Raw genomic sequence first — 52421 nt, forward strand, 5'->3', positions numbered from 1 at the left:
CGCCTGCGCCGCGCCCGGCCGCCCAGCGGACGCCCGCCCGTCGTCCCGCGCCGCGCCCGGCTGCCCGTCCGGCGGCCTCGCCCCCCGAACCGACCGGCGAACGCCCCTATCAGCCCGCCGCCGCGGCCCCGAACCAGCCCCGCCAGTCGGTGCAGTAGGCCGACCCGTCGAAGAGACGACAAGAGGGCCGCTCCTTTCGCGGGGAGCGGCCCTTCTGACTCCTATTCGATGTCCTCATTCAGCAGGCCGACCTTGTCGAAGCCGCTGGCCTTCAGCCCGTTCATCACCGCCATGAAGCGGTCGTAGCGGACCTCCGGCTGGGCGCGGATGAAGACGCGTTCCGCATGGCAGGCCTCGCCCTGTCCGGTAGCGGCGCAGACGTCGGCGGACAGCCGGTCCATGCTGGTCTCGCGGTCGGCCAGGAACAGTCGCCCGTCCTCCTGCACACTGACGTAGACGGGCTCCTTCGGCTTCACGCCCACCGGCGGCGCTTCCGCCGGCGGCAGGTCCAGCTTCAGCGACACCGTCGCTACGGGCGCGGCGACCATGAAGATGATCAGCAGCACCAGCATGATGTCGACGAACGGCGTGACGTTGATGTCCGCGTTCTGCTCGACCGCGGCTCCCCCCGGTTCGCCGGGACCTGAAACTCTCGCACCCATGGCCAATCCTCCCTGTCAGCCGGCGCGGCATTGCGCCGGTAAGGCGAAGCTGGCGAGGGTCAGGCGGCGGTTTCAGGGCGGGAAGGGGGCATGAAAAAGGGCCGCCTCCCGAAGGAGACGACCCTGATCCGTCTGAATGTGCGAAAAGCCTATTCGATGTCTTCGTTCAGCAGGCCGACCTTGAAGAAACCGTTGGCCTGCAGGGTGTTCATGACTTCCATGAACTGGTTGTAGGTCACTTCGGCCTGGGCGCGGACGAACACGCGCTCTTCGCGGCAGTTCGGAGCGGCCAGGGCGGCGCAGACGTCGTTGGTCAGGGTCTCGATCGTGGTCGGGCGTTCCGCGATGTACAGGTCGCCGCCTTCCTGGATCGAGATATAGACCGGGTCCTTCGGCGGGGTGCCCGGGGGCGGCGGAACCGCCGGCGGCAGGTCGAGGCGGATCGAAACGGTGGCCATCGGGGCCGCGACCATGAAGATGATCAGCAGCACCAGCATGATGTCGACGAACGGCGTGACGTTGATCTCGGAGTTCTGATCGATCGTGCCGGCCTTGCTGCCCGGACCGGAAAGTTTGGCGCCCATGAGTGGGTGTCTCCATCAGGCCCGGCGCGTCGTGCGGCGAGCGTCACTGAAAGCTTCGGTTCGTCTCTTGGCGTCCCGGAACCGGCTTGTAAAGCGGCTTCGACGTCACGGAGGTTCCGAAGCGTCGCATCACGCCCCGAATACGCCTGTCAGGCGAACCGATTCAGCCCTTTGCGAGCTTGAGGAACCGGTCCTTCAGCGCCGCATCGGTCTTGAAGGCGCCAGTGAAACGCGTCGTGATGGTCGAAACGTGGCGATGGTGGACGCCGCGGGTCGTCATGCACTGATGTTCGGCGTCGATCAGAATCGCCACGCCCTGCGGGGCCAGGCTTGATTCGATGGCGTCGGCGATCTGGTTGGTCAGCACTTCCTGCGTCTGCAGGCGGCGCGAATAGATTTCGACGACACGGGCCAGCTTCGAGATGCCGACCACCTTCTCGTTCGGGATGTAGGCGACATAGGCCTTGCCCAGGAACGGGGCCATGTGGTGCTCACAGTGGCTTTCCACCTCGATGTCGCGCAGCAGGACCATGTCCTCATAGCCCTGCACGTCCTCGAAGACGCGGCCCAGCTCCTTGGCCGGATCGGCGTCATAGCCGTCGAACCACTCGCCATAGGCGTCCACCACGCGCTTGGGCGTATCGATCAGCCCGGGACGATCCGGGTTGTCGCCGGCCCACGCCAGCAGGGTCCGGACGGCCTTCAGGGCCTCTTCGCGCGACGGGCGCTGAACTTCATCGTTGTCGCTGCTCAGGACGGGGGTGACGGTCATTCTTCTCAACTCAGGCGACGAAGTAGCGCCGGAACGAAGGTCCCGGATGGACGCGCGCCGCTCTCCCTTTATAGACCGGACATGCTGTTCGCACGCGCGGCAGCACGGCTATATGGGGCGGACGGTCCGTCCCGCAAGAAAACTCAAGGCCATCGCCTCACTATGCCGCTGACAATCCACGACACCCTGCACCGCGAAAAGCGCGTGTTCACGCCGCGAGACGAGAACCGGGTGACGCTCTACGTCTGTGGCCCGACGGTCTATGACTTCGCCCACATCGGCAATGCGCGCCCGCCCGTGGTGTTCGACGTGCTGGTCCGCCTGCTGCGCCGCACCTATGGCGCGGACAAGGTGATCTACGCCCGCAACGTCACGGATGTGGACGACAAGATCAACGCCAAGGCCTTCGCGGAAGGCGTGCCGATCAGCGGGATCACCGCCCGCTACGAGGCGGCCTATCTGGAGGACATGGGGCGTCTGAACGTCTCGCCGCCGGATATCGCCCCGCACGTCACCGACCACATGGACGCCATCGTCGCCCAGATTCAGGCGATCATCGACCACGGCTGCGCCTACGCCGCCGAAGGTCACGTCCTGTTCGACGTCTCTTCGTATGAGACCTACGGCAAGCTGTCGGGTCGCAATCTGGACGACATGATCGCCGGCGCCCGCGTCGAGGTGGCCCCCTACAAGAAGAACCCGCACGACTTCGTCCTGTGGAAGCCCTCAAAAGAGAACGAGCCGTCCTGGCCGTCCCCGTGGGGCGACGGCCGTCCCGGCTGGCACATCGAGTGCTCTGCCATGATCGAGGCCAACCTGGGCCTGCCTATCGATATCCACGGCGGCGGCATCGATCTGGTCTTCCCGCACCATGAGAACGAGATCGCCCAGGGCGTCTGCGCCCACGGCCACGCCCACGGCGCGGACTCGCACGCCGAATACAGCCGCTACTGGATGCACAACGGCTTCCTGACGCTGGACGGCGAGAAGATGTCCAAGTCGCTGGGCAACATCCTGCTGCCGCACGCCCTGCTGGAGCGCCTGCCGGGCGAGGTCATCCGCTGGGCCCTGCTCTCGGCCCACTACCGCCAGCCGCTGGACTGGAACGAGGGCTTGCTGGAACAGAGCCGCAAGTCGCTGGACCGCCTATACGGCGCCCTGCACCGCGCCGCGGCCGTCGAGGCCGGGCGGGATGACCTGCCCGCGGACTTCCTCAAGGCGATCGAGGACGACCTGAACACGCCGGGCGCCTTCGCCGCCCTGTTCGCCCTGTCCAGCGAGATCGAGCGCGGCATGACCGCCGGGGACCACGCAGCCGTCGCGACCGCCAAGGGCCAGCTTCTGGCCTGCGCCGCCGTTCTGGGCGTCCTTCAGAACGATCCGGCGGGTTGGCTGGAAGGCGACGTCTCCGACGACCTGCGCACCGAGGTCGAGGCCCTGCTGGAACAACGCGCCGCCGCCCGCGCCGCCAAGGACTGGCCCGAGGCCGACCGCATCCGCGACCGCCTCAACGCGCTGAACGTGGTGGTCATGGACGGGCCCACCGGCGCGACCTGGCGGGTGAAGGGCTGAGCACCTTTCACCCTCCCCGTCCCGGGGAGGGTGGCTGAGCCGCAGGCGAAGCCGGGTGGGGCGGGCTAAGGCAATACAGCGCTCGTTTCGCAGAGCCGCCCCCACCCTGTCGTCGCTGTGCGTCGACATCCCTCCCCGGGGCGGGGAGGGGGAAGGACGCTGTTCTACGTAATCCGCTTCACGCTCACCGGGTCGCTGGCGGGGAAGGTCTCCTCGATCCCCTCATCCACCAGCGCCTCCTGCCGGCCCTCGGCGTCGTGCTGCTTGTCCGCCAGTTGATCCGGTTTGCCGTGCAGAGGTTTGGCGCGCTTGGCGTGCGGGGTGTCGGTATCGCAGTCTTCCTGCGTCGGGGTCGGATGTCCGGATTGAGCCGTCATCGTCTCTCTCTCCTCAGTCTTTGGGGTGATCGTCTTCGCCGTCCGGGCCATAGCCCAGCTCGGTGATGTCATCGTCTGACAGGCGCTTGGCCTCCCAGTGGGCGGCGCTGGCCTGCGCGCCTCGCGCGTTCCGCATCAGGCCGGAATAGACCAGCTCCACCTCGTCGGCGCCGCTCTGGCCGCCACTCTCTCCGTCGATCTCGGTCAGCCGCTCGCCGTCCACGCCCAGCAGGGCGTCGGCCTCGGCCTCGATGCCGGAAGCGCCGAGGCTGTCCTCGACCTCATCCAGATCGTCCTCGTCGAACGGCGCGTCGTCGGAGTCGCCGTCCGCCTGCGTGACGTCCAGCACCGGGTCCGCCTCGTCCAGCAGGAAGTCGCCGTCGCCGTCGTCATCCAGATGGGTCTCGTCAAAGACTTCTGACTGTTCCTGGTCGTCCCTGTAGTCGTCGAGTTCGGGCATGTTCGCCTCCCTGTTTCTCAGGGAGACAACGGCCCCGTTCAGGCGGCGTTCCACCCGTCCGCGACGACCCGATCCAGCGCCGCCCGCATCCGGTCGATCACCTCCGGCCAGCCGTTGACGGCCTTGCGCACGAAGATTTTCGTCTCGGGATAGAAGACGTAGTGGTCGGTGGTCATCAGGTGCCAGTCGTCCGGCGCGGCCACCATCCATGTCCGCGCGCCCGTGGCGGCGGCGATATTGGTCCCCGCGATGCCCGGCCCCAGCACCACGTCGCAGGCCAGCGACAGGGCCGCTACATCCTCCAGATCGTCCTTCAGATTGATCGGCGGCGTCCAGATATAGACCCCCGCCGCCTCGGCGGCTTCGAGGTCGGCGGACACGTCGCCGCACTGCAGATTGACCATCACACAGCCCGGCGCCCGCAGGATCGGCTCCCACAGCTGGAAACCGGCGGCGAAGAAGGCGGCCCGCGCCCCGGTCATCACCAGACTCTTCCAGTGCAGCCCGACCTTCAGCCCCTCGGGCAGCTTGGCCAGTTCGCCCTTCCAGTATTCGACCTTCCCGGGGGAGGGGACGATGTAGGGGCGCGGTCCGGGGAAGCTGTCCAGCGTCCGGCGATACACGGCCATCAGGCTGGCGATCGGAACCCAGTAATCCAGCTTGCCCTCGGCCTCGGCGATCTCCTCGGCGAAGGGGACATAGCGGGTCAGGCGGCCTTCCAGCCGCACCGCCTTGTGCCCGCCCACCACCGCTTGCGGGAAGGCGCGCTGGAACAGGCCGACCATCCGCTGCTCGACCGCCAGATAGACCTGACCGTCCGGCCCGACCGCGTCGATCAGGTCCTGCACGCAGTTGGAGAAGACCAGTTCGTCCGCGATGCCCTGCTCGCCGACGATCAGGATGCGCTTGCCCTTCGGGTCCTGCGTCTTCGGCTCCCAGCGCGGGGCGTCCACGGCCACCTGCATCGCATCGGGCAGGTTCGGGTCCAGACGCACCTCATAGGCCTCGAACGCCTCGGGGATGCGGGCCTCGCCCATCATCATCAGGGCGCGGGCCATGTTCATCATGGCGACCTCATAGCCGGCCTCGGCGCCCGGCATGGCGGCTTCCATATCCTCGATGGCGCCCTTCACATCGCCCAGCGGGCGGCGGACGTTGGCCCGGTTGTACCGCGCCTTGGCGAAGGCCGGGTCCAGCCGCAGGGCCTCCTCGAAGAAGGTCAGGGCCTCGTCCAGCCGCCCCTCGTCGTTCAGCACGGTGCCCAGCGTGTTCCACAGCACCGCGTTGTCGCTCTCGATCTGCAGCATGGGCCGCAGCAGTTCGACCGCATCGGAATACCGGTTCTGGTCGCGCAGCACGCAGGCCAGGTTGTTGATCGCCTCGACATGCCCCGGATTGGCCGTCAGGAATTTCACCAGCAGCTTTTCGGAGATGTCCAGATAGCCCAGACGCTGCGCCAGTCGGCCCAGATCGTGGGCGATGTCGATCTCGTCGGGCAGCAGCTTCAGCGCCGCCTCATAGGCGTGGATCGCCGGGCCGAACTGGTTCAGCTTCTCCTGACAGATGGCCAGCACATGCCAGCCGACGCCCAGGGTCTCGTCCTGCTCCAGCGCCGCCAGCGCCTTCTGGGTGGCCTTGTCGAAGTCGCCCATGCGAATCGCCGCCACTGACAGCTTCAGCAATTCGACCGCCTTGCGCTGGGCCTTGATCGACTTGGCTCCGGCCAGCGACCGCGACAGCTTGCGGATCGCGTCGGGGGAGGCGGCGTCCCCGGCCAGTCCCTGCGCGCCCGGAGCCGGGGCGTGGGCGGCGGTGTCGTCGATCATCTGGGCGGCGGACATGGGCGGACTCGGGCGATGGACTGCGATTCAGGGAACGCGGTGCGATTTAGGGGATATGACGCCCTCGCCTCACAAGAGATGGTTAACCACGTCTGTTTAGCCTGCGTTGGTTCCCGGCTTTCTAGAACCGTATGCCGGGCCCGAGGGGAAAGACGCCCAATATGCCGTTGAAGCTGTCGCTCAAACCGGGCGAGAAATTTGTTCTGAACGGGGCTGTCGTCCAGAACGGCGACCGTCGCGGCGTGCTGATCCTTCAGAACAAGGCCAGCGTCCTGCGCGAGAAGGACATCATGCAGCAGGCGGAGGCCGACACCCCCGCCAAGCGCATCTATTTCCCCGTCATGATGATGTACCTGGACGAGGCTTCGGCCCCCAAGGTCTATGACGAATTCGCGCTGCGCCTGACCGAGTTCATGGGCGCCTCGCGCAACCCGGACGTCCTGTCCGAGTGCGTCGCGGCCTCGCGTCACGTGATGGCCCGCGAATACTACAAAGCCCTGATGTCGGCCCGCAAACTGGTGGATTACGAGGAAGGTCTGGCGAATGTCGCTTCAGGCGTACAAAACCGCGGCGACGCGGGCTGAGACCCCGCGCGAGGCGGAGTATCGGCTGTTCGGGCAGGTGACCCGGGCGCTGATGCAGGCCTCGACCGCTGACCCGTCGGATATCAAGACCCGGATCGAGGCGCTCGACTGGAACCGCCGCCTGTGGTCGGCGCTCGCCACCGACTGCTCGGACCCCAACAACGCCATGGCCATGCCGCTGCGGGCGCAGATCATCTCGATCAGCCTGTTCGTCGGCCGTCACTCGTCCGAGATCATGCGCGGGGACAACGATTTCGAGACCCTGATCGAGATCAACAAATCCATCATGCAAGGCCTCGCCGGCCCCGGCCAGCAGGCGGCGTAACCCGCAATTCTCCCTCCCCGTCCCGGGGAGGGTGGCGAAGCCGGGTGGGGAGGGCTAAGGCAAGGCAGCCGCGCTCTCTTCGCCGGGCCGCCCCCACCCTGTCGTCGCTTCGTGCCGACATCCCTTCCCCGGGACGGGGAGGGAGAAGGTCCGCATAAAGTCCTTCTGACGCCCGGCCAATTCTGCCCACCGGCAGCCCCTGCGCCCCCGTCCTTCCATTCAAATCAACGGTTTAGCGCGGCGCGATACTTGCGAGGGCGTGCGCGAACCAGAACCGGTTCTAGGGCCAGAAGGCCCTTCACAACCGACCAGAATGGAAGGAACTACCCGATGGTTATGTCGGTCAACACCAACGTGGGCGCTCAAGTGGCGCTCCAGAACCTGAACGCGACCAACGCCCAGCTGGCGACGACGCAGAGCCGCATCAACACCGGCCTGAAGATTTCGTCGGCGAAGGACAACGGGGCCATCTGGGCTATCGCCCAGGGCCAACGTGCCGATATCGGGGCGCTGAACGCGGTGAAACAGTCACTCGACCGCGGCGTCGCCGCGACCGATGTGGCCATGGCGGCGGGCGAGACGGTCTCCGACCTCTTGCTGCAGATGAAGGAGAAAGCTCTCGCGGCGACTGACAAGTCGCTCAAGACCGCGGCCCGCGCCGCCCTGAACGAGGACTTCAAGGCCCTTCGTGACCAGATCGCCTCTGTGACCAACAACGCCACCTTCAACGGGGTCAACCTGCTGAAGACCGCTGCGGACGGTTTCACGGCTCTGGCCAACGCCGAGGGCACCGCGACCCTGACGGTCCCGGCTGAAGTCATGGCTCTGGGTAGCACCACGGTTACGGTCGCGGCGACGCAATCGATCGAAACGCTGACCAAGTCGCAAGCGGCCCTCACGGCCGTGAACGCCTCCATCGACAACGTCTCGGGCGCCCTGGCGCGTCTGGGCACCAAGTCGAAGGCGCTGACCACCCACCTGACGTTCGTCGGCAAGCTGTCGGACGCGCTGGAATCGGGGGTCGGTAATCTGGTCGACGCCGATCTGGCGAAGGAAAGCGCCAAGCTCCAGGCCCTGCAGACGAAGCAGCAGCTGGGGGTGCAGGCCCTGTCCATCGCCAACCAGACGCCGCAGCTGGTCCTGTCGCTGTTCCAGTAATCACACAGGTTCTCGCAGGCGCCGGAGAGGTTCACCTCTCCGGCGTCTCGCGTTTCAACCCGGGATCCGATGTCAGGAGAACAGGCCGGTGACCGCGTGCCAGAGCTCCGCCGGCCAGCTCAGCAGCCAGTGCCAGACCGGCAGCAGGTAGGGGGCCACCCATTCCCAGGCCAGCCAGACCACCACGCCGCCCATCGCGACCAGCGCCACCGCCGCCCAGCCGACCAGCACCGCCAGCCCGTCGCGCTGCAACAGGCCGAAACCGAACATCGACATGATGAAGGACGGCACGAAATTTCCGCCCGGAATCGGCAGCATCAGCACCGCGGCGATCAGCACGATGGCCACGCCGATCAGGATTTCCGACAGCTCGTTGGTCATCACCTCCAGCCGCGGCCGGGCCAGCCGCTCGACCTTGCGCAGCGGGCTCAGCACCTTGGCGACGGCCTCGCGGTAGGTGGCCCGCTCAATGGACCGGGCCAACAGCCATCTCGGCATCCACAGCTGGTCCCGGCGGGTCACCAGCTGAACGCCGATCAGCAGCATCGGCGCGCCCAGCACCGTCGTCGTCCCCGGCACCGCGCCGAACACCATGTTCAGCAGGCCGAAGAACAGCAGGGTCGCGCCGAATCCGCGCTCCCCGAACGCATTGATCAGTTCGCCGATGTAGAGCTTGGGATCGTTCTTCGCCCCGATGTCCTCGATCACCTGTGAGAACGGGCGTGTGTCGGCCTGATAATCGTAGTCGGGCATCGGCTGACGGGCGTTTCCGGGGGCGAAAGCGGCTGGAAGAACTGATCTAGGCGCGGCTATGCCGTTACGCCACTTAAGAAACGTCCATGCGACACCGCAGGTTCAGGAACGGCCCTGCGGAGCATGCTCCTTCTTCCCCTTGCGCGGGGTGTGAGCCAGGTCCTCCAGCTCCTTTTCGGTCATCGATTCGACCATGGATTTCGACGCGCCTTTCAGCTTCGATTTCGGGATGTCGCCGCGTTTGGCGCTCAGGGCGGCGCCGGCGGCCTTCTGCTGTGCGGAGGACTTGGCGGGCATCGGACACCTCCGTCAAAAAGGCCAAAGCTGTGGGAAGGCGGCTGGTTCCTCGCCTGTTGCGGGAACGCACCGTGACTTTCGTCATTGGACCTGTGCCGGCGACAAGACCGGTGGAGGGAACGACGACATGCGGACCATGATCTCGGGCGCGCTCGCGCTCGGCCTGGCGGCCTGCGGCCAAGGCGGCGAGGCCAAGACGGAAGCGACTGCGGACAGCGCGGCTCCTTCGGCGGCGGAGATGATGAACGGTCCCAGGCCCGGGCTCTGGAGAGTGACCACCGAAATGTCCGGCATGCCGGGCGGCGCCCCGGCCATGGCGCCGGTCGAGACCTGCATCCAGAGCGCCACCTTCGAGGCGCCCGGTGGAAACCAGACCCCCGGCGCAAATTGCACCACCCAGCCCTTCACCCGTGACGGTGACGCCATGGTCTCCAGCTCCACCTGCACCATGCAGGGCATGAAGGCTGACAGCACCATCCGCGTGACCGGCGACTTCAACAGCCGCTACGTCATGACGGTGAACACGAAGATGGACCCGGCCCCGGCCCCCAACATGGCCGAAACCACCGTCACCATGACCGGCGAACGCCTCGGCGACTGTCCGGCCACCTGATCGGCGCCTTATGCAAAAGGAAAGGCCCGCTCCGGCCAGCGCCGGGGCGGGCCTTTCCAGAATCAGGCCAAACGAACCCGCAACCACTCCGTGGCGATGTGCCGACGCTCCACAAACGTCAGTTCACCGGCTTCCCGCAGGGAGGCTGCGGCGAGGTCAGGCAGTTCTGCTTCGAACTGGGTGTGCATGGTCCATATCGTCTGCGCACCGGGGAGTTGGTCGCCCTGACGGGAGTGGTGGGCGAGCCAGCTTCGGGTTTCGCGGCTTGCCCGTTCCGGCTCGCAATTGTGAGCACGGATATCCTGTCCCGCGATGTCCGACAGCGCGCGCTGGTACCGGAAAGGCTCCCGGTCGAAAATCGTGCAGGCCTTCTGACCTATCCATTTCAGCCCGAAGCGATCCGCCCCGAGGAAGATGCCCAGTTCAAACGGCATGTTGAACCTCGGCAAGCCCTCATCCAGCTCCATGAAGGAGATGTCGTGGATGCCCAGATGGCAGTCGCGGATCAGCGCGATGATCTTGTCTAGGCGAGCCTGCCCCGCATTGTCGAACTCGCGCGCACACCGGGGTGTGAAGCCGCAGGCCAGTGTCGCGAAGATGATTGCATCGAAGACGTCGCGACGATCGTCGGAGAACGGCGCGTTCACAAAGACGGATTTTCGGTAGCCGTTAGGCGCCCGGCTCACGACCGCCCTTTGCAAACCGGCCAGAGGCCAAGGCGGCGCTCAGCTTCTCATCGTCAATTCTGCGAGGCGTAGCGAACTTGACGACCTTGAAGCCCCTGCCGGTCGTCGTCTGCCCGATCGGCGCGGTAAAGCGGCCCGTCGCGGCGCTACGCTTCACCCACCCCGAATAATGTCCGGCGGACTTGCTCATGGTCTTAAGGTAGCACTGAACGGCAGTTTTGAAAGGCCTTACCCCAGCAGCTCACGCCCGATCAGGAACCGCCGGATCTCGTTCGTCCCGGCGCCGATGTCGTACAGCTTGGCGTCGCGGACCAGCCTTTCGACCGGCCACTCCTTGGTGTAGCCGGCGCCGCCCAGGGCCTGCACGGCCTCCAGCGACACCTTCACCGCGTTTTCAGACGCCAGCAGGATCGCGCCCGCCGCGTCGTAACGGGTGGTCTTGCCCTGATCGCAGGCGCGGGCGACGGCATAGACGTAGGCGCGGGCGCTGTTCAGGGCCACATACATATCGGCGACCTTGGCCTGCATCAGCTGGAAGCTGCCGATGGCCTTGCCGAACTGCTTGCGGTCGCGGACGTAGGGCAGGACCACGTCCAGCGCGGCCTGCATGATGCCCAGCGGACCGCCCGACAGCACGGCGCGCTCATAGTCCAGGCCGCTCATCAGCACCGCCGCGCCGCGCCCTTCGCCGCCCATGACGTTCTCTTCCGGAACTTCGCAGTCCTCGAACACCAGCTCGGCGGTGTCCGACCCGCGCATGCCCATCTTGTCCAGCTTCTTGGAGACGCTGAAACCCTTCATTCCCTTCTCGATCAGGAAGGCGGTGACGCCGCCGTTCCCCTCGCCCGTGCGGGCATAGACCACCAGGGTGTCGGCGGTGGGCGAGTTGGTGATCCAGAATTTCGTGCCGTTCAGGACGTAGCGGTCGCCCTTCTTTTCGGCGCGGGTGCGCATCGACATCACGTCCGAGCCCGATCCGGCCTCCGACATGGCCAGCGACCCCAGATGCTCGCCCGAGATCAGCTTGGGCAGATACTTCGCCTTCTGCTCGGCGGTGCCCCAGCGACGGATCTGATTGACGCACAGGTTGGAGTGGGCGCCGTAGCTCAGGCCGATCGAGGCCGAGGCGCGCGACACCTCCTCCATCGCCACGACGTGTTCGAGGTAGCCCATGCCCAAGCCGCCGTACTCTTCCTCGACGGTGATCCCGTGCAAGCCCAGCTCGCCCATCTCGGGCCACAGGTCGCGGGCGAATTCGTTCTTCTCGTCGATCTCGGCGGCGCGCGGCGCCAGCCGGTCGGCGGCCCAGCGGGCGGTGGTGTCGCGGATGGCGTCAGCGTTTTCGCCGAGGCCGAATTCCATGGATTGGGGCGCGAAGGGAATGCTCATGCACGGCGAGGTAGCCCATTCCTTTCCGGAGCGAAAGCGACGGGAAGGGGACGCTATGACGATGCAGGCGTAGGCGCCTTGGTTCTAAGGGAGGTCCCAGGCGCCCAACTCTGCGATCTGGTCAGAGATCGCGTTGCACTTATCAGCGATCACTTCTTTGTCGGCATCAGGGGCAGCGGCTGCAATGGCGTCGCCAAGCTCCTTGAAAGCGGCTTTGGCACGGGCGGCGAGTTCGATGATTTGTTCGTCACGGGTCATGACCCTCTAAGGTCTAACGCCGTTCCTTGTTCCAGCGGCAGTCGCCAAAAAATAGCTTGGGGTGAGCTTGCCCCGATAACGATGAACGCCATCGGTCAAGCTCACCTTACGAGGTGAGTTGAACTCCGTCTCAGCCCTCGTCGTCGGCCCGCTTCCCGGCCTTGCGGTACAGGTTCCAGGCCGAGACGCCCACGCAGATCACGCCGATCAGGGCCAGAACCCAGGCGATCACCGAGAAGTCGTCCAGCGGCGAGCGGTCGGACATGGCCTTGCGGAAGGCCGCCGCCGAGGCGGCGCACGAGAACAGACCCAGCCCGCCCATGATCATGTAGGGGCCGGTCTCGATCCAGTCGAAGCGGCGCGGTGCGGCGGGCTCCACCTCGTGACGCAGCACCGCCAGCGGCGGTTCGTCCTCGAACAGCACCGTTTCTTCGGTCCCGGTCGCCGGTTCGCGCTGTTCGGCGCCCCAGACGGGACGGTCGACCTCGACGAAGTCCGCCTCGACCGCCGGGGTCAGCTCCAGCGGGGGAAAGGGCGAGGCCGTCGGGGCCTGTCCGAAGACCGGCAGTTCGACGGGCGCTTCTGCTCGTGCAGCGGCGACGATCAGCGGCTCGACCGGCGCGGCCGCCGGGGCCTCGACGGCTTCGGCCACCGGCTCCGGCGCCGGCTCAGGCTGGGCGGCCTCGCCCGGCGCCTCGGCGATGACGGGCGCTTCCGCTTCGGCGACCGGCTCAGGCTCCGCGACCGGCTCGGGCTCGACCTCCGGTTCGGCGACCGGCCCCAGCGTCGGGAACCCCGGCAGAGGCCCGACCGCCAGGGTCGAATAAGGCGAATACCGCTGGAAGAAGGCGGCGTTCGGCGCCTCGCTCACATCGGCCCGCTTTTGCGGCGCCCAGACGGACGGCAGCGGCAGCGGCCTGGGCGTGGCGACGGCTTCGGGGCCCGGCTCGGGCTCCACAGGCTCGGGCGTAACTTCGACTTCCGGTTCCGGCGCGGGACTTTCGACGGGCGCTTCAGGCTCCGCCTCCGGCGCATGCGGCTCGCCCAGCAGCGAGGCCACGGCGGCGGCGCGGCTCAGCGGCGCGGGGTCGTTCGCCGTTTCGGCGACAGGTCCACCGACCGGCTCCGGTTCGACAGTCTCGACGGCCTCCGGCGTAACCATCACCGGCGGCGGGGGCAGGGGCGCGGCCAGCAGGTCGGACAGCAGCACCGGCGCGGCCGGATCGGCCACGAACAGCGCCCGCTCCGCCGCCCGGCGACGCAGGGCCGCATCCGCCGTCACCGTCTCCGGCCAGCCGATCAGGGCGTCGGCGGCCTCGCCCGTCTGTCCCGCATTGACGCGCTTCAGCACGTCCGAGCCCAGGAAGCGGTCCACGCCCACCGACACGGCGAAACTGGCCAGGGCGTCGAACTGGTGCTGGTTCAGCGGGGCTTGGACCTGTTCGTTCAGGGCCCTGGCCACCGGGATCAGGTCGTATTGCAGCAGCAGTTCCGCATCCGCCTCGCCTACCGTCAGCCCCTCGCGGGCCGAGGCGGTGTGGCCATAACCGATCACCCAGCGTCCGTCCTCGCGCCGCACGGCGCGCGGCCGGAAGCTCTCGAAGCTCTTGATGAGCACGATCCCCGCACGGGAGACCTTCAGACGGGGCCTGTTCGTATCAACCACAGGGATGTGTTCCAGATCGGGACGGACGCTTTCGCTTACGGAGAGACCCCGCAAGACCCACGCCGCTCACGGTTTCGTCAGAGCAGGACGAGGGTCGCGAGGCCGAGGAAGATCAGGAAACCAAAGAAATCCGTCGTGGCCGTGACGAACACCGCCGAGGACACCGCCGGGTCGAACTTGAACTTCGACAGCGTCAGCGGCGTCAGCACCCCGATGGTCGCCGCCACCAGCAGGTTGAGCACCATGGCCGCCGCGATCACCAGACCGATGCGCCAGTCCTCGTCCCGGAACCAGAATCCCGCCGCGACCCCGATCAGCGGGGCCAGCACCAGACCGTTGGCGACGCCGACCGCCAGTTCGCGCAGGAAGGTCCGCATGGCGTTGGCCGAGTTCAGTTCCCGTGTCGCCAGCGCGCGCACGGTCACGGTCAGGGCCTGCGTCCCCGCATTGCCGCCGATGGCCGACACGATGGGCATGAGAACGGCCAGCGCGACGATCTGCTGGATGGTGCCCTCGAACAGACCGATGACGCTGGCCCCCAGGGCCGCCGTCGCCAGATTGATCGCCAGCCAGGGCACGCGACCGCGGACGATCTCCGACACGGACGAGCCCCGGTCCTCGTCGGACACGCCGGCCAGACGCAGGATGTCCTCGCGGTTCTCTTCCTGAATGATGTTGACGATGTCATCGACGGTGATCTGCCCGACCAGACGCCCCGCCGCGTCGATGACCGGAGCCGAGATCAGGTGATATTTCTCGAAGATGTAGGCGACCTCTTCCTGGTCCTGGTCGACGGCGATCTCGTTCACCGGCTCCATGATGTCCAGCAGGGTCGTCGCGCGGGGGCTGCGCAGGAGCTGGCTGACCGCCACCCCGCCGATGGGGCGGTTCACCGGGTCGACCACATAGATGTCGAAGAACAGCTCGGGCAGTTCCTCGCCCTGCTTGCGGATGTGGTCGATGGTGTCGCCGACGTTCCAGAACTGCGGCGCGGCCATCACCTCGCGCTGCATCAGACGTCCGGCGGAGTCCTCCGCATAGCCCAGCGAGCTTTCGATCGCCGCGCGATCGACCTCGGGCATGGCGGCCAGCACCTTCTCGCGCTGATCGTCCTCCAGATCCTCCACGACCGCCGCGGCGTCGTCCGAATCCAGTTCCTGCAGCGCCTCGGCCAGCGTCCCGTGCGGCACGCGCTCCAGCACCTCCTCGCGGATGCTGTCGTCCAGCTCGGGCAGGGTCTCGGCCAGCAGCTCCGGCGGCAGCCACAGCACCACCACGCCGCGATGCTGCTCCGTCAGGAAGCCCATCAGGTCGGCCACGTCGGCGGGGTGCAGGTCTTCCAGCAGCGACCGCAGCTTCAGCCCGTCGCCGTCATCGGCGGCGTCGACCACCTTCTCCACGAAGCCGGGCGTCAGGACGTAGTCCTCGTCCAGCGCGATGTGTTCGATGTCTACGTCTTCGGGCGAATGAGGGGCGGGTGCGGTGGTGCTCACGCTGCGGCCTCCCTCAGTGTTTCAAACCAGCCTTAGCCGATGATTCGCCTTGAATAAGTCAGGCGCGGCCATGCGCGCCCGGGGTGTCTGGTTTCTGTCCACCATGGGCCCGCCACGGTCAAGATGACCAAAGCCGTTTACGCGCGAAAGCGTGCCCCGAGCCCGACTTCAGATACAGTTCGAACGCCTCTGCCTGACGGCGACTCGAGAAGGCAATGTAGGTGACGATCCGCCAAGGAGCGTACTTCGCGGTATGTATGGATTTCCCGCTGTTATGCTCCAGCAGGCGAGCTTTCAGATCGGAAGTCACGCCGACATAGCGTCTGGCCGGATCGGCGTGACTTTCGAGCAGATAGACGTAGTGCACGGCGACCTCGGTAAGGGCAGCCCTGCTACGCCAAGGCTTCGCAGGGCATCCTGCTTCGCCTCACTCCAATGTCCAGTCCTGCGAAGCCCCGCAAGGGGCGAAGCAGGATGGTGCGGTCGAGAAGACTCGAACTTCCACGGGTTGCCCCACAGCGACCTCAACGCTGCGCGTCTACCAATTCCGCCACGACCGCTCGCATCGGAGGGCGGCTGATAGCGGAGGTCGCGGGGAAAGGGAAGGGGGCGCCGGAACTGGTGTTCAAAGAAGACGTTTTTGACACCCGCGGGGCGCTGTTGAGGATCGAACATGTCCAGACTTATTCCGCTGGCGCTCGCGCTGGCCATGACCGCAGCGCCGGCGGCGATGGCGCAGGATCACGGTCGCGGCCACGGCCCTGAAAAGGGCGCTCCGCGTGGCGGCCCCGCACAGGACAGGGGACCGGACCGGGCGCAGCCGCGTGGACCTGAACAGGCCCGGGGCGGCGAGCGTGGTCCCCAGGCCCGGCCCGAACAGCGCGCGGATCGCGGCCCCGACCGTGAGGGTCGCGAGGACCGCCCGAATTCGGGGCGTCCCGACCGGCCTGACCGTGTCGCGCCTGTCCCCGCGCCCATCCCGGTTCTGGAACGCGACCGGGATCGCGACCGCGACCGAATCGTCCGTGACCTCGTTCGCTTCGAGCCCCGGCGCGAGCGGGTCGTCATCAACGGCTGCCCTCCCGGACTGGCGCGCAAGGACAACGGTTGCCTGCCGCCCGGGCAGGCCCGGCGCATCGAAGCCGAGCGCCGCGCCCGCTATGACTATGTCTGGGATCGCTGGGCGCGGAATGGCGAGCGCTACCGCTATGACGACGGCTATCTGTACCGGGTGAACACCTCGGGCGGCCTGCTGGGCTGGCTGCCAGTGCTCGGCGGGGCCCTGTCGACCGGCTCGATCTGGCCGACGCAATACAGCTACCAGCCCGCCCCGACCTATTTCACCGACTATTACCGCCTGCCGGACCGGTACGATTACCGCTACGCCGACGGCGTCATCTACGGCGTGGACCGCCAGAACAACGGCATCAGCCAGATCGCGGCCCTGCTGACCGGCCAGCAATGGACCGTCGGCCAGCCCATGCCCTCGGGCTACGACATCTACAACGTCCCCTACGACTACCGCGCCCGGTACGCCGACACGCCGGACCGCTGGTATCGCTACAACGACGGCTATGTGTACCAGGTCGATCCGACCACCCGGCTGGTCCAGGCCGTGATCCAGTTGCTGGCCTGACGGAGCCCGACCGATGCGCAAGATTCTGATCGGGGCGGCCGCGGTCGCCCTCACGCTCAACCTCGGTCTGGCCGCCTGCGGGCAGACGCCGGAGACGCCCGAGGCCGCCGGCGCGCCGCGGCCCTCGACCAGCACCCTCGCGGCCAGCCTGAAGGACAGCGGTGATCTCGGCATGCTGGACGGCGTGGTGCAGGCTTCTGGCCTGCGAACCGCTCTGGAAGGCGTCGGCCCCTACACCATCTTCGCCCCCACCGACTCGGCCTTCACCGCCGCCGGCGGCGCGCCGGGCGAGGATCAGCCGGCCCAGGGCGCCAAGCTGCTTCAGGCCCACATCGTGCCCGGCGCCGTCACCCGCACCGATATCAACGCCGCCCTTGATCGCGCCACCAACGGCCGGGTCGAGATGCGCACCATGGATGACGGCGTCCTTACCTTCACCCGCGAGGGCCAGACCCTGCGCGTCACCGCCCCCGACGGCGCCGCCGCCACCCTCACCGGCACCGAAAGCGCCGCCTCCAACGGCGTCATCCAGCCGGTGGACGCGGTGCTGGTGAAGGCGGCTGGGTAGAGAAAATTAGCGCGTAGGAATTAGGGCGTAGGGTCAGCGCTGCGTCGACTGTTCAGCGCTTTGATCAGGCCTCGCAGCATTTTACCAAGTTCATCCAGATCACGCAGAATCGGTTCGATCGTCCGGGACTCTGTCACGGTCACGCGAGCAGCAAGCAGCAGATGGGTTTCAAGTTCCTTCAGCGAGCCTTGTGACACACGGAGGAACTGGATGAAGCTCGGGCGGCTGTCACGACCGTAGCCCTCGGCGATATTGGCGGCGATCGATACGGCGGCTCTGGGAGGTCAGGCCGAACAGTTCTTCGCGTGGATAGGCGCGGGTTAGTTCATAGGTGGCCGCTGCGACATCCATCGCTTTTTGCCAAACCAGCAGGTCTTTGTAGCTACGAACTCCGGACACCCGAAACTCCGCCAAAAACTCCCTACGCCCTAATTCCTACGCCCTAATTTCTGAGTGCTGCCCTCAAGCCGCCCCGGCCATGAAGTCATACACGTCCGCCGCGCGCGTCACGGTGATCGCGATCCGGTCGTCGCGGATCTCGATCTCGCCACGCGCCACCGGGTGATTGTTGGCCAGGATCCAGACCTCGTCATGCTCCGACGCATCCAGCGGAATCACCGCGCCCCGGCCCATTTTCAGCAGCTGGCTCATGGGCAGCACGGAGCGCCCCAGGACAACCGAGATCTCGACATCGACGGATTCGATCTGGCTCACGGGGGACTCTGATACTGAAGGTGATACGGCGGAGTGGTCTTGCATGGGGCTCCTGATCCCCACATTGGGGGCATCATGCTTTCCCAGTCCTTAAGCGAAACCGTATCAAAGCTGGCGCGCGCCGACGGTCGCCCCGTCGAATGGGCGGTCTCGACCGGCTATGTCGATTATCCCGCCGCCGTCGAGGCCATGGAGGCCCGCGCCGCCGCCATCGCCGCCGGTGAGGCGCCCGAACTGATCTGGCTGCTGGAGCATCCGCCTCTCTACACGGCCGGCGTCTCGTCAAAGGATGAGGACCTGCTCGACGTCGGGCGCTTCCCGGTCCACCGCAGCGGACGGGGCGGCCAGTTCACCTATCACGGCCCCGGCCAGCGCGTGGCCTATGTGATGCTGGACCTGAACCAGCGCGGCAAGGACATCCGCGCCTTCGTCCGCGGCCTCGAACAGTGGATCATCGGCGCCCTTGATGAATTCAACGTCCCCGCTGACGTGCGCGAGGGCCGCGTCGGCGTGTGGGTCGAGCGCAAGGGCCCCGGCTGGTCCCGCGAGGACAAGATCGCCGCCATCGGCGTCAAGGTCCGTAAATGGGTCAGCTTCCACGGTATCAGCCTGAACGTCGAACCCGACCTGACCCACTTCGGCGGCATCGTCCCCTGCGGCATCCAGGACCACGGCGTCACCAGCCTCGTCGACCTCGGCGTCCCGGCCACCATGGACGAGGCCGACGACGCCCTGAAGACCAGCTTCCGCCGGGTGTTCGGGGATGTGACGGAAGGGACGGCGCCGGGCTGAGGCCTGCGATTTGGCGTGATCGGATTTGTCGACGACCCTTGGCCGCCGGTATTTTCGATCCATGCGGACCCCCGGGACCTTCACCCTGTCGCCACGCGCCCTTGAGGCGTTTGATCTGAACCGCCTGTGCGAGCGCGCGGGCGTACCGGCGTCGAACGCCTGGGACACCAGCGACTTCTTCGCCCTCTGGACCGCCGCCGGGCAGGAGATCGAGGATCGTGCGGCGGGGCTGCGGTTCGGCGCCGGCGGGATCGACGGGGGTTATGGCGTGGCCGCCATCGTCGCGCTGCATGCGCCGGACTTCGGCGCCGCCCTGTCCAGCCTGTCCCGATACAAGAGCCTGACCTGCCCGGAACTGGTCGAGATAGAAAGCTTCGGAACAGAGGTGGTGGTCCGCTACCGCTGGCTTCAGGCGACCGGCGCCCCGCCGCGTCTGCTCGTGGACACCGTCCTCGCTTCGCTGGCGGCGCTCGCCGGGCGTGGAAGCGGCGGGCGTGTCGCGCCGGTCCGGGTGGAGCTGTCACGCCGTCCGGCGGACCGCGCCCTGCTCGAGCGCCACTTCGGCTGCCCTGTCGTGTTCGGCGCGACATGGGATGCGATGGTCTTTGACCGTGACGCCCTCACAGTTCCCTTCGTCACCGCTGACAGCGGCGCCTTCGGCCACGTCCTTGAACAGCTCGAGGCCCGGCTGGGGCGAGGGGAGGGCTTTTCCGCCTTCATCGGTCTGGTGCGCGTGGCGATCGCCCGCCAGCTCAGCGAGGGGCGCCCGGCGACCGTGCAGGCGGTATCCGGTCGTCTCGGGACCAGCATTCGGACGCTTCAGCGTCGGCTGACCCGGGACCGAACCTCTTTCCAGATCCAGCTCGGCGGGGTCCGGCGCACGACGGCCGGCCGTCTGCTGGCGGATACCGATCTCGATACGACCGCCATCTCCATGTTGCTCGGCTTCGAGGAGGCGAACTCCTTCGCTCGCGCCTTTCGCGGCTGGGAACAGACCAGCCCCTCGCGGTGGCGCGAACAACGCACCGCCCCCGCCGTCACCGGAGAGCGTCAGCCATGACCCGCAAACACGTCCTCGTCACTGGCGGCTCCGGCTTCATCGCCGGACACTGCATCCTGCAATTGATCGAACAGGGACATCGGGTCCGGGCGACGCTACGCTCGCTTGATCGCGAAGGCGACGTGCGCGCTGTCCTGCATGACGCCGGACTTCAGGATGACACGGCTCTGGGGTTCGTCGCCGCCGATCTGATGCGGGACGACGGCTGGGCTGGGGCCATGAGCGGCATCGACGTCGTCCTGCACGTCGCCTCGCCGGTTCAGCCGGGCCATTTCGAGGATGAGAACCAGCTGATCGCGCCCGCCGTGGACGGCACGCTCCGGGTCTTGCGGACCGCGCGGGACGCGGGCGTCGGCCGTGTAGTGCTGACATCGGCCTTCCACGCCGTCAGCTGGGGCTACCGGCGCGACGGCCGGGTCTTCAACGACGATGACTGGACCATCCTCGACGGCCCCGGTGTCGACGCCTACGGCAAGAGCAAGACACTGGCCGAACGCGCCGCGTGGGGTTTCATCGCCTCCGAAGGCGGGACGCTGGAACTGACCAGCCTGCTGCCCGTCGCCGTCATGGGACCGGTGATGGGCCGGGACATCTCCGGCTCGAACCACATCATCCAGCGCCTTTTGACGGGCGCCGTGCCGGGCCTGCCGAACCTGTACATCCCCATCGTGGACGTTCGCGACGTTGCGGCGGCACATGTCTCCGCGATGACGGCGCCGCAGGCCGCCGGTCAGCGCTTCCTGATCTCCAACGGGGTTCCGTTGTCGATGAAGCAGATCGCCGACACCCTTCGTGAGGCTCTGGGCGCGTCCGCCGAACGCGTGCCGACCCGCACCATCCCCGATCTGGTCCTGCGTCTGAGCGCGATCTTCAACCGGCAGGTGCGGCCCTATGTGGCCGACCTCGGCTATGTTAAAAAAACCACCAACGACAAGGCCCGGCGTCTCCTCGGCTGGACCCCGCGTCCCCCGCGCGAGGCGATTATCGCCGCCGGGGACAGCATGGTCCGCAAGGGGCTGATCCCCGACGGGTGAGATCGTTCAGCCGGCTGTCTTCGCCCTGAGACTGGCCCGGGTCGCGGTCAGGATTTCGTCCGACAGGGCTTCGTCATCGACCGCACGCGACAGGATCACCGCGCCGACCATCGCGGCCCAGGCGCCGATCGCCGCCTGCCGGTCCGCCTCGTCGGGCGTCGCGGAGATCGCCCGGCTGAAGCGGTCTATCTGGGCCCGCACGCCCTGTGACATCGCCGCCCGTCCGTCCGGCGACTGACGGGGCGCATCGGCGGCGAGGGCGGCCGTCGGACAGCCTCCGGCCCGATCATCCCGATGTCCCGGCGACAGATAGGCGTCGATATACGCCTCCAGACCGTCCCCGCGACGGGTCAGGGTCTCCGTCGTCAGATGCGAGACCGTCTGCGCGATCAGGTCGTCCTTCGAGGCGAAATGGCCGTAGAAGCCGCCGTGGGTCAGCCCGGCGGCCTTCATCACTTCCGCCACGCTGACGGCGTCAAAGCCCTTCTCGCGGAACTTCTCACCGGCGGCGTCCAGAATACGCTTCCGGTTGGCCTGCATCTGCTCCCGGCTGACCTTCATCGCCTCATCTCCATCTTCGGGATTGACGGATACATGATGGTGGTCATATTTGGCAACAATCATGATGATTGTCATGATTGGAAAACAGGAGCTGACCCCATGTCTGACCGTCCCGCCGTCCTGATCACCGGCGCCTCCAGCGGCATCGGCGCGACCTACGCCGACCGGTTCGCCCGCCGGGGCCATGATCTGGTGCTGGTCGCCCGCGACAAGGCGCGGATGGAGGCGCTCGCCGATCGCCTGCGCGCCGAAACCGGAGTGGCCATCGACGTGCTTCAGGCGGATCTGACCCGGCCGGACGATCTTCAGGCCGTCGCGGCCCGCCTGCGGGATGATGAGCGGATCAGCGTGCTGGTGAACAATGCCGGGGCCAGTCTGGGCGGCGGCTTCACCCGTCAGGCTACGGATGACGTCCTCAAACTGGTCAGCCTGAACGCCTCCGCCGTCGCCGGTCTGGCCAGCGCGGTCGCGCCCCGCTTCGCCGAAGCAGGGGCGGGGGCCATCATCAACATCGGCTCGGTCGTCGGTCTGGCGCCGGAGATGGGCCTGTCGGTCTATGGCGCGACCAAGGCCTTCGTCCTGTACCTGTCACAGGGGCTGGCCCAGGAACTGGGGCCCCGGGGCGTCTATGTGCAGGCCGTGCTTCCGGCGGGCACCCGCACCGAGATCTGGGACCGCTCCGGCGCCGATCCGGACAAGCTGCCGCCCCTGATGGAGGTCGGTGATCTGGTGGACGCCGCTCTCGCCGGTTTCGACAGTCGGGAGGCGATCACCATTCCGCCCCTGCACCACGGCGCCCTGTGGGACGCCTTCCAGGGCGCCCGTCAGGCGATGTTGCCCAGCTTCGGCAACACCGTCCCGGCCGACCGCTATCGCAAGAAGAGCTGAGGTCGCCATGAAAGCCTGGAGTCTGGACCGCTACGAAAAGGGCGGCGCCTTCCGTTTCGGCGACTGGCCCGAGCCCGTGCCGGGCGATGCGGATGTCGTGATCGAGATCGGCGCCGCCGGGCTCAATCAGCTCGATTCCAAAATCCGGGACGGCGCCTTCAAGCCGATCCTGCCCTACCGTCCGCCGGTCGTGCTCGGGCACGATGTGGCGGGCAGGGTCTCGGCGGTCGGCCCGGCTGTTCAGCGCTTCAAGGTCGGCGACGTCGTCTACGCCCGCCCGCGCGACGGCCGCATCGGCGGCTTCGCCCAGCGGATCGCGGTGCATCAGGCGGATGTCGCCCGCGCCCCCGCCAACCTGTCCGTCGCCGAGGCCGCCTCGATCCCGCTGGTCGGCCTGACCGTCTGGCAGGCTCTGGTCGAGGTGGGGCAGTTGAAGCCGGGCCAGAAGGTGTTCATCCAGGCCGGGTCCGGCGGTGTCGGGACCTTGGCGATCCAGTTGGCCAAGCATCTCGGCGCAACCGTGGCGACCACCACCAGCGCCGCCAACGCCGATCTGGTGCGCGGCCTCGGCGCCGATGTCGTCATCGACTACCACAGCCAGGATTTCGCGACCGAGCTGTCCGGCTACGATCTGGTCCTGCACAGCCTCGATCCGGCCACCCTCGAACGGTCGCTTCAGGTGCTCAAACCGGGCGGCAAGCTGATCTCCCTGTCCGGCCCGCCCGATCCGGCCTTCGGCAAGGCGGCGGGAATGAACTGGCTCATGCGCGGACTGCTGGGGCTCATGAGCCGCCGGGTCCGCCATGCTGCCGCCGCGCGGGGCGTCGACTACGCCTTCCTCTTCATGCGCGCGAACGGAGCGCAGCTCGAAAAGCTGACCGCCCTGTTCGAGGCGGGAACCCTGCGTCCGGTGATCGATCAGGTCCTGCCGTTCGAGGATCTCAACGCCGCCTTCGCCCGGCTGGATTCCGGTCGCGCCCGGGGAAAGATCGTGGTGGCCGCCCCGGAGGTCTGACGGGCGCCTGCCGCATCAACCGGGGCGGCTCGCATCCGACGGTTGGTGCGAACGGCCCGGCGCCATAACGTCCCTCATCCAAACATCGCCGGGGAGTGAGTCATGGGGTTCTGGGTGTCTGTCAGGGCCGGGTCTTCGTCCTGACCGACGAGACCTGCATGTCAGCCTGCCTCGACGCCGTCGACCTGTGGACCCGCTTCGGCGCGGTTCCCGTCGGACGCGAGACCGGCGCCGACACCATCTAGATGGAGGTTCGTGGCGTCCGCATGCCCAGCGGTCTGGGCTCAATGTCCCTGCCGATGAAGTATTACATCGGCCGCCCGCGCGGCCATAACCAGCCGGTCACCCCGACCCACCGCTTCGACGGCGGCATGTCCGACACCGCCGCCGTCGAGGCCTGGATCAACGCCCTGCCACGTTGATCGGCGACGACTTCCGCTTCCGCCGCCGCAGACTGAAGATGCCGCCCAGGATCGCCCCGCCCAGCGCGCCGCCGGCCAGCACCACGGGCAGGACCGGGATGCGTCTCCACCATTCGGGCTCCTGGCGCCGCAGGTCGTTCCAGATCGGCGCGGGGGCGGGGGCCGCCGCGTGGACCCCGCGCGGCTCCGCGATGGGGTCGGGCCGCTTCGGCGGGGGCGGCGCTTCGGGGTCTCGCCCCATCAGCACCCGGATGAAGGCCATGCCGCGCGCGGAGCCGCTGGGGGCGTACAGATCCCCGCCCCGGCACAGGCTGGAATAGATCACGAGGCGCTCATCGTCCGGCCGCCCCGACGGCCCGCGCTTCAACGCGATCACATAGTGTCCGGGCGCGAAGTCGGTCTCTCCCGGAACGAACTGTCGGGGCCAGTCCAGCCGCAGCTGCTTCGGCGCCTCGCCCATCAGGACCTGATCCACCGCGACGTCGACGGTGACGGTTTCGCGGTCAAACCAGCGCTCCCGTTCCACCCGAACAGAGCCGGTCCCGGAGGAAATCCATTCAATATCAAGGTCGCGAACCTTCACCCGCTCGCGGCTGTGCTCTGTCACCCGACCGGCCACCACGGCGTCGGCGTCCTTCACCCAGTGCGGATCGAACGGACGCGGCACGGCGCACGCCTCCGCCGCCGCCGGAGCGACGACGAGCGCGAGGCCGAGGGCCAGAACCGCCGGGGAGGGGCGCATCAGGTGTCCGTCTGCTGCGAGGGAGACCGCCACCCTGACGGGTAAAGCCTGACAACCGGTTTCCCGCGCCGCCGTATTCACGACCCGACGATGGACCGGCTTCCGGCGACCGTGTTTGATCCCCGCTGTTGCGTTGACCTCCGGAAGGCCTCCAATGTCCAAGGCGAAGAAGAAGACCCTGCCCAAGGCCTTCGGCGATCTGCTGACGGCGGGCGATCTCGAGGCGCTGAAGGCGGTCTTCGACACCTGCGAGCTGGAGGCGCGGGGCGGCTACGGCAAACAGACGGCGCTGGCCTTCAATGACGCGCCGGAACCCCTTATCCGCTGGCTGGTCGAGCAGGGCGCGGACCTGGAGGCGTTGGACAGCTACGGGCGCACGCCCCTGTATCACCACGCTGGCGCCTGGAACGGCAAGGTCGCCCTGCTGCTTGAACTGGGCGCCGACATCCATGCGACGGACCGCTCCGGCGATACCCCCCTGCATCGCGCCACGGCGTCGGGGAAGGCGGAGGCTGTGCGGCTTCTGCTGGCCCGGGGCGCCCGCGCCGACGCCCGCAACGGCGCGGGCCTGACTCCGCTGGAGCTGGGTCTGCGCCAGTGCAGCAATATCCAGATCGTTTCGATGGCCGACATCGCGCCCCTGCTGCTGGCCGCGACGCCCGCCGCCAAACCGGGCCTGCTCGACCGGCTGAAAGGCGCATTCTCAGGCGGCGCGTCCGGCAGCCCGGTCACCCCGGACATGCAGGCCGCCGTCACCCGGATCGGCGAGAATTTCGAGTTCCACCGCGCGGGCTTCAACCCGGACTCGGTTGACGAGTTCAGCGACGCGCTCGACCGGCTCTACGCCACCTTCGACGTCACGCCGGTCGCCCGCCGGAGGATGCACGACGGCAAGGCGCCGATCCTCGTCCCGCCCGGCAAACCGGCCGACCAGCACGACGCCCTGTGGCAGGCGCTGGTCCCCTCCAGCGGCGCGGCGAAGACCGTGCAGGGCGAGGTCATCCGCATCGCCGGCCGGATCACCGACGAGGTCGAGCGCAACGGCGGCGTCAACTGGGACGCCGACTACCGCAAGATGGGTCAGGCCTTCCTCGACCACACCGCCACAGGCGCGCCCTTGCCGGACCCCGACCGCGCCCGCGCCGCCGTCCTGATCCGGGAGGCCCGCACCCGCGACGGGGCGGGCGCTGAACTCTGCGACCTCGCCGTCCGCTGGGTCGCCCTGAACCCGACGCCGATGCCGCTGGCGACGCCGGACTATCGGCGCTGACGCCTTGCGCCGTCAGGTCCGCCCGTCGATGATCCTCTCATGTCGAAGGAACCGCCCGCCTTTCTGATCCCGGCCAGCACGATCTTCGTGATCGTCGCCGTCGCCTCGGCGGCGGCCGGAGGACTGATGCAGGGCGACGGCCTGCGGCTCCTGTTCGGGTGCGGCGTGATCTTCTGCCTGTCGATGCTGGGTGTCTGCCTGATGTTCGTCCAGAACCTGTCGCGCGAGGCGTTCGGCGGACTTCACGCCGCCCTCGGCGGCCTGATGGGCCTCTGCGCGGGATTTTTCTTCGCCAAGGAGCCGGTGCTGCTCAGCCTGATCGGCTATGTCGTCGGCGGGACGATCCTGGGCTTCGTAGGCTATTGGACCCGTGTCTGGCGCAGTTCGTCCTACTGGCGGGAGTAGGCGTCAGGCGAACGTCGACCGCGACAGCCCGGGAAGCTTCAAGGCTTCCCTTTGGCGGTCGATCAGATCGGACACGCCTTGCCTCACGCGGACAGGGTCGGTCACCAGCCCCGCCATGCGCGATGCGGCGGGCTTCACACGGTCATCCGTGATCGCCTCCAGCAGCAGGCGCGCCTCGGCGGCCTGTCCCGACAGTGCTTCCGCCACGGCCAGATGATAGCCGGGCCAACTGGCTTTCAGCGCCGGTCGCGCGACGGCGTCGGAGGCTCTCAGAATCCCGGCCAGCGCCTCAGGCGAGGTGATCGCCGCCGCCAGCGCACGCGCGCCCACAGCCGCCTTGTCGGCCAGAGCGGCGGCGGCCTCGGCGAACTGCGCGTCCCCCTCATAGGCAATGAAGCCGTCGATCCGCCCGCCGTGGTCAAAGCTCAGATAGCCGCTGTCGGACCACAGCCAGTGGGCGGCGACATTCAGATAGCTGCCGCGCTGCCAGCCGCTGGGCTGGAACTCCACGACATTCAGCCACCAGCCGTGATCGGCGATCCAGACCCGCGACCGCCCCTTCCGTCGGAACCCCGACGGCCCCAGCGCGGCCTTGGCGGCGGCGGCGATCAGGGCGTCGTGCGGGCCGGCCATCCAATCCTACTCCGCCGCTTCCGGCGTCGTCACCGTCGGCAGGGCGTCGTCTTCGATACTCATGCCGCTGTTCTAGCGGGAGCCTTGCGCCCCGCACCATCCCTTTCAGCGACCCCGCGTCGCACACGTCAAAGTTGACATTCCGTTCCCAAGGCTGAACCGTGGCCCCGGGAAGGGCTTCGGAGGGAGACGGCGGATGGCGCGGATCGCGGTGGTGGATGACGATCCCGATGTGCTGGACTTCATCTCGGCGGTGCTGGGCGGGGCGGGGCACCGGACCCTGACCGCGCGTGACGGTCTGGCGGCGGCGGCGCTGGTGGAGGAACAGCCGGTCGATCTGATGATCCTCGACATCCTCATGCCCAACCGCGACGGGCTGGAGACCATCCTGAAGCTGCGCGAGCGCGGGCGGGCCTTCCCCATCCTCGCGATCTCGGCGGGCGGGGTGCTGGACGGCAGCTATCTGTTGCAGACCGCCAGCGCCTTCGGGGCCGAGGCCACACTGCTCAAACCCTTCTCGCCCGAAACCCTGACGGCCCATGTCGATCAGCTGCTGAAATCCGGCCCCGGCGCGGGGTCCCCGGATGTTGCACACTGACAAGGCACGGCTTTTCTTTGCGGTCCCGCTGAAACCCGACTCAGGGGCGGGGGCTTCCCCTCGCATGACCCCGCTGAAACCGCCTTCTGAAGTCCGCGCCGAGATGTCCCGGTTGATCGCCGAGGCCGTCAGCGAACCTGACGACAATCGCCGTCATGGACTGCTGGTGCTGGCCGATCACTGGTCTGACATCCTTCGCCGCCGTCGCGCGGCGGGTGACGCCGTCGGATCTCGCGGTCCCACGGCGCACTGAGCCCCGTTCAGTCCGCGGCGCTGCGCTCCAGAATCCGGTCCAGCATCGCCTGGAACGCGATGATCTGTTCGTCCGTGCAGCCGTCGAAAATGTGATCGCGGAGCGACCGCGCCAGGGGGTCCAGGTCCCGCACCGTGTCGCAGCCGAGCGTGGTCAATTTGATCAGCTTGAACCGGCGGTCGCCGATGATCTCGCCCCGTCGGACCCAGCCCCGGGCCTCCAGTCCGTCCAGCAGCCGCGTCAGGGTCGGTCCCCTCACGCCCATCCGTTCCGCCAGTTCGCCCTGCTTCAGGCCCGTGGGCGCGGCCGCCAGATGATACAGGACCGAGAAGTCGCTGTCGGACGCCCCGTCACGTTTCAGGATATCCGTCAGTCGGGCCCGCCACCGGCGGGCGGCGATGACCAATTTGTACGCCGCGTTCAGCTCGTGGGCGGCGCGTTCGGTCTCCGGGCGCAAGGCTTCTCTCAAATCATACGGCATCAGGCGGTCATCTGCTCGGCTCGATAGAGGTCGCCAGAACGGCAAAGGTTCAAAGCCGACCCCTCTTTTTCAGGTGGGGCGTTTTTTACGCGGATGACCACTGTTCGGATGTCGCCCCAGCCTGCGCAATCCCCCTCTCTAACCTCTTGTTCTGAAACCCCTCGGCTCGGGGCCAGCGTCAAACGTCATCACCCCCTTCCGGACCGTGGGATAATCACGGGATGAACGCGACCCCGGACACACCCCCCAGGACCGAACGCCGCCTCCGGCGCGAGGAGCGGCGTGAGGAGATGGTCTTCCATTTCCATCCCGACGATCCCGACGCCACCCTCGACTCGATCGAGGCCACCATGGCCGACGCGGCCGGTGAGGGGCGGGTCGAGGATTTCGGCCGTCTGGGTCGCATCGGCATGATCGCCCTGCGCTTCTGGCAGGCGCGCCGCCGTCATCGCGGCCAGCCCGTCGTCAGCGACGCCGCCGAACCCCCGCCGTCAGAACCTGACCCCGAACCGGTCCCGCCGCCGCTCGATCTGCGTCCGGCCCAGACCCCGCCCGAGGCCCTGCCGAACGGCGAGCCCTGGCGCACCTGGCTGTTTCTGGGCGGACGCGGCGCGGGCAAGACCCAGGCGGGCGCCGAGTGGCTGGCCGATCAGGCCGAGGCCCTCGGCGCCGGCGGCCGTCTGGCCCTGATCGGTCCGACCCTGCACGACGTGCGCGAGGTGATGATCGAGGGCGTCTCGGGTATCCGCAGCCTGCCGCGCTGGACGGCGAAGACCCGTCCGGTCTTCGAAAGCTCGCGCCGCCGCCTGAAATTCGCCAACGGCTGCATCGCCTACGCCTTCTCCGCCGAAGACCCTGACAGCCTGCGCGGTCCCCAGTTCAGCGCCGCCTGGGCCGACGAATTCTGCGCCTGGCGCCCCACCGGCGCCCGCGGCGCCGCCGAAACGCTCGCCCTGCTCCGGATGGGGCTGCGGTTGCCGGGGCCATTGTCCTTGGGCCGCGGACCGTCGGCCCTTTCGGGGACCTCCCGACCCGACGCGGCCGGTATGTCGAAGCCCACACCGTTCGCCGGACGCTACGCCTACGCTCACCTCTCCACCGAAGGTGGGGAGGGGGACCATCCGGAGCCGAAGGCGAAGGGTGGTGGAGGGGTTGGTCCGGGCCTCCGACACCCCCCACGCCTCCTCGTCACCACCACACCCAGACCCATGCGCGCCCTCATCCGTCTCAAGGACGAGGCTTCCTGCGCCCTGACCCATGCGGGCAGCGCCGACAACGCCGCCCACCTCGCGCCCGGCTTCATCGAGGGCCTGCGCGACCTCTACGGCGGCACCCGCCGCGAGGCCCAGGAATTGGACGGCAAAATCGTCGACCTCGACGGCGCCCTGTTCACGGCGACGATGATGGCGCTGGCGAGGTCTCCCGACACACAGCATCCTTCTCCCCTTGGGGCAGAAGGACGACCGCCCTCAAGTAGTCCGAAGGACGGTAGGGCCACTTACGAGCGGATCGTCGTCGCCATCGACCCTCCGGCCACCGCCACGGGGGACGCCTGCGGCATCATCGCGGCCGCGTCACGTCTGCGCCCGGACGGGGTTCGCGAGGCGGTGGTTCTGGCTGACCGGTCTGCCCACGGGCTCTCGCCCGAGGAATGGGCCCGCCGCGCCGTGGCCCTCGCGCATGAGGTCGGGGCGACCTGCATCGTGGCCGAGGTCAATCAGGGCGGGGACATGGTCGCGTCCGTGCTCAAGGCCGTTGATCGCCCCCTGCCGGTCCGCACCGTCCGCGCCACGAAAGGCAAGATGCTGCGCGCCGAACCCGTCGCCGCCCTCTACGAACAGGGCCGGGTGAAGCACGCCGGTCTGTTCGATGCGCTGGAGGAGGAACTGATGCTGCTCGGCGCCGAACTGGGCGAGGGCTCGCTGGACCGCGCCGACGCCCTGGTCTGGGCCGTCACCGACCTGCTGATCGACCGCCCGGGCGAGCGCGGCCCGAGGCTTCGCGTGCTGTGATCCCGCGCTGGCGCCGCGACCCTTCACCTCCTATCTGGACTCCCATGACCGACACCCATCGCTCCCCCTCCGGATATGACCTCACCCCGCCGACCGAGGCCGAGCGCGAGCGGCTCGAGGCGGACCTGACGGCCGAGGAGGCCCGGGTCCTTCTGTCCCACGGCACCGAGGCGCCCTTCTGCGGCGTCCTGCTGGGCGAGAAGCGGGCCGGGGTCTTCTGCTGCCGGGAATGCGGCCTGCCGCTGTTCCGCGCGGGGACCAAGTTCGAAAGCGGCACCGGCTGGCCCAGCTTCACCCAGCCGGTCGATGAGAGCCATGTGAGGGCCATCACCGACACCAGCTACGGCATGGTGCGGACCGAGACCGTCTGCGCCCGTTGCGGCGGCCATCAGGGGCACGTCTTCCCCGACGGTCCGCCCCCTACCGGGCTGCGCTACTGCATCAACTCGGTGGCGCTTGAATTCGTGCCGGAAGGCCAGCCGCTGCGCGACCCCTTGAACCGGGGCGACGGAACCGCCTGACCTTTGCCGCAATCAGGGTTAGGGTAGGCCTGTACAGGGAGTAGGCGCATGATGATTTCGGCCCTCATATTCGCGGCGGCTCTGGCTGGCGGCGATCCCGACGAGATCGTGACGACCGCTCCGGCGACCACGGTGGACCTGACGGCGGTGGCCGCCGCGCCTGCCGCGCCGACCGCCGAGGGCGCGGCCCGGCAGGCCGCCCGGCCGCACAACCTCACCACGGACCAGCAGATCGACCGCTGGCTGGAAAGCCGCGATCCGGACGCGACCCCCTATTCCCGCGAGCGGGCCGACCGCCCGGTCGATGACCGCAAGATGCACGGCGAGTTCGTCGCCGGAATCGGCACCGGCGGCTACCGCGACTACGGCATGGCGGTGACCCTGCCCGTCGGCGACAACGCCCGCCTCAGCCTCAGCTACCGCCAGACCGAGAACGGTCTCTATGGCGGCTACGGCTACCCCTATGGCTCGGGCCAGCTGGGCGGCTATCCCTACTTCAGCGACAGCGGCTACGTCTTCCCGGGCCGCTACGACCCGAACGCGGCCGCCGAGTTCGAGTCCCGCGTCGCCCGCCCGGGCGGCCCGCCGAGCAACCATCGCCCGGTCTACCAGAACGAACGCACCATCGACTGAGGCGCTGAAGGCCCGGTCCGAGGACCGGGCCTCCCGCCTTCTCAGCCTGCCGTCCTGCGCCCCAGCGACGCCAGCACCGGCAGGACGATCAGGGTCAGAACCGTGGCCGACGTCAGGCCGCCGATGACCACGGTGGCCAGCGGCTTCTGGACCTCCGCGCCCGGTCCCCAGGCGAAGGCCATGGGGATGAAACCCAGCACGGCCACCAGCGCCGTGGTCAGCACCGCCCGCAGGCGGCTGACCGCCCCGGTCAGGGCGGCCTCCAGTGGCGTATCCCCCTCGGCCAGCCGCTGCTGGATGGACTGCATCAGGACCAGCCCGTTCAGGGTGGCGACCCCGGAGACCGCGATGAAGCCCACCGCCGCCGAGATCGACAGCGGCATCCCTCTGGCCGCCAGCGCCAGCGCGCCGCCGACGAGGGCCAGAGGCACCCCGGCGAAGACCAGGGCCGCGTCCCTGAGCGAGCGCAGGGCCAGGAACAGCAGGGCGCCGATGGTCAGGAAGACCAGAGGCACGATCAGGGCCAGTCGGGTCGAGGCCCGTTCGAGGTTCTCGAACTGACCGCCCCAGTCGAACCAGCCGCCGGCGACGGGCTGGACCTTGGCGGCCACCTCTCTCCGGGCTTCGGCGACGAAGCCGCCCAGATCCCGGCCCCGGACGTTGGCCTGCACGATGATCCGGCGCTTGCCGTTCTCGCGGCTGATCTGGTTGGGGCCTTCCCCCGCCTCGAAGCGGGCGACGGAGGACAGGGGCACGGTCGGGGCGCCCGGCTCGGACTCCTCGGGCATGACCGGCAGCTGGGCCATGGCGACGGGGTCGTTGCGCAGGGCGTCGTCGAGGCGGACGACCACGTCGAACCGGCGGTCGCCCTCCATCACCTGACCCGCCGCCTGACCCGCCAGACCGATGGCCAGGGCGTCAGCGGCGTCGGAGGCGTGGATGCCCTGCGCGGCCGCGATGGTCCGGTCCACGCGGGCGGTCAGGGTCGGCTGGCCCGAGACCTGCTCCACCCGGACGTCAGCGGCCCCGTCGATCCGGCGCAGGACGGCGGCGACCTGCTCCGCGGTGCGGGTCATGGCCTCGAAGTCGTCGCCATAGACCTTGACCGCCACGTCCGAGCGGACCCCGGCGATTAGCTCGTTGAACCGCATCTGGATGGGCTGGGTGAACTCATAGGTCTGGCCCGGCAGATGGCTGAGGGCCTCCTCCATCCGCTCGACCAGTTTGGCCTTGGGCAGGAACGGGTCGGGCCAGTCCTTGCGGTCCTTCAGCATGACGAAGGTGTCCGAGATGGACGGCGGCATGGGGTCCGAGGCCACCTCGGCGGTGCCCGTGCGGGTGAAGACCCGCTCGACCTCGGGCATGGCCTTCAGCGTCGTCTCGACCCGGAACTGCATGGCCTGCGACTGCTCCAGCGAAGTCGAGGGCACCCGCAGGGCCTGCACGAGGATGTCCCCCTCATCCAGCTGCGGCACGAACTCGGAGCCCAGCGTGGCGAAGGCGAGGGCGCCCGCCGCCAGCGCGCCGACACCGCCGCCGATGACCAGTCTGGGCCGCCGCAGGGCCAGCCCCAGCAGGGGGGCGTAGCGGTCGCGGACGGCGCGGCTGATCTTCGTCTCCCCGTCCTCATGCCCGGCCTTGGGTTCGCGCACCCAGATGGCGGTCAGGGCCGGGACGAAGGTGAAGCTCAGGATGAAGGCCCCCAGAAGGGCCAGCATGACCGTGGCGGCCATCGGGCCGAACATCTTGCCCTCCACGCCCTCGAACATCAGCAGGGGGGCGTAGACCAACAGGATGATGGCCTGGCCGAAGGCGGCGGGGCGAGCCATCTCCCGCGCGGCCGCGGCGGCGACGCCGAGACGCTGGCTCAGGGTCAATGGTTGATTCAGGCGTTGCCGCTCCAGCGAAAGACGCCGCAGGGTGTTCTCGACCACCACCACGGCGCCGTCTACGATCAGTCCGAAATCCAGCGCGCCGAGGCTCAGCAGATTGGCGCTGATGCCGAAGCGATTCATGGCCGTCGCCGCGAACAGGAAGCTCAGCGGAATGACCAGCGCCGTGATCACGGCGGCCCGGACATTGCCCAGCGCCAGGAACAGCACGCCGATGACCAGAGCGGCGCCGAGGACCAGGTTGTGCTCCACTGTTCCGATGGTCGCCTCGACCAGAGCCGTGCGGTCCAGCGCCGGGACGATGACCACGCCGGGCGGGAGGCTGGGCTGGATGGCTTCCAGCTTTTCTCCAACGCGTTTCGCGACTTCCCTGGAGTTCTCGCCTTGCAGCATCAAGGCGGCGCCCAGAACGGTCTCGTGGCCGTTGGTGCTGGCGGAGCCGAGGCGCGGAGCGCGGCCGATCTCGACCACGGCCACGTCGGAGACCCGGACCACCTGCCCGTTGCGGTTCAGGATCGGGGTGGCGGCCAGTTCGTCCAGCGTGCGGATACGGGCGTCGGCGCGGACGATCCACGCCTCGCCCGCGCGGTTGACGTAACCGGCTCCGGCGATGCGGTTGGCGTGCTCCAGAGCCTCGACCAGCTGGACCAGACCGACGCCGTAGGCGGCGAGGCGAGCCGGGTCCGGATGGACCGCATACTCCTTCACATAGCCCCCCTGGACATCGACCCCGGCGACGCCGTCGACGCCGCGCAGCTGGGGCGCGACGATCCAGTCCTGAACGGTGCGGAGGTAGGTGGCCTTCTCGGCGTCGGTGGTCAGGCGCTCACCCTCGGGGGTGACATAGAGGACTCCTTCGTCGCCTGCGGTCCCCTTGAGTTCGAGCGTCCAGATGTAGACCTCGCCCAGACCGGTGACGACCGGCCCCATGGTCGGCGTCAGCCCGCCGGGCAGGTCCTCACGCGCGTCCTGAAGCCGCTCGTTGACCAGATTGCGGGCGAACCAGATGTCGGTGCGGTCGGTGAAGACGGCGGTGATCTGGGAGAAGCCGTGGCGCGACAGGGAGCGGGTCTCGACCAGACCCGGCATCCCGCTGAGCGCGGTCTCCAGCGGGAAGGTGACCTGCCGCTCGACCTCTTCCGGCCCCAAGGCGGGGGCGACGGTGGTGATCTGGACCTGCCGGTTGGTGATGTCCGGCACGGCGTCGATGGGCAGGCGCATGAGCTCGCGCGCGCCCACGGCGGCCCACAGGACGGCCAGAACGATGATCAGCCAGCGGTGACGGACCGCGGCGTCGATGATGCGGTTCAGCATGATCAGTGCCCATGCTCCGCTTCGCCCTTGGCCAGTTCGGCCTTGAGCACGAAGGCGCCGGCGCCGGCGATGCGTTCGGACCCGGTCAGGCCCGACAGGATCTCGGTGCGGCCCCCGGCGGTGGCGCCGACGGTGACGGGGCGGGCGCGGAAGCCGTCGCCTTCGCGCACGAAGATCGAGGTCACGCCCTCGACCGTCTGGACCGCGTCGGCGGGGACGGTCAGGCCGTTGCCGCCGCCGACCGGCAGGCGGGCCGACAGGACCGTGCCGGGCGCGGGCGCGGCGCCCTGGGCCGTGGCGCGGATGGTGGCGGTGCCGCCTTGAGTCGCCGGAGCGACGGCGACGACGACGGCCTGCAGCACGGCGCCGTCGGCGGTCTCGGCGCGCAGGGTCGAGCCGATGGTCAGCAGACGAGCGGCGGACGGCGGGGCGTCGAAGACCAGTTCGGCGCGGCCGGTGTCGGCGATCTCGGCCACCTGCAGGGCCTCCTCATGCAGGGTCACGCCGGGGGCGGCGATCAGGCGGGTGACGACCCCGTCGGCGGGACTGCGGACGACCACGACGCCGTCGCTGCCCGGATTGCCGAAGGCGGCGACACGGGCGCGGGCCGACCGCAGACGGGCCTCGGCGGACCGGGCCTCGGCGCGGGTCACGTCCAGCCGGGCGCGGGGCATGTAGCCGCGCTCGAACAGGGTCTCATCGCGGGTCAGGGCGGCGCGGGCGGCCTCGGTCTCTGCGGCGGCGGTGTCGGCGTCCGCCCGGGCGGCGGCGCCTTCGGGACTGCGCAGGGTGACCAGCACCGTCCCGCGCCGCACGCGGGCGCCGGGGCCGACATGGACGGCTGTGACCGTCCCGGCGAGCGGGGCGTCAACGCGGGCTTCCGCGCCGGGCGCCAGAGAGACGTGGCCGGGGAGGCGAAGCTCCGTGCCGCCGCCGCGCTGAAGCCCGGTCAGGGTGACGCCGGCGGCGACAGCCTCCTGTTCGGTCAGGGCGACGAAGCCTTCGGGGGCCTTTTCGTCGGAATGGCCTTCCTCCCCCTCGGCATGGGAGTCGGCGGCAGGGGCGGGCGAATCGAACAGGCGGGCGGCGCCGAATCCGATGCCGAGCGCGGCGATGACGGCGGCGCCGGTCATCAGCCAGTGTTTGCGGGTAGCCATGGGTGTCCTCGGTTGACCCGCGGGCGCGCTCAGGAAGGCGCGACCGGCGCGGGCCGGATGTCTGATCAGGATGAGGGAGGACGCGCCGCTAAAGGACGCGCCGGATCAGACCCGTGGAGGGCGTTCGAGGCCGTAGGCGGCCTGCACCGGAGCGCCGGGCGAGGACGCCCAGCGCAGGGCGTCATGCGACTGGGCCATCAGGTTGAGGGCGGTCGCGGGGGTATGGGGCGAGGCGACGTGCGGGGCGTGGCAGCAGCCATGGCCGCAGGCGCCGACGCAATGCTCACAGGCCGGGTCCTCGCACGGTGGGGCGAAGGGGGAGGCGGCTTCAGCCTGAACAGCCTGGATGGACGCCTCGACCGGCTCGACGCAGGCCACAGCCGCAGCGGCCGGCCAGACCGCGCCCATGGCGAACAGCAGCACGGCCAGAAGGCCCAGCTTGTTCATCAGGAGTTGCGCGCGCCGGAGCATGGTCGGTGGCGTAGCACGGACTTGCGAAGGAGTCGCGGTCGGGATGTCGCAGTGCGCCCTGTGGCTATCGTCATCCCGGGCGCGCGAATCTGTCGGGAGCAACGCTGCCTGTGTCTTTGAGAGCGGGTTTGGCCGCCGCCGCGGCGCCGCTGGGTCCCGGCCTTCGCCGGGATGACGATAGCGAAGAGGAAGGCCCGAATAAGCAAAAGGCCCGATCCGGGAGGATCGGGCCTTTGACTTCAGAATGGTGCCGCCGGGGGGAATCGAACCCACGACCTCAGCCTTACCAAGGATGCGCTCTACCACTGAGCTACGGCGGCCTCTTTCCGAGGAAGCGGCCCTATAGCCAACGTCGCGGCGGGGGCCAAGCTCTATTTCCAATCCGATGCGAAAAGTTTGAGATCAGAGGCAGGCGGAGGGCGCCCGGGCGGTGGACAAGGCGCCGCGTTAACGGTGTCGGGGCCTTGCGCCGGGACGCGGGGCGGGCTCTGATCCGAGTCATGGACAAGCCCGTGATCCCCGCGACCGAAGCCGCCGCCGTGCCGGAGGTTATCCCTTCGGCCCCGGTTGAGTCGCCGGTGAAGGCCGCCGCCGAGGTGACGACGCCGTCTGGCCCGGCCGTCGAGGCCGAGCGGGCCAAGGCCGAGAAGGCCCTGCGTCTGGCCAAGGCGCTGCGGGACAATCTGCGCCGTCGCAAGGTTGCGACGAAGGCCGCAAGACCGAGCAACTGAATGTCATCGCGCGTACCGTTCGAGCGGCCTTTCACAGGACCATCCGACCGCGCTAAAGCGAAATCGGTTCAGTTGGACTCGCCCAACTGAACTCAGATTTCGCTTCAGCATAATTCCGGACCATTTTTTGGATTCAGGTCGTGCCGACCTGAAGCAAAAATGGTCTAGGATAGTCGATCCGCCGGAGCTCCCCGCTTCGGACTTCAAGAGACGTCATGGACAGCATCGCCATCACCGGCGGCGCCCAGCTGAACGGGGTGATTCCCGTCAGCGGCGCCAAGAATTCCGCCCTCAAGCTGATGGCCGCCTCGATCCTGACGGATCAGCCGCTGCTGCTGACCAATATGCCGCGTCTGGCGGACACGAAATTCCTGGGCAAGCTGCTGCAGGCGCTGGGCGTGGAAGTGACCGAGCGCGACGGCGCGAACGGGCAGGAGACCCTGTTCGACGGCCGCACCATCAGCTCGACCTTCGCCCCCTATGATCTGGTCCGCCAGATGCGGGCCAGCTTCAACGTGCTGGGGCCGCTGCTGGCGCGCACGGGCGAGGCCAAGGTCTCGCTGCCGGGCGGCTGCACCATCGGGGCGCGTCCGGTGGACCTGCACCTTCAGGCCCTGACCGCGCTGGGCGCCGAGATCGAACTGGACGAGGGCTATGTCACCGCCCGGGCGCCGCGCGGTCTGCAGGGCGCCGAGATCGAGTTTCCGTTCGTCTCGGTCGGCGCGACCGAGCACGCCCTGCTGGCCGCCGTGATGGCCAACGGGACGACGGTGCTGCGCAAGGCGGCGCGGGAGCCGGAGATCGGCGACCTGGCCCGCTGCCTGACCGCCATGGGCGCGAAAATCGAGGGTATCGACACGGATGTGCTGACCATCACCGGGGTGACCTCGCTGGGCGGCGCCGAGTGGTCGGTGATTCCGGACCGGATCGAGATGGGCTCATACGCCGTCGCGGCCGCCATGGCCGGGGGCGAGGTGCGCCTGACCAAGGCGCGCCCGGAGCTGATGACCGCCCTGACCGAGAAGATGGTCGCCGCGGGCGTCGAGATCAGCCCGACAGAGGACGGGGTGATCGTGAAGCGTGATCCGAAGCAGCGTCTGAAGGCGGTGAATCTGGAAACCGAGGTCTATCCGGGCTTCGCCACCGACCTGCAGGCGCAGTTCATGACGCTGATGACGACCGCGGAGGGCGAAAGCACCATCCGCGAGACCATTTTCGAGAACCGCTTCATGCATGCGCCGGAGCTGGCGCGACTGGGCGCGGACATTCACGTTCACGCGGGCGAGGCGGTGGTGAAGGGCGTCGAGGTGCTGCACGGCGCGCCGGTGATGGCGACCGATCTGCGGGCCTCGGTGAGTCTGGTCATCGCCGGACTTGTCGCGCAGGGTGAGACCACGGTCGGCCGGGTCTATCATCTGGATCGCGGTTTCGAGCGTTTGGAAGAGAAGCTGGGCGCCTGTGGCGCGAACATCCGGCGGATCAAGGGCGAGGCGCATGAGCACTGAGGCCGACGGCGCGGCGGAGGAAAAGGCGATCAAGTCGCCGATGGAGCCCCTGCGCCTGCTGGCCGAGGACGACCATGACCTGAGCATCATCTCGGTGGCGTTGCAGGATGCGATCATGCGTCCGGTGGACATTGTCTGGGAGCGCGGGGCGCGCCTGCTGACGGTGACGCTGAGCCGGTTCTGCTGGGAATGCGGCGGCACCCGGGTGATGGCGGCGATGCAGTTCGGCGATGTGGTCTCGGTCAAGAGCCGTCGCCTGCCGCGCGGGCCGGAGACGGCGCTGGAGCTGCTGGCCATGCATTTCGAGCCGGGCGAGGCGCCGGGCGGGCGGGTCATCATGATGTTCGCGGGCGGCGGTGATCTGCGGATCGACGTGGAATGCCTGGACGCGGTGCTGACCGACCTGTCGGAGCGCTGGCCCGCGAAGATGGCGCCGACCCATCTGGAAGGCTCGCTGGAAGCGGCGCTGAACGGGACCTCGAACGGGGCGGCCCCCCGGTGAGCGACCATCGGCTGGCCTCGATCACGCTGGACGCCGCGTCCCTGCCGGCGGCCTCGGCCGAGATCGAGCACGAGCGACGCGTCGCCATCTTCGATCTGGTGGAGAAGAACAGCTTTGAGCCCGCGGGCGCCGAGACCGGCCCCTATGCGCTGAAGCTGTCGTCACAGGACGGGCGGCTGGTGTTCGACATCGCCGGGCCGCACTTCGCGAAGGCCCACGGCCTGTCGATGTCGCCGCTGAGCAAGACCATCAAGGACTACATCGACATCTGCGACAGCTATTACGAAGTGCTGCGCGGGACCGACGTGTCCAAGATCGAGGCCGTCGATATGGGCCGCCGGGGTCTGCACAACGAAGGCGCCGAGCTGCTGAAATCGCGGCTGGACGGCAAGATCACCGTCGATCACGAGACGGCGCGTCGGTTGTTCACCCTGGTGACGGCGCTGTATCGGCGGTGACGCCCGGCGCTGCGCGCCGGAGTGGCGAGTGATTAGTGGCGAGTGGTGAGTGTCAGAGCCCTGGACTTGCTCCGGTGTGCGCAACTCGTTCGACCAGTCTCCCACTCACCACTAATCACTCGCCACTCGCCACTCGTTGGTCGCGAAGCGGCCGACGCCTCGACTATCCCGCCTTTTTCAGGCATATGGCCGCTCCTTCGGCGTGCGCTGCCGTCCGGCGCGCGTCGTTTAATCGTATCCAACGGGCGTGAGAGGCCGCATGGCTAAGGAAGAACTGCTCGAGTTTCCCGGCGTCGTCAGCGAACTGCTGCCGAACGCGACGTTCCGCGTGACGCTTGAGAACGACCACGAAATCATCGCCCACACCGCGGGCAAGATGCGCAAGAACCGCATCCGCGTGCTGGCAGGCGACAAGGTGCTGGTCGAAATGACCCCCTACGACCTGACCAAGGGCCGTATCACCTACCGCTTCAAGTAAGGGACGCGCGCGTTGCCGCGTCCTGAACTGGTGCTGGCTTCGGCCAGTCCGCGCCGCGTGGAATTGCTGGCGCTGGTCGGGATCAAGCCCGATCGAATCGAGCCCGCCGACATCGATGAGACCCCGCTGGCCGGGGAGACGCCGCCGCGCCTCGCCGCGCGTCTGGCCATCGGCAAGGCGCAGGTGGTGGCGCAGCGCGCGCCAGAGGCCGTGGTTCTGGCCGCCGATACCGTGGTGTCCGTGGGCCGCCGCTTCCTCGAAAAGGCCGCCGATGAGGCGGAATGCGTGCGCTTTCTGAAGCTGCTCTCGGGACGGGGGCACCGGGTCTATACCGGAGTGGCCGTGGCGAAGGGCGGACAGGTGCGCCATCGGGTCGTGGAGACCCGCGTGACCTTCAAGGTCCTGTCCGACGCCGAGATCGCCGACTACATCGCGTCGGGCGAATGGAAGGGCAAGGCCGGGGGCTATGGCATCCAGGGCCGGGCCGGGGCCTTCGTGACCCGCCTCGTCGGCAGCTATCCGGCCGTGATGGGCCTGCCGCTGTATGAGAGCGTCAACCTGCTGACCGGCGTGGGCTGGAAGCCGTGACGGTCGAGGTCTTCCTCGATGACACGCCCGGCGAACTGCGGGCGGTGGTCGAACGGAACGGCCGCGCCGAACACATATACATAGAGAGAGCCGACGATGTCCCGCAGACGCGGCTGGGCGCGCGTTCCGTAGCGCGGGTGCGGCAGTCCGCGCCGGGGCTGAAGGGCGCCTTCATCGATCTGGGCGGGGGGCATGAGGCGTTCATGCCGCTGAAGGGCGGGATTTCGGCGCCGGTCGGGGCCAAGGTCGAGGTCGAGATCACCGCCGAACGGCGCGAACAGAAGGCGCCGGTCGCGCGCTGGATCGCGGCAGGGCAGGGGGATGTCCGTCTTTTGGCCGCCGGGCCGACGCTGACACAGACGCTGGAGCGGGTGGCCCCCGGCGCCGGGATCATCACCGGACGCGAGGCCATTGAGGCCGGCCGGCGCGCGGTGGACGAGGCGCAGGCGCCCGCCGCCGTGCCGGGCGGGCTGGTTCATGTGCAGCGCACGCGGGCGATGATCACCGTCGACGTGGATCTGAACGCCCACGACATGGGCCGCGCCCGGCCGAGGGACGAGACGAATCGTCTGGCGCTGAACGAGGCGGCGCGGCTGATCCGGCTGAATCGCTGGGGCGGGCTGGTCGCGATCGACCTGATCGGAAACCAGCATGACGGCCAGATGATTCTGAAGGCGGCCAAGGCGGCCTTCGGCGGCGATCCGGCGGTGGTGATCGGTCCGGTGAACCGGTTCGGGGTGCTGATGCTGTCCCTGCCCTGGCGCGAGACCCCGCTGGAGGAGGTGCTGTACGCCGATCCGGCGGCGCGACGTCTGCGTCCGGTCCAGCTGGCCCAGGAGGCGGTGCGTCGTTTGAGGTCGGCGATGCTGGAGGATACGGGGCGGGCGCGGATCAGCCTGCATTGCGGTCCGGAGCTGGCGACTCTCACCGGGCCGCTGGTGGCGGAACTGGGGCCCCGGGCCCATCTGAAGATCGACGCCGCGGCGGGGCCGGGCGTCTTTTCCATTGAGGCCGAGTGACCATGGCGACCTGTCCGATCTGCACGCGCGCGCCCGCGCGTCCTGATTACAAACCCTTCTGCTCCAAGCGTTGCGCGGATGTGGACCTGCAGCGCTGGTTCACCGGCGGCTACACCATTCCGGTGCGCGACGACGAGCCGACGGATGACGCCGAACGCGGTCCGTTCAAAGAAGACTGACAGAGGTGCTTGCCACCGGGAATGGGCTTGTCTATAGACCCCGCTCCCTCGCTTCGGCGCGGCGCCCGGGTAGCTCAGTTGGTAGAGCAGCGGATTGAAAATCCGCGTGTCGGTGGTTCGAATCCGCCCCCGGGCACCATCTCCTTCAAAAGATGGCCGCCAGCCCCCGAGATCCCCCGATTCACGTCAATCCGCCGCACCCTCGCGCAGGCGCGTTTCCGCGACTGCGTATTATCGCGTATTCGCGCGGCGGATCGCTCCCGCAGGCGCGTCGGCGCCGGGAGGCGGGCGATGGTTCACGTCACGTCAAAACCGATCGCTGTTTGGTGTGAATGACCCTGTTCATAGTGATTAACGGGCAGGGTCGTCCCGGTCGCGCGACAACCGTGGAATGAAATTCCATTGTGCGGTGCAATATTCCAAAAAGATCATCCGTGCGCCCTCATAAAGGGTCGAACGTTCCGCCGAACCATCATGAAATTGACGCTTTCAACCTGAAACTTCCGCAACGAACGCGCGTGCTCTCCCCCGAGGGGAAAAGCGGCGTTGCGCACTTGACGCTCTGGTATGCGTTCGCCAAAGGAGCTTGACCGCTTTCCTTTGCGAGCGGCCGGGAGGAGTTGGGAAAACGGTTTCCCCACACCTGCCGACACCGCCCCGGGAGCCTTCAGGCAACCGGAAGCGTTCAGGAGGCGTTCCGTAAATCGGGGTTCTGTGAATCCCTGAGTTTACGGGCGAGATTTTCATCGGGGGCCGGCCGCCAGATTGGTCTGCTCCCTGGGTTCCACGAGTCAGACACCAAAGCAGGACCTGGCGAACTATGCTCGACTTCAAAAAGACCAACATTCTTCTGGCCATGGCCGGCGCCGCCGTCCTGATGGTCGGTTCGCCGGTCCTCGCGCAGGAAACGGCCGCCCCGACCGCGGCGGCCTCGACTGCCGCTCCGGCCGCCACCACCCCCGCCCCGACCCCGGCTCCGGCCGCTGAACCGGCCGCCGCTGAAGAGCCGGCTGCCGAAGGCGGCAAGATGACCGTCGCGTCGATGTTCCAACACGCCGACATCGTCGTGAAGGTCGTCATGATCGGCCTGGTTCTGGCCTCGATCTTCTCGTGGACCCTGCTGCTCATCAAGCTGTTCGAGTTCGGTTCGCTGAACCGCGCCACCGACCGCTTCCTGGAATCGTTCCGTCAGGCCCGCACCATCGCTGACATGCGTAAGGTCGCCACCTCGGACGAGTTCGACGGCAACCCGCTGGCCGACATGGCCGCCGCGGCCACCGACGAAATCGAACTGTCGCGTCAGGCCGGCCTTTCGGTCACCGGCGAACACTCCGACTCGGCCCTGCTGCGCGCTCAACAAGCGACGTCGGCGGTTCAATCGGGTCTGGCCAAGCGCCTGTCGGGCGGCCAGCAGTTCCTGGCCTCGACCGGCTCGATCGGTCCGTTCGTCGGTCTGTTCGGCACCGTGTACGGCATCATGAACTCGTTCATCGGTATCGCGAACACCAACACGACCAACCTGGCCGTCGTTGCTCCGGGTATCGCTGAAGCCCTGCTCGCCACCGGCATCGGCCTGTTCGCCGCTATCCCGGCGGTCGTGTTCTACAACTACTTCAACACGCGCATCGCGGCCTACGGCACCCGTTCGGACGGCTTCAACGCTGAACTGATCAACGCGATCTCGCGTAACCTCGACAAGGGGGCGTAACCCGGATGGCCGCCAAACTTGGAGGCGGCGGCGGTGGCAAGTGGGCCATTGAGCAGAACTCGGAAATCAACGTCACGCCTTTCGTTGATATCATGCTGGTTCTGCTCATCATCTTCATGGTGGCGGCTCCGCTCGCCACCGTGTCGGTGGAGGTGAAACTTCCTGCTGCGGTCGCTAAACCTCAGCAAAACCCCCCGAAGCCGTTCTATGTGTCTATCCAGAACAACGGCTCGGCTTATATCGGTGATGACGAGGTGGATATCACTTCGGTCGGCGCCGAGCTGGGCAAGCTGATCGGGAACAAGCTGCCGTCGGATGAGCGTATCTTCATCCGCGCGGACCAGACGACCCGATACGGTGATTTCATGCAGGTCATGAATTCGCTCCAGGATCACGGTTTCTATTCCGTGGCTCTGGTCGGCGAAGACCAGTCGACTCAGTAACGGGAGACGGTTCAACCATGACCGAGACTGTTGAATATCATCGCAGCCGGTACGACGCGCCGCGCAAGAAGGGCTTCCTCGGGGTTCCCCCCGGCGTGCTCATCGTCAGCCTGCTCGTCGTCACCTCCCTGTTCGTTCTGCTGGCGATCTATTTCGTCAACATGCAGTTCAAGCTGCGGGAAATCCGGTACGTCGACGACGCGGTGAACGTGGAGATCATCGAGCCTCTGCCCGAGCCTCCGCCGCCCCCGCCGCCGCCGCCGCCGCCGAGCAACCAGCCCCCGCCGCCGAAGCTGCAGGTGCGCGTCCCGGCTCCGATTCAGAGCCCGGTCTCGCCGCCGCCCGTCGTCCTCGCGCCGACGCCGAAGGATCAGCGTATTGAGAACCCCGGTCCGCCGGTGGTGACCACCACGCCGCCCCAACCGGCGCCCGTTCCGGCTCCGCCGGCGCGTCAGTCGGTGATCACGCAGCCGAGCTGGGCCCGTCAGGTCCTGCCGGACTACCCGGAACGCGCGATCTCGCGTGGCATCGAATCCGGCCGGGTTACGATCCAGTGCAACGTTCAACCGAACGGTAGCCTGACGAACTGTTCGGTGGTTTCGGAAGATCCCGCCGGCGCCGGCTTCGGCCAAGCCGCTCTGGCCGCGGCCCGTCGTTCGCGGGTTTCGCCCCGGACGGTGGACGGCGCCGCTGAAGGCGCGGTGGTCCGCTGGACCTCGCGCTTCCAGATGCCGGATTAAGGCTGAGCGAAAGCGACAAGACAGGGACGCCCCGGAGCTTCGGCCCCGGGGCGTTTTTGTTTTGGCCGGGGAGCTGGATGGGCGGTGAGAGCCCGAAGGCGTCACATTGCGCTTGCGTCCATCGCCCTCTTGCCCCGGAGCCTTTCGGCGGGAATGACGTTCTGTACGGCCAAGCTGATTGCGGAGAGACCCGATGAAACGCGCCATCCTCGCCACCCTTTTGCTGTCCGGAGCCGCGCTGTCGGCCTGCGCCTACAACGACACCCTGGGCCGCAACCAGTTCCTGATCGTGGACGACAGCGCCCTGACCCAGCAGGCGGACGCGGTCTGGGCCGAGACCCTGCGAACCCAGCGGCAGTCCAACGACCCGGCCGCGCTGAACCGCATCCGCACGGTCGGCGGCAAGATCGTCAATGCGGCGGGGCTGGGCGACCGACGCTGGGAGTACGCCCTGTTCGTCAGTGACGCGCCGAACGCCTTCGTCCTGCCGTCGGGCAAGATCGGGGTGACCACCAGCCTGCTGGCGCTGGTCCGCAATGACGATCAGCTGGCCGCCGTGCTGGGGCACGAAGTCGGTCACGTCGTCGCCCGCCACGCCGCCGAGCGCTATTCCACCAGCGCCGCGACCGGACTGGTTCTCAGCGGGGTGCAGGGCGCGGCCGGAGACTATGGCCAGGCGGCGGGCGCCATCGGCGGTCTGGGCGCTCAATTGGGCGTGCTGCTGCCCTTCTCGCGCCGGGATGAGCTGGAGGCCGACCGTCTGGGCGTCGACTACATGCAGCGCGCGGGATACCGCCCGGCCGAGTCTGTCACCCTGTGGCGGCTGATGCAGCAACAGCGCCAGGGCTCCACGCCCGAGTTCGCCTCGACTCACCCGTCCGACACCACGCGGATCACCGCGCTTGAGCAATACATCGCCAGCCGGGGCTGGAGCTGAGGCGGGAGGTCGGCGCCCGTGTGTTCGGGCGCCTGAGCGGCGAAGTGATTGGTGATTAGTGGTTAGTGGGTGGCCTGGACCGTGGCCGGTGGGCGCTGACCGACGTCCAGGCCACCCACCAATCACTCGCCACTCGCCACTTTCCGGGCTGTGCGTTCAAGGGCGTCGCAGATCGCATCCGCATCGGCGCAATTGGTTCTTGATCCCCACAACCGACGCAGCTAAAGACGCCGCTCGCGCGGATATGTGCAGCCTTAGCTCAGTTGGTTAGAGCGCCGGTTTGTGGAGCCGGAGGTCCTCAGTTCAAACCTGAGAGGCTGTACCATCGCCTTCCACGCTTTCTCCCGGAAACAGTGTTCCTGTCTGACGCGGTTTGCGCGTGGCAAGTGATTGGTGATTGGTGATTGCTGCCGGCGTCACCGGGGCCAGGTTGGTGAGGCAGGCTGTCCGAAACCGCTAATCACCAATCACCCGATCACCAATCACTTGCCCGGCGCCGCTCTCAACGGCCTATGCTCCGCCCTATGAGCAACCCTGCCGCACAGCCCGTCTGGGACCCCCATCAGTACAGCCGGTTCGAGGCCGAGCGGGATCGGCCGGCGCTGGATCTGCTGTTGCGGCTGCCGGGCGATCTGGAGCCGCGCGCGATCGTCGATCTGGGCTGTGGCGCGGGGCAGCACGCGGCCCTGCTGAAGCGGCGGCATCCGCGGGCCCATGTGACCGGGCTGGACGCCAGCGCGGCCATGCTGGAGCAGGCGCGGGGGCTGGGAGCCGATGTGGACTGGGTCGAGGGCGATCTGGCGACGTGGGAGCCGGAGGGGCCGCTGGACCTGATCTTCGCCAACGCGTCCCTGCAATGGCTGCCGGACCATCAGGCATTGCTGCGGCGGCTGACGGGTCTGCTGGCGCCGGGCGGGGTCATCGCGGTGCAGATGCCGTTGTCGTGGGACACCCTGCATTACCGGGTGATGCGGCAGGTGCGCGGAGAAGGGCCGTGGGCCGACCGGCTGGAGGAGCGGCGGACCATTCAGGCCCTGCTGGACCCGGCGGACTATTACGACGCGCTGGCCGAGCGGTGCGGGGATATCGATATCTGGTCGACCACCTATCTGCACGCCCTGACCGGCGAGGCGCCGGTGCTGGAATGGATGAAGGGCACGGCGTTGCGGCCGCACCTGACGGCGCTGGCGGATGATCCCGCTATGACGGCCGCCTGGCTTTCGGCGCTTTCCGACGCCCTTTCGCGGGCTTTTCCGCCTCGTCCGGACGGGGTGACCCTTCTGCCGTTTCCACGCCTGTTCCTGATTGCGCGGCGACGGTACGACGACGGCGCAGGCCGGTGACCGGGCCGTCCAGCGCCTCCAGTTCGGCGGCCATGGCGCGGTAGCCGGCGTCGACGGCGGGGCCGTAGGCCTTCCAGTCGCGAATATCGACGCCGTCGGGCGTGGGCTGGACCAGAATGTCCACGATGCCCCGCGACCGCTCGATCTCGGCGTCCGAAGTCAGGGTGGCCGAGCGCATCATGATGGAGACGATGGGCGGACCGCGACGCCAGGCGCCGGTGGCGATCAGCCGCCAGATCGACGGCGGATGCTCGATCATGTGAGGATCGACGCCGCGCGCCTGCGACATGTCGATGCCGATGACCGGCCCGGCGTTCATCTGGCGCATCACCTCGGCGGGCAGGTTGTTCAGCACCGCGCCGTCCACCAGCACCTGACGGTCCAGAACCACAGGCGGCAGCAGGCCCGGGATGGCGATGGTGGCGCGCATGGCCCGGCGCATCAGGCCCCGGCGATGGATCTCGATCCGGCCCGAGGTGAGGTTGGTCGAGACCGCGAAGAAGGGCAGGTGCAGGTCGGCCAGGTCGGTGTCGCCGTAGGCGGCCTGAAGCAGGTTATCGACCTTCTTCGCGCGGCTCATGGCCAGCATGGGGAAGGTTATGTCGCTGAGCGGGTCGCTGTCGACGAACGAGCGTCTGATGCGGTCCTCCAACTCGTCCAGCGTCCAGCCCATGGCCGGACCGGCGGCGACCACGGCCCCCATGGAGGCGCCGCCGACGAAGTCGATGGGCACACCGGCCCCGCGCAGGGCCTTCAGGGCGCCGATGTGGGCGTAGGCGCGGGCGCCGCCGCCGGACATCACCACCCCGACCGCCGTGCCGGTGATGACGCGGGCGATGCGGGCGGCGTCGGCGAGATCGCCTTCCATGGCCTGGAACCAGCGGCCCGGCTGGACCGCGTCGATCCACACGGCGGTGTTGTGCGGTCGGGCCATGCGCGGGTCGCGCAGCAGGATCAGGTCGGTGCGGCGCTGGGCGTCCAGCACCCCGGCATGGGGCAGGGGGCGGTTGGGCGGGGCCAGCAGGCACTGGCCGACGACGAACAGGCGATCCACCTGACGGGCGCACAGGGCGGCCCAGGCGGGCTCGTCAGCCTCGGCGACGTACAGGACGAAGTCGTGCGAATCCTCGACCCGGCTGAACCAGTCGGCGGCGGAGGACAGGGCCGAGTGGTCGATGACCTGACAGGTGAAGCCCTCGGCCTCGATGGCGGCGGCGATCCGCTCGACGAAGGCGCGGATGGGGCGCGGGCGGGCGGAGATGAAGCCGAAGACGCTGGGCTCGCCGCCGCCGGACCGGCGGTCGCGGGCGCGCTGGATCATCAGGCGCGACAGCTCGACCATCAGGTCGGGCTCGGTGCGGGCGGCCTCGAAGAAGGCGTCGCGGGGCAGGGCCAGCACCTCGGAATCGCGCAGGGCGACGACGTCGGCGGTGTGCGGGCTGCCCGCCAGCATGGCCATCTCGCCCGCCGGTTCGCCGGGGCGGATGACGCCGACGAACTGGGGCGGCTGATCGTTGCTCTCGCTACGGAAGACGCCCAGACGGCCCGCGCGCAGCAGGTAGAGGGTGTCCGCCGGATCGCCCTCGGCGAACAGGGTCTCGCCGCCCGTCAGCGCGAACCAGCTGGCGGGCGTGTTTCCGCCCCGCTCGAAGATGCGGTGCAGGGCGTCGGAGAGCCGGTCGGAGCGAGCGGGGGGCATGGGAGGGATTAGGGACTAGGGATTGGGGATTAGGGAAGGGGTTAGATCAGCTTCGCCGTGAACGGGGAAGGGCGACCTCGGTTCAGGGGCTGCGCCTAATCCCTAATCCCCAATCCCTAATCCCTCGACTTCACCACGCCCCCAACTCCCGGAGTTCCCGCGCCAGATCATCCGGCAGGTCCGAGGCGTCGGCGGTCGTCAGGTCGGCGGGGGCGTCCTTGGGCTCGAAATAGCGCCACCCCTGGAAGGGGCGGCGGGCGAGGGGGGCGGTGCGGATGACGCGGGGCTCCAGCGTGATCTCGCAGCGGCTCTGGCTGCCTTCGCCGAGCGTCGAGATGTCGAGGATCGGCTGGCGGCACAGGACCGAGCCCTTGATGACCCAGTAGAGGGAGCCGCCGTCCTCCAGCTCCGTCGCGCGTTTGGGCGTCATGCGGGTGTGGACGATGAGCGGCCGGCCGCCCTCGGCGCGCCGCTCCAGCCATTCGACCTCGGAGACGCCGACGCAGAGCTTGATCATGTGCAGGGGCATGGTGGGGATATGGCGCGATGCGGGGCCGGGCGCCAGCGGGGAGGGCCGGGTGTCGGACCGAAAGCTGTGATCGGTAGGCACAGGGCGGGGACGCCAAGTGGCTAGTGGCTAGTGGATGACAGGGACGGCGGTCAGCGCGCGCCGGCCAGGGGCCAAGCCACCCACTAACCACTAACCATTAGCCACTAGCCACTAGCCACTTTCCGAGCTCCGGCTCCGCCACTTTCGGGCGAAGGTCAGAGGCTGTTCTGGTGACCGACGTTAACGTGGGGCTCAGTAGTTTCCCCGTGAAGACAGGGGGGATGCACGGGCGTAGAGGCTGCCGCAACGGAAGGCGACGGCATGTACGGTTTGATCGGTCGGATGACGGCCCGGGCGGGTCAGCGGGAGGCGCTGACGGCGATTCTGCTGGACCGGGTGGCGCTGGGGATGCCGGGGTGCCTGAGTTATGTCGTGTCGCATGATCCGGCCGACCCGGAGGCCATCCGGGTGAGCGAGGTCTGGATCAATGAAGCCGCCCACCGCGACGCCTTGGCCGACGAGGCGGTGAAGACCTTGCTGCGTAAGGGCCTGCCGCTGATCGCCACGTTCGAGGATGCGACCGTGACGACGCCGGTGGGCGGACTGGGGCTGGGCTGAGGGCTGTTCGCGATCAGCCGCCTGAAGCCGCCGCGGTCATGACCCGACCCATCTCCTGCATTTCTCCCGCGCAGCGGGTGCGGTTGGCCTCGAGGGCGGCGGTGGGTTCGGTGCGGGCGTAGGCCATCAGACGATCCACCCATTTGACGTCCGGGGTCCGCCCCTGAAGCCGACCGAGATAGTAGGTGATCCCGGAGGTCAGGGTCAGCCGCGTGGTCTCATTCTGCTCGGCGCCGACCATGGCCGTGAGCAGGGTCATGCACTGAAGGTCCGCGCGATCCGCCGGTTTCAGATCGGACAGGGCGTCGGTCTGGGGCGACGGCGAGGCGGACAGGGCCAGTCCGGCGGCGAAGGCGGCGATCAGGGACATCAGGGCAGGCTTTCAACAGGGGTGACGACGGCGAGGACGACACCGTCGCCCACCTGATCGCCGACGACAACAGAAACGCTCTGAACCACGCCGTCGAAGGGTGCGACGAGAGCGTGCTCCATCTTCATGGCTTCCAGAACCACGATGGGCGCGCCCTTGGCGACGGTGTCGCCCGCCTTGGCCGGGGCGGCGACGATCTTGCCCGGCATGGGGGCGCGCAGGGAGCCGTCGGATGCGGGCCCCGCGGCGGCGCCGGTGGCGGAGAATTTCGCGATCTCGACCTGCCAGGTCTCGCCCCGATCAAACAGCAGATGGAAGCCGGAGTTGCGTTCCAGGTGTCCGAACTCGCGGTCGCCGACAGTCACGAGGTCATAGCCCTGCGTCACCCAAAGCGTACGCCCATCTGTCGTGACGCTTGAACCGGGGCCGTCGAGATCGGGCACGACCTCGCCGACGACCGTGGTCTGATTGCGTGAGGCACGATGGAAGGCGCGCTCGGCACCGTTCAGCCGCAGACCGTGAGCCCGATCCCAAGGACCCCAGACATCGTTGCTGCCCGTGCGCAGATCCCAGCGTGTGTCGCCGGCGACCAGGGCGAGGGCGGCCGCGTCCAGTTCGGGATCGGCGATATCGCCGGGAATCAGCGTGGCTTCCTCCGCTGCGATGAAGCCCGTGTCCACGTCGCCCGAGATGAAGCGGGGGTGTTCTAGGCAGCGGACGAGGAAGGCGGCATTGGTCTTGATCGGCCAGACCTCGACCTGCGCGGCGGCCTCGGCCAGATCGGCGGCGGCGTCCTCACGCGTGTCGGCGTGGACGATCAGCTTGGCGATCATGGGATCGTAGAACTGGCTGACCTCGCCGCCCTGCATCACGCCGGTATCGACGCGGGCGTCCTCGGGCATGACGAAGTGGTGCAGCCTGCCGATCGACGGCAGGAAGCCGTTGGCCGGGTCTTCGGCGTAGAGGCGGGCCTCCATGGCCCAGCCGTTGATGCCGATCTCGTCCTGCTTCAGCGGGATGGGCTCGCCCGCGGCGACGCGGAACTGCCATTCGACCAGATCGACGCCGGTGATGGCCTCGGTGACCGGATGTTCGACCTGCAGCCGGGTGTTCATCTCCATGAACCAGATGCGGTCGGCCTTCAGGCCGTCGGAGGCGTCGGCGATGAACTCGATAGTGCCGGCGCCCTGATAGTTCACGGCCTTCGCCGCGCGGACGGCGGCGGCGGTGACGGCGTCACGGGTCGCCTGGTCCATGCCGGGGGCCGGGGCCTCCTCGATGACCTTCTGGTGGCGGCGTTGCAGGGAGCAGTCGCGCTCGTTCAGGTGGACGACCGTGCCGTGGCTGTCGCCGAAGACCTGAACCTCGATGTGGCGCGGGCGAGTGATGTAGCTTTCGATCAGCACGCGCGGGTCACCGAAGGAGGACTGACCCTCGCGGCGGGCCGAGGCGAGGCCGTCGGCGAAGTCTTCCGCGCGGTCGACCTTCTTCATGCCCTTCCCGCCGCCGCCGGCGACGGCCTTGATGAGGACCGGGAAGCCGATCTTGCTCGCTTCGGCGGTCAGGGTTTCGTCCGACTGATCCTCGCCCTGATAGCCGGGGGTGACGGGCACGCCCGCCTCGATCATCAGCTTCTTGGCCGCGTCCTTCAGGCCCATGGCGCGGATCGAGTCCGGCTTCGGCCCGATCCAGATGATGCCCGCCGCCATGACGGCTTCTGCGAAGTCGGCGTTCTCGGACAGGAAGCCGTAGCCGGGGTGGATGGCCTCGGCGCCCGTGTCCTTCGCGGCCTGCAGCACCTTTTCGGCGACCAGATAGGATTCGCGGGCGGCGGCCGGGCCGATCAGCACGGCCTCATCGGCCTCGCGCACATGCAGGGCGTCGGCGTCGGCCTCGGAATAGACGGCGATGGTGCGAATCCCCATCGCGCGGGCGGTGCGGAAGACGCGGCAGGCGATCTCGCCACGATTGGCGACAAGGACGGATTTGAA

General features: G+C 68.2%; 61 protein-coding genes, 4 tRNA genes and 2 pseudogenes (1 of these 67 running past the window's edge). 37 read left to right on the forward strand and 30 right to left on the reverse strand.

All coding sequences use genetic code 11. The features are described 5' to 3' along the window. Positions 1-221 precede the first annotated feature (221 nt). The 3 genes from ACODRV_RS15965 to folE all read right to left on the reverse strand — a co-directional run bounded on the left by ACODRV_RS15965 (position 222) and on the right by folE (position 2018). Complete coding sequence (locus tag ACODRV_RS15965) at positions 222-662, reverse strand: ExbD/TolR family protein (protein ID WP_488908997.1); 441 nt, start codon at positions 660-662, stop codon at positions 222-224. Between the two features lie 149 nt (positions 663-811). Beyond that, positions 812-1246: a biopolymer transporter ExbD gene (locus ACODRV_RS15970; protein WP_141627281.1), complete on the reverse strand. Its 435-nt coding sequence runs from the start codon at positions 1244-1246 to the stop codon at positions 812-814. 163 nt (positions 1247-1409) lie between these two features. Continuing rightward, the gene (gene folE / locus ACODRV_RS15975; RefSeq protein WP_141627280.1) at positions 1410-2018 is read right to left on the reverse strand and encodes a GTP cyclohydrolase I FolE; all 609 of its coding nucleotides are present in this window, start codon (positions 2016-2018) and stop codon (positions 1410-1412) included. Between the two features lie 162 nt (positions 2019-2180). Here folE and cysS point away from each other — a divergent pair, with 162 nt between their 5' ends. Then, a complete protein-coding gene (gene cysS, locus ACODRV_RS15980; RefSeq protein ID WP_488908998.1) occupies positions 2181-3590 on the forward strand; it encodes a cysteine--tRNA ligase in 1410 nt (469 codons plus the stop codon). A gap of 164 nt (positions 3591-3754) precedes the next feature. Here the strand turns inward: cysS and ACODRV_RS15985 are convergent, their stop codons facing one another. From ACODRV_RS15985 to ACODRV_RS15995, 3 genes are read right to left on the reverse strand one after another with little or no spacing between them, the layout of a single operon-like run. Continuing rightward, positions 3755-3967 carry a hypothetical protein gene (locus ACODRV_RS15985; RefSeq protein ID WP_488908999.1) on the reverse strand — a complete coding sequence of 71 codons (213 nt, stop codon included), beginning with the start codon at positions 3965-3967 and terminating at the stop codon, positions 3755-3757. Between the two features lie 13 nt (positions 3968-3980). Next, positions 3981-4427 (reverse strand): hypothetical protein, encoded by a 447-nt coding sequence (locus ACODRV_RS15990; protein WP_488909000.1) that lies wholly within the window; start codon positions 4425-4427, stop codon positions 3981-3983. Between the two features lie 38 nt (positions 4428-4465). Beyond that, positions 4466-6268 (reverse strand): tetratricopeptide repeat protein, encoded by a 1803-nt coding sequence (locus ACODRV_RS15995; RefSeq protein ID WP_488909001.1) that lies wholly within the window; start codon positions 6266-6268, stop codon positions 4466-4468. A gap of 161 nt (positions 6269-6429) precedes the next feature. Between ACODRV_RS15995 and flbT the strand changes: the two genes are divergently transcribed. The 3 genes from flbT to ACODRV_RS16010 all read left to right on the forward strand — a co-directional run bounded on the left by flbT (position 6430) and on the right by ACODRV_RS16010 (position 8335). Further along, positions 6430-6852, forward strand: coding sequence for a flagellar biosynthesis repressor FlbT (gene flbT, locus ACODRV_RS16000; RefSeq protein ID WP_141628336.1), 423 nt, complete (start codon positions 6430-6432; stop codon positions 6850-6852). After that, on the forward strand, positions 6812-7177 hold the full coding sequence (flaF, locus tag ACODRV_RS16005; RefSeq protein ID WP_141627275.1) for a flagellar biosynthesis regulator FlaF: 366 nt from the start codon (positions 6812-6814) through the stop codon (positions 7175-7177). Before flbT ends, flaF begins: the two co-directional genes overlap by 41 nt. Positions 7178-7507: 330 nt before the next feature. Continuing rightward, the gene (locus tag ACODRV_RS16010) at positions 7508-8335 is read left to right on the forward strand and encodes a flagellin (RefSeq protein WP_141627274.1); all 828 of its coding nucleotides are present in this window, start codon (positions 7508-7510) and stop codon (positions 8333-8335) included. A 72-nt stretch (positions 8336-8407) separates the two neighbouring features. Here ACODRV_RS16010 and ACODRV_RS16015 read toward each other — a convergent pair whose 3' ends face one another. Next, the gene (locus ACODRV_RS16015; protein WP_141627273.1) at positions 8408-9088 is read right to left on the reverse strand and encodes an exopolysaccharide biosynthesis protein; all 681 of its coding nucleotides are present in this window, start codon (positions 9086-9088) and stop codon (positions 8408-8410) included. Positions 9089-9190: 102 nt separating this feature from the next. Further along, positions 9191-9385: a DUF3008 family protein gene (locus ACODRV_RS16020; protein ID WP_141627272.1), complete on the reverse strand. Its 195-nt coding sequence runs from the start codon at positions 9383-9385 to the stop codon at positions 9191-9193. 127 nt (positions 9386-9512) lie between these two features. Here ACODRV_RS16020 and ACODRV_RS16025 point away from each other — a divergent pair, with 127 nt between their 5' ends. Further along, positions 9513-9998 carry a DUF3617 domain-containing protein gene (locus ACODRV_RS16025; protein WP_488909002.1) on the forward strand — a complete coding sequence of 162 codons (486 nt, stop codon included), beginning with the start codon at positions 9513-9515 and terminating at the stop codon, positions 9996-9998. A 62-nt stretch (positions 9999-10060) separates the two neighbouring features. Here the strand turns inward: ACODRV_RS16025 and ACODRV_RS16030 are convergent, their stop codons facing one another. The 8 genes from ACODRV_RS16030 to ACODRV_RS16065 form a co-directional block, all read right to left on the reverse strand. Then, positions 10061-10684 (reverse strand): hypothetical protein, encoded by a 624-nt coding sequence (locus tag ACODRV_RS16030; RefSeq protein ID WP_488909003.1) that lies wholly within the window; start codon positions 10682-10684, stop codon positions 10061-10063. Then, complete coding sequence (locus ACODRV_RS16035) at positions 10668-10874, reverse strand: hypothetical protein (protein ID WP_488909004.1); 207 nt, start codon at positions 10872-10874, stop codon at positions 10668-10670. Before ACODRV_RS16035 ends, ACODRV_RS16030 begins: the two co-directional genes overlap by 17 nt. A gap of 38 nt (positions 10875-10912) precedes the next feature. Continuing rightward, positions 10913-12073, reverse strand: a complete 1161-nt coding sequence (locus ACODRV_RS16040) for an isovaleryl-CoA dehydrogenase (RefSeq protein ID WP_141627268.1) — start codon at positions 12071-12073, stop codon at positions 10913-10915. A gap of 84 nt (positions 12074-12157) precedes the next feature. After that, complete coding sequence (locus tag ACODRV_RS16045) at positions 12158-12331, reverse strand: hypothetical protein (RefSeq protein ID WP_168196843.1); 174 nt, start codon at positions 12329-12331, stop codon at positions 12158-12160. A 130-nt stretch (positions 12332-12461) separates the two neighbouring features. After that, positions 12462-13949, reverse strand: coding sequence for a lysozyme (locus tag ACODRV_RS16050; RefSeq protein WP_488909005.1), 1488 nt, complete (start codon positions 13947-13949; stop codon positions 12462-12464). Positions 13950-14074: 125 nt separating this feature from the next. Continuing rightward, the gene (gene mgtE / locus ACODRV_RS16055; RefSeq protein WP_488909006.1) at positions 14075-15490 is read right to left on the reverse strand and encodes a magnesium transporter; all 1416 of its coding nucleotides are present in this window, start codon (positions 15488-15490) and stop codon (positions 14075-14077) included. A gap of 118 nt (positions 15491-15608) precedes the next feature. Then, a complete protein-coding gene (locus ACODRV_RS16060) occupies positions 15609-15857 on the reverse strand; it encodes a GIY-YIG nuclease family protein (protein WP_141627265.1) in 249 nt (82 codons plus the stop codon). A 108-nt stretch (positions 15858-15965) separates the two neighbouring features. Then, a tRNA-Leu gene (locus tag ACODRV_RS16065) sits at positions 15966-16050 on the reverse strand. Between the two features lie 113 nt (positions 16051-16163). On the opposite strand from ACODRV_RS16065, the gene ACODRV_RS16070 reads away from it, so the two are divergent. Together ACODRV_RS16070 and ACODRV_RS16075 are read left to right on the forward strand one after the other, a co-directional pair. Continuing rightward, positions 16164-17126 (forward strand): hypothetical protein, encoded by a 963-nt coding sequence (locus tag ACODRV_RS16070; protein ID WP_488909007.1) that lies wholly within the window; start codon positions 16164-16166, stop codon positions 17124-17126. Positions 17127-17139: 13 nt separating this feature from the next. Next, complete coding sequence (locus ACODRV_RS16075) at positions 17140-17694, forward strand: fasciclin domain-containing protein (protein ID WP_488909008.1); 555 nt, start codon at positions 17140-17142, stop codon at positions 17692-17694. Between the two features lie 20 nt (positions 17695-17714). Here ACODRV_RS16075 and ACODRV_RS16080 read toward each other — a convergent pair. Together ACODRV_RS16080 and ACODRV_RS16085 are read right to left on the reverse strand one after the other, a co-directional pair. After that, positions 17715-18093, reverse strand: a pseudogene (locus ACODRV_RS16080) (four helix bundle protein). Positions 18094-18156: 63 nt separating this feature from the next. Beyond that, positions 18157-18453 carry a FliM/FliN family flagellar motor switch protein gene (locus tag ACODRV_RS16085; RefSeq protein ID WP_141627262.1) on the reverse strand — a complete coding sequence of 99 codons (297 nt, stop codon included), beginning with the start codon at positions 18451-18453 and terminating at the stop codon, positions 18157-18159. Positions 18454-18483: 30 nt separating this feature from the next. On the opposite strand from ACODRV_RS16085, the gene lipB reads away from it, so the two are divergent. From lipB to ACODRV_RS16100, 3 genes are all read left to right on the forward strand, one after another. Next, a complete protein-coding gene (lipB, locus tag ACODRV_RS16090; protein WP_488909009.1) occupies positions 18484-19200 on the forward strand; it encodes a lipoyl(octanoyl) transferase LipB in 717 nt (238 codons plus the stop codon). Between the two features lie 61 nt (positions 19201-19261). Continuing rightward, complete coding sequence (locus ACODRV_RS16095; RefSeq protein WP_488909010.1) at positions 19262-20260, forward strand: AraC family transcriptional regulator ligand-binding domain-containing protein; 999 nt, start codon at positions 19262-19264, stop codon at positions 20258-20260. Beyond that, on the forward strand, positions 20257-21294 hold the full coding sequence (locus ACODRV_RS16100; RefSeq protein ID WP_488909011.1) for an SDR family oxidoreductase: 1038 nt from the start codon (positions 20257-20259) through the stop codon (positions 21292-21294). The genes ACODRV_RS16095 and ACODRV_RS16100 overlap by 4 nt, the downstream gene beginning before the upstream one ends. A 6-nt stretch (positions 21295-21300) precedes the next feature. On the opposite strand, the gene ACODRV_RS16105 is transcribed toward ACODRV_RS16100, so the two are convergent. Then, positions 21301-21918 carry a TetR/AcrR family transcriptional regulator gene (locus ACODRV_RS16105; protein ID WP_488909012.1) on the reverse strand — a complete coding sequence of 206 codons (618 nt, stop codon included), beginning with the start codon at positions 21916-21918 and terminating at the stop codon, positions 21301-21303. Between the two features lie 36 nt (positions 21919-21954). On the opposite strand from ACODRV_RS16105, the gene ACODRV_RS16110 reads away from it, so the two are divergent. The 4 genes from ACODRV_RS16110 (at position 21955) to ACODRV_RS16125 (ending at position 24180) form a co-directional block, all read left to right on the forward strand. Next, the gene (locus tag ACODRV_RS16110) at positions 21955-22743 is read left to right on the forward strand and encodes an SDR family NAD(P)-dependent oxidoreductase (RefSeq protein WP_488909013.1); all 789 of its coding nucleotides are present in this window, start codon (positions 21955-21957) and stop codon (positions 22741-22743) included. A gap of 7 nt (positions 22744-22750) precedes the next feature. Continuing rightward, on the forward strand, positions 22751-23758 hold the full coding sequence (locus ACODRV_RS16115; RefSeq protein WP_488909014.1) for an NADP-dependent oxidoreductase: 1008 nt from the start codon (positions 22751-22753) through the stop codon (positions 23756-23758). A 95-nt stretch (positions 23759-23853) separates the two neighbouring features. Beyond that, positions 23854-24003 carry a hypothetical protein gene (locus ACODRV_RS16120; protein WP_488909015.1) on the forward strand — a complete coding sequence of 50 codons (150 nt, stop codon included), beginning with the start codon at positions 23854-23856 and terminating at the stop codon, positions 24001-24003. Further along, positions 24004-24180, forward strand: a complete 177-nt coding sequence (locus tag ACODRV_RS16125; protein ID WP_488909016.1) for a hypothetical protein — start codon at positions 24004-24006, stop codon at positions 24178-24180. Here ACODRV_RS16125 and ACODRV_RS16130 read toward each other — a convergent pair. Then, the gene (locus ACODRV_RS16130; RefSeq protein ID WP_488909017.1) at positions 24161-24922 is read right to left on the reverse strand and encodes a hypothetical protein; all 762 of its coding nucleotides are present in this window, start codon (positions 24920-24922) and stop codon (positions 24161-24163) included. The genes ACODRV_RS16125 and ACODRV_RS16130 overlap by 20 nt on opposite strands. 154 nt (positions 24923-25076) lie before the next feature. Here ACODRV_RS16130 and ACODRV_RS16135 point away from each other — a divergent pair, with 154 nt between their 5' ends. Both ACODRV_RS16135 and ACODRV_RS16140 read left to right on the forward strand, forming a co-directional pair. Further along, complete coding sequence (locus tag ACODRV_RS16135) at positions 25077-26192, forward strand: ankyrin repeat domain-containing protein (RefSeq protein ID WP_488909018.1); 1116 nt, start codon at positions 25077-25079, stop codon at positions 26190-26192. Positions 26193-26231: 39 nt separating this feature from the next. Continuing rightward, positions 26232-26597 (forward strand): hypothetical protein, encoded by a 366-nt coding sequence (locus ACODRV_RS16140; protein WP_488909019.1) that lies wholly within the window; start codon positions 26232-26234, stop codon positions 26595-26597. A gap of 3 nt (positions 26598-26600) precedes the next feature. Here ACODRV_RS16140 and ACODRV_RS16145 read toward each other — a convergent pair whose 3' ends face one another. After that, positions 26601-27230, reverse strand: a complete 630-nt coding sequence (locus tag ACODRV_RS16145; RefSeq protein WP_488909020.1) for a hypothetical protein — start codon at positions 27228-27230, stop codon at positions 26601-26603. 196 nt (positions 27231-27426) lie between these two features. On the opposite strand from ACODRV_RS16145, the gene ACODRV_RS16150 reads away from it, so the two are divergent. Then, entirely contained in the window at positions 27427-27828 is a 402-nt protein-coding gene (locus tag ACODRV_RS16150) for a response regulator (RefSeq protein ID WP_141627251.1), read from the forward strand. Positions 27829-27892: 64 nt separating this feature from the next. Further along, a complete protein-coding gene (locus ACODRV_RS16155; RefSeq protein ID WP_488909021.1) occupies positions 27893-28081 on the forward strand; it encodes a hypothetical protein in 189 nt (62 codons plus the stop codon). 7 nt (positions 28082-28088) lie between these two features. On the opposite strand, the gene ACODRV_RS16160 is transcribed toward ACODRV_RS16155, so the two are convergent. Continuing rightward, complete coding sequence (locus ACODRV_RS16160) at positions 28089-28538, reverse strand: MarR family winged helix-turn-helix transcriptional regulator (RefSeq protein WP_168196840.1); 450 nt, start codon at positions 28536-28538, stop codon at positions 28089-28091. Between the two features lie 245 nt (positions 28539-28783). Here ACODRV_RS16160 and ACODRV_RS16165 point away from each other — a divergent pair, with 245 nt between their 5' ends. From ACODRV_RS16165 to ACODRV_RS16175, 3 genes are read left to right on the forward strand one after another with little or no spacing between them, the layout of a single operon-like run. Beyond that, complete coding sequence (locus tag ACODRV_RS16165) at positions 28784-30574, forward strand: terminase large subunit domain-containing protein (protein WP_488909022.1); 1791 nt, start codon at positions 28784-28786, stop codon at positions 30572-30574. Between the two features lie 44 nt (positions 30575-30618). Further along, positions 30619-31095 (forward strand): peptide-methionine (R)-S-oxide reductase MsrB, encoded by a 477-nt coding sequence (gene msrB / locus ACODRV_RS16170; RefSeq protein ID WP_141627248.1) that lies wholly within the window; start codon positions 30619-30621, stop codon positions 31093-31095. 48 nt (positions 31096-31143) lie between these two features. Continuing rightward, on the forward strand, positions 31144-31728 hold the full coding sequence (locus ACODRV_RS16175; protein WP_488909023.1) for a hypothetical protein: 585 nt from the start codon (positions 31144-31146) through the stop codon (positions 31726-31728). 41 nt (positions 31729-31769) lie between these two features. Here ACODRV_RS16175 and ACODRV_RS16180 read toward each other — a convergent pair whose 3' ends face one another. From ACODRV_RS16180 to ACODRV_RS16195, 4 genes are all read right to left on the reverse strand, one after another. Beyond that, positions 31770-34934: an efflux RND transporter permease subunit gene (locus ACODRV_RS16180; RefSeq protein ID WP_488909024.1), complete on the reverse strand. Its 3165-nt coding sequence runs from the start codon at positions 34932-34934 to the stop codon at positions 31770-31772. A gap of 2 nt (positions 34935-34936) precedes the next feature. After that, positions 34937-36091: an efflux RND transporter periplasmic adaptor subunit gene (locus ACODRV_RS16185; RefSeq protein WP_488909025.1), complete on the reverse strand. Its 1155-nt coding sequence runs from the start codon at positions 36089-36091 to the stop codon at positions 34937-34939. 105 nt (positions 36092-36196) lie between these two features. Then, positions 36197-36562 carry a hypothetical protein gene (locus ACODRV_RS16190; RefSeq protein WP_488909026.1) on the reverse strand — a complete coding sequence of 122 codons (366 nt, stop codon included), beginning with the start codon at positions 36560-36562 and terminating at the stop codon, positions 36197-36199. A 245-nt stretch (positions 36563-36807) separates the two neighbouring features. Further along, positions 36808-36882, reverse strand: a tRNA-Thr gene (locus tag ACODRV_RS16195). A gap of 180 nt (positions 36883-37062) precedes the next feature. Here ACODRV_RS16195 and ACODRV_RS16200 point away from each other — a divergent pair. From ACODRV_RS16200 to ACODRV_RS16270, 15 genes and pseudogenes are all read left to right on the forward strand, one after another. Then, positions 37063-37293, forward strand: a complete 231-nt coding sequence (locus ACODRV_RS16200; protein ID WP_488909027.1) for a hypothetical protein — start codon at positions 37063-37065, stop codon at positions 37291-37293. A 215-nt stretch (positions 37294-37508) separates the two neighbouring features. Then, positions 37509-38798 (forward strand): UDP-N-acetylglucosamine 1-carboxyvinyltransferase, encoded by a 1290-nt coding sequence (gene murA, locus ACODRV_RS16205; protein WP_141627242.1) that lies wholly within the window; start codon positions 37509-37511, stop codon positions 38796-38798. Continuing rightward, the gene (locus ACODRV_RS16210; protein ID WP_488909028.1) at positions 38788-39300 is read left to right on the forward strand and encodes a DUF2948 family protein; all 513 of its coding nucleotides are present in this window, start codon (positions 38788-38790) and stop codon (positions 39298-39300) included. Before murA ends, ACODRV_RS16210 begins: the two co-directional genes overlap by 11 nt. After that, the gene (locus ACODRV_RS16215) at positions 39297-39758 is read left to right on the forward strand and encodes a UPF0262 family protein (protein WP_168196750.1); all 462 of its coding nucleotides are present in this window, start codon (positions 39297-39299) and stop codon (positions 39756-39758) included. Before ACODRV_RS16210 ends, ACODRV_RS16215 begins: the two co-directional genes overlap by 4 nt. 259 nt (positions 39759-40017) lie before the next feature. Then, positions 40018-40236: a translation initiation factor IF-1 gene (infA, locus tag ACODRV_RS16220; RefSeq protein WP_003164348.1), complete on the forward strand. Its 219-nt coding sequence runs from the start codon at positions 40018-40020 to the stop codon at positions 40234-40236. A gap of 12 nt (positions 40237-40248) precedes the next feature. Next, complete coding sequence (locus ACODRV_RS16225) at positions 40249-40824, forward strand: Maf family protein (RefSeq protein ID WP_488909029.1); 576 nt, start codon at positions 40249-40251, stop codon at positions 40822-40824. After that, the gene (locus tag ACODRV_RS16230) at positions 40821-41843 is read left to right on the forward strand and encodes a ribonuclease E/G (RefSeq protein WP_488909030.1); all 1023 of its coding nucleotides are present in this window, start codon (positions 40821-40823) and stop codon (positions 41841-41843) included. The genes ACODRV_RS16225 and ACODRV_RS16230 overlap by 4 nt, the downstream gene beginning before the upstream one ends. A gap of 2 nt (positions 41844-41845) precedes the next feature. Continuing rightward, entirely contained in the window at positions 41846-42022 is a 177-nt protein-coding gene (locus ACODRV_RS16235; protein ID WP_488909031.1) for a DNA gyrase inhibitor YacG, read from the forward strand. A 63-nt stretch (positions 42023-42085) separates the two neighbouring features. After that, positions 42086-42161 (forward strand) — tRNA-Phe (locus ACODRV_RS16240). 681 nt (positions 42162-42842) lie between these two features. Beyond that, positions 42843-43730, forward strand: a complete 888-nt coding sequence (locus tag ACODRV_RS16245; protein WP_488909032.1) for a MotA/TolQ/ExbB proton channel family protein — start codon at positions 42843-42845, stop codon at positions 43728-43730. Between the two features lie 5 nt (positions 43731-43735). After that, entirely contained in the window at positions 43736-44173 is a 438-nt protein-coding gene (locus tag ACODRV_RS16250; protein ID WP_141627236.1) for a biopolymer transporter ExbD, read from the forward strand. Between the two features lie 17 nt (positions 44174-44190). Then, a complete protein-coding gene (locus ACODRV_RS16255; protein ID WP_141627235.1) occupies positions 44191-44913 on the forward strand; it encodes a TonB family protein in 723 nt (240 codons plus the stop codon). Positions 44914-45106: 193 nt separating this feature from the next. Beyond that, on the forward strand, positions 45107-45850 hold the full coding sequence (locus ACODRV_RS16260; RefSeq protein WP_141627234.1) for a M48 family metallopeptidase: 744 nt from the start codon (positions 45107-45109) through the stop codon (positions 45848-45850). Positions 45851-46098: 248 nt separating this feature from the next. Beyond that, positions 46099-46175 (forward strand) — tRNA-His (locus ACODRV_RS16265). A gap of 199 nt (positions 46176-46374) precedes the next feature. Next, a pseudogene (locus tag ACODRV_RS16270) lies at positions 46375-46812 on the forward strand (methyltransferase domain-containing protein); the annotation flags it as partial. Between the two features lie 238 nt (positions 46813-47050). On the opposite strand, the gene ACODRV_RS16275 reads toward ACODRV_RS16270, so the two are convergent. Together ACODRV_RS16275 and ACODRV_RS16280 are read right to left on the reverse strand one after the other, a co-directional pair. Further along, entirely contained in the window at positions 47051-48892 is a 1842-nt protein-coding gene (locus ACODRV_RS16275; RefSeq protein WP_488909033.1) for a patatin-like phospholipase family protein, read from the reverse strand. A 130-nt stretch (positions 48893-49022) separates the two neighbouring features. Beyond that, positions 49023-49421: a DUF1489 family protein gene (locus ACODRV_RS16280; RefSeq protein WP_488909034.1), complete on the reverse strand. Its 399-nt coding sequence runs from the start codon at positions 49419-49421 to the stop codon at positions 49023-49025. A 342-nt stretch (positions 49422-49763) separates the two neighbouring features. Here ACODRV_RS16280 and ACODRV_RS16285 point away from each other — a divergent pair, with 342 nt between their 5' ends. After that, on the forward strand, positions 49764-50060 hold the full coding sequence (locus tag ACODRV_RS16285) for a putative quinol monooxygenase (RefSeq protein WP_488909035.1): 297 nt from the start codon (positions 49764-49766) through the stop codon (positions 50058-50060). Between the two features lie 13 nt (positions 50061-50073). On the opposite strand, the gene ACODRV_RS16290 is transcribed toward ACODRV_RS16285, so the two are convergent. Continuing rightward, on the reverse strand, positions 50074-50430 hold the full coding sequence (locus tag ACODRV_RS16290; RefSeq protein ID WP_141627230.1) for a hypothetical protein: 357 nt from the start codon (positions 50428-50430) through the stop codon (positions 50074-50076). Further along, positions 50430-52421, reverse strand: the 3' portion of a protein-coding gene (locus ACODRV_RS16295; protein WP_488909036.1) for an acetyl/propionyl/methylcrotonyl-CoA carboxylase subunit alpha. The gene runs 3 nt beyond the window's last position; only the last 1992 of its 1995 coding nucleotides appear in the window; the start codon falls outside the window, past its right edge; it ends in the stop codon at positions 50430-50432. The genes ACODRV_RS16290 and ACODRV_RS16295 overlap by 1 nt, the downstream gene beginning before the upstream one ends.

Source organism: Brevundimonas sp. FG8 (assembly GCF_057808845.1).

Excerpts from the sequence above, each read along its gene's own strand:
- ACODRV_RS15965 (WP_488908997.1), bottom strand. The coding sequence starts at position 662 with ATGGGTGCGAGAGTTTCAGGTCCCGGCGAACCGGGGGGAGCCGCGGTC.
- ACODRV_RS15970 (WP_141627281.1), bottom strand. The coding sequence starts at position 1,246 with ATGGGCGCCAAACTTTCCGGTCCGGGCAGCAAGGCCGGCACGATCGAT.
- folE (WP_141627280.1), bottom strand. The coding sequence starts at position 2,018 with ATGACCGTCACCCCCGTCCTGAGCAGCGACAACGATGAAGTTCAGCGC.
- cysS (WP_488908998.1), top strand. The coding sequence starts at position 2,181 with ATGCCGCTGACAATCCACGACACCCTGCACCGCGAAAAGCGCGTGTTC.
- ACODRV_RS15985 (WP_488908999.1), bottom strand. The coding sequence starts at position 3,967 with ATGACGGCTCAATCCGGACATCCGACCCCGACGCAGGAAGACTGCGAT.
- ACODRV_RS15990 (WP_488909000.1), bottom strand. The coding sequence starts at position 4,427 with ATGCCCGAACTCGACGACTACAGGGACGACCAGGAACAGTCAGAAGTC.
- ACODRV_RS15995 (WP_488909001.1), bottom strand. The coding sequence starts at position 6,268 with ATGTCCGCCGCCCAGATGATCGACGACACCGCCGCCCACGCCCCGGCT.
- flbT (WP_141628336.1), top strand. The coding sequence starts at position 6,430 with ATGCCGTTGAAGCTGTCGCTCAAACCGGGCGAGAAATTTGTTCTGAAC.
- flaF (WP_141627275.1), top strand. The coding sequence starts at position 6,812 with ATGTCGCTTCAGGCGTACAAAACCGCGGCGACGCGGGCTGAGACCCCG.
- ACODRV_RS16010 (WP_141627274.1), top strand. The coding sequence starts at position 7,508 with ATGGTTATGTCGGTCAACACCAACGTGGGCGCTCAAGTGGCGCTCCAG.
- ACODRV_RS16015 (WP_141627273.1), bottom strand. The coding sequence starts at position 9,088 with ATGCCCGACTACGATTATCAGGCCGACACACGCCCGTTCTCACAGGTG.
- ACODRV_RS16020 (WP_141627272.1), bottom strand. The coding sequence starts at position 9,385 with ATGCCCGCCAAGTCCTCCGCACAGCAGAAGGCCGCCGGCGCCGCCCTG.
- ACODRV_RS16025 (WP_488909002.1), top strand. The coding sequence starts at position 9,513 with ATGCGGACCATGATCTCGGGCGCGCTCGCGCTCGGCCTGGCGGCCTGC.
- ACODRV_RS16035 (WP_488909004.1), bottom strand. The coding sequence starts at position 10,874 with ATGAGCAAGTCCGCCGGACATTATTCGGGGTGGGTGAAGCGTAGCGCC.
- ACODRV_RS16040 (WP_141627268.1), bottom strand. The coding sequence starts at position 12,073 with ATGAGCATTCCCTTCGCGCCCCAATCCATGGAATTCGGCCTCGGCGAA.
- ACODRV_RS16045 (WP_168196843.1), bottom strand. The coding sequence starts at position 12,331 with ATGACCCGTGACGAACAAATCATCGAACTCGCCGCCCGTGCCAAAGCC.
- ACODRV_RS16070 (WP_488909007.1), top strand. The coding sequence starts at position 16,164 with ATGTCCAGACTTATTCCGCTGGCGCTCGCGCTGGCCATGACCGCAGCG.
- ACODRV_RS16075 (WP_488909008.1), top strand. The coding sequence starts at position 17,140 with ATGCGCAAGATTCTGATCGGGGCGGCCGCGGTCGCCCTCACGCTCAAC.
- ACODRV_RS16085 (WP_141627262.1), bottom strand. The coding sequence starts at position 18,453 with ATGCAAGACCACTCCGCCGTATCACCTTCAGTATCAGAGTCCCCCGTG.
- lipB (WP_488909009.1), top strand. The coding sequence starts at position 18,484 with ATGCTTTCCCAGTCCTTAAGCGAAACCGTATCAAAGCTGGCGCGCGCC.
- ACODRV_RS16095 (WP_488909010.1), top strand. The coding sequence starts at position 19,262 with ATGCGGACCCCCGGGACCTTCACCCTGTCGCCACGCGCCCTTGAGGCG.
- ACODRV_RS16100 (WP_488909011.1), top strand. The coding sequence starts at position 20,257 with ATGACCCGCAAACACGTCCTCGTCACTGGCGGCTCCGGCTTCATCGCC.
- ACODRV_RS16105 (WP_488909012.1), bottom strand. The coding sequence starts at position 21,918 with ATGATTGTTGCCAAATATGACCACCATCATGTATCCGTCAATCCCGAA.
- ACODRV_RS16110 (WP_488909013.1), top strand. The coding sequence starts at position 21,955 with ATGTCTGACCGTCCCGCCGTCCTGATCACCGGCGCCTCCAGCGGCATC.
- ACODRV_RS16115 (WP_488909014.1), top strand. The coding sequence starts at position 22,751 with ATGAAAGCCTGGAGTCTGGACCGCTACGAAAAGGGCGGCGCCTTCCGT.
- ACODRV_RS16125 (WP_488909016.1), top strand. The coding sequence starts at position 24,004 with ATGGAGGTTCGTGGCGTCCGCATGCCCAGCGGTCTGGGCTCAATGTCC.
- ACODRV_RS16130 (WP_488909017.1), bottom strand. The coding sequence starts at position 24,922 with ATGCGCCCCTCCCCGGCGGTTCTGGCCCTCGGCCTCGCGCTCGTCGTC.
- ACODRV_RS16135 (WP_488909018.1), top strand. The coding sequence starts at position 25,077 with ATGTCCAAGGCGAAGAAGAAGACCCTGCCCAAGGCCTTCGGCGATCTG.
- ACODRV_RS16140 (WP_488909019.1), top strand. The coding sequence starts at position 26,232 with ATGTCGAAGGAACCGCCCGCCTTTCTGATCCCGGCCAGCACGATCTTC.
- ACODRV_RS16145 (WP_488909020.1), bottom strand. The coding sequence starts at position 27,230 with ATGGCCGGCCCGCACGACGCCCTGATCGCCGCCGCCGCCAAGGCCGCG.
- ACODRV_RS16150 (WP_141627251.1), top strand. The coding sequence starts at position 27,427 with ATGGCGCGGATCGCGGTGGTGGATGACGATCCCGATGTGCTGGACTTC.
- ACODRV_RS16155 (WP_488909021.1), top strand. The coding sequence starts at position 27,893 with ATGACCCCGCTGAAACCGCCTTCTGAAGTCCGCGCCGAGATGTCCCGG.
- ACODRV_RS16165 (WP_488909022.1), top strand. The coding sequence starts at position 28,784 with ATGAACGCGACCCCGGACACACCCCCCAGGACCGAACGCCGCCTCCGG.
- msrB (WP_141627248.1), top strand. The coding sequence starts at position 30,619 with ATGACCGACACCCATCGCTCCCCCTCCGGATATGACCTCACCCCGCCG.
- ACODRV_RS16175 (WP_488909023.1), top strand. The coding sequence starts at position 31,144 with ATGATGATTTCGGCCCTCATATTCGCGGCGGCTCTGGCTGGCGGCGAT.
- ACODRV_RS16180 (WP_488909024.1), bottom strand. The coding sequence starts at position 34,934 with ATGCTGAACCGCATCATCGACGCCGCGGTCCGTCACCGCTGGCTGATC.
- ACODRV_RS16185 (WP_488909025.1), bottom strand. The coding sequence starts at position 36,091 with ATGGCTACCCGCAAACACTGGCTGATGACCGGCGCCGCCGTCATCGCC.
- ACODRV_RS16190 (WP_488909026.1), bottom strand. The coding sequence starts at position 36,562 with ATGCTCCGGCGCGCGCAACTCCTGATGAACAAGCTGGGCCTTCTGGCC.
- ACODRV_RS16200 (WP_488909027.1), top strand. The coding sequence starts at position 37,063 with ATGGACAAGCCCGTGATCCCCGCGACCGAAGCCGCCGCCGTGCCGGAG.
- murA (WP_141627242.1), top strand. The coding sequence starts at position 37,509 with ATGGACAGCATCGCCATCACCGGCGGCGCCCAGCTGAACGGGGTGATT.
- ACODRV_RS16210 (WP_488909028.1), top strand. The coding sequence starts at position 38,788 with ATGAGCACTGAGGCCGACGGCGCGGCGGAGGAAAAGGCGATCAAGTCG.
- infA (WP_003164348.1), top strand. The coding sequence starts at position 40,018 with ATGGCTAAGGAAGAACTGCTCGAGTTTCCCGGCGTCGTCAGCGAACTG.
- ACODRV_RS16235 (WP_488909031.1), top strand. The coding sequence starts at position 41,846 with ATGGCGACCTGTCCGATCTGCACGCGCGCGCCCGCGCGTCCTGATTAC.
- ACODRV_RS16245 (WP_488909032.1), top strand. The coding sequence starts at position 42,843 with ATGCTCGACTTCAAAAAGACCAACATTCTTCTGGCCATGGCCGGCGCC.
- ACODRV_RS16250 (WP_141627236.1), top strand. The coding sequence starts at position 43,736 with ATGGCCGCCAAACTTGGAGGCGGCGGCGGTGGCAAGTGGGCCATTGAG.
- ACODRV_RS16255 (WP_141627235.1), top strand. The coding sequence starts at position 44,191 with ATGACCGAGACTGTTGAATATCATCGCAGCCGGTACGACGCGCCGCGC.
- ACODRV_RS16260 (WP_141627234.1), top strand. The coding sequence starts at position 45,107 with ATGAAACGCGCCATCCTCGCCACCCTTTTGCTGTCCGGAGCCGCGCTG.
- ACODRV_RS16275 (WP_488909033.1), bottom strand. The coding sequence starts at position 48,892 with ATGCCCCCCGCTCGCTCCGACCGGCTCTCCGACGCCCTGCACCGCATC.
- ACODRV_RS16280 (WP_488909034.1), bottom strand. The coding sequence starts at position 49,421 with ATGCCCCTGCACATGATCAAGCTCTGCGTCGGCGTCTCCGAGGTCGAA.
- ACODRV_RS16285 (WP_488909035.1), top strand. The coding sequence starts at position 49,764 with ATGTACGGTTTGATCGGTCGGATGACGGCCCGGGCGGGTCAGCGGGAG.
- ACODRV_RS16290 (WP_141627230.1), bottom strand. The coding sequence starts at position 50,430 with ATGTCCCTGATCGCCGCCTTCGCCGCCGGACTGGCCCTGTCCGCCTCG.